The sequence below is a fragment of the Cupriavidus sp. PET2-C1 genome (genome assembly GCF_054515855.1).
In genome coordinates this window covers 569,122-625,123 of record NZ_CM137260.1, presented here as the reverse complement: position 1 = coordinate 625,123, position 56,002 = coordinate 569,122, and the positions used below count along the sequence as shown (strand labels likewise).

Genomic DNA, 56,002 nt, shown 5'->3' with positions numbered 1-56,002 from the left:
CGGCGAGCCACCCACGGGATCCGCCCCTTCCCGCACCATCTGCGCCTGCAGCGACGGCAGCGCATCGTTGACGGCCTGATTGACCTTGTTGATCACCGCCTGCGGCGTGCCCTTGGGCGCGAACACGCCAAACCAGGAACCAGCCTCGAAGCCGGGGAAGCCCTTTTCGGCTACCGTGGGCACGTCCGGCAGCGATGGCGAACGGCGCGCGCTGCTGACCGCCAGCGCGCGCAGCTTGCCGGCCTTGATATGCGCGATGACCGACGGGATCGTGGCAAACATGAACTGCACCCGGCCGGACAACAGATCGTTGAGCGCGTCCGCGCCCTTGTAGGGGATATGCGTGGCCTCGGTGCCGATGCGCTGCGTCAACATGAAGCTGGAGAGCTGCGACGAGGTGCCCACGCCGGTTGAGCTGTAGTTCAGCTTGCCCGGATTGGCCTTGGCGTAGGCGACGAATTCTTCGAGCGTCTTGGCCGGCAGCGAGGGATGCACCACCAGCACGTTGGGCACATCGGCAATCTGCACCACCGGCACCAGATCGGTCAGCGGATCGTAGTTCAGGTGCTTGTACAGCGTCTGGTTGATCGAGATCGGGCCGACCGAGTTGACCAGCAGCGTATAACCATCGGCCGGCGAGCGGACCACAGCCTCGGTGCCGATATTGCCGCCGGCGCCGGGACGGTTGTCCACCACGAAGGATTGCCTGAACTTCTGCGCCAGCACCTGGCTGACGCTGCGCGCCAAGATATCGGTGGTGCCGCCAGCGGTGAAGGCCACCACCACGCGCACCGGCTTGGCCGGGTAGTCATCGCCTGCGGCGGCGATGGCGCCCGTGCCTGCGATAGTGCAGGCAAACGAGATGGCGGCCGTTATGGCGACCGATTTGGCGCGGGCCAGTGCGGGGCTTTTTAGCATGTTGTCTCTCTCCGTTCGTTTTATCGTTATCGCTTTTGCAGCCACTTTGCAGCCGCTATCGCCGCCGGAAGGCCGCCCCGCCTCAGTCGCGGAAGCTCGGATCCAGCCGGTCCAGCTTGCGCAGCAGCGCCGGCCACTCCATGACGCCGTAGGGGCGGCGCGTGCCGGGCTGGTAGTTGTTCCAGGTTTCCTGCAGCACGTCGGCGCCCACCTCGCGCAACGGTGTGTTGCAGGACATCGCACCGATCTGCGCGCGGCAGGCCAGCTCCAGCCGGTGCATCCAGTTGAAGGCTTCCCCAACCGTATTGCCCACGGTGAGCGCGCCGTGGTTGCGCAGGATCAGGGCCTCGCCTTTGCCGAGGTCTTCGAGCAGCGAGGCCTGCTCGGCGGTGTCGAGCACCACGCCCTGGTAGTCGTGATAGCCGATCTTGAGAAAGCGCATGGCGGTCTGTGTCAGCGGCAAGAGCCCGCAATCCAGCGACGATACGGCCATGGAGGCCCAGCTATGGGTGTGGATCACGCAGGCCACTTCCGGGCGCGCTTCGTGCACGGCGCTGTGGATCACGTAGCCGGCCTTGTTGATGCCGTAGTTGAGCGCGCCGAAATCCGGCTTGGCGAGGATGTTGCCGGCGTGGTCCACCTTGATCAGGCTGGAGGCGGTGATCTCCTCGTACATCATGCCGTAGGCGTTGATCAGGAAGGCGCCGTCCTCGCCCGGCACGCGCACCGAGATATGGTTGGCCATCATATCGGCCATGCCGTACAGCTCCACCAGCCGGTAGCAGGCGGCCAGATCCACGCGCGCCTGCCATTCGGCATCGGTGCACTGGTCCCGCATCGAGGAAATGGCGAGGATGCCGGGCTTTGTCATGAGGTTCTCCTTGGTCTTTTTTTTGAATGCTTGATGTTCAGTCCGAGCCAAGCGCCAGGTTGCTGGGCCGGCGTTTTTCGATATTCCACTTGAGCAGCGCCGCGCTGCGGTAGATGCCGTGCGCGAACTTGCCGTAAGGCAGCGTCAGGAACAACGCCATCACCACGCCCAGGTGCACCGCCAGCAGCAGCGCCATGGCCGCGGTGTCGCGCCAGGCCAGCAGCGCCAGCCCCGTCAGGCTGGTGAAAAACAGCAGCGCGATAAAGCCGCGGTCCATCGGCTTCTGGGCCGCATCGCCGGTGCGCGGATCGCGCTTCAGGTTGAGCCAGAGCAGACCCGCCGGGCCGATCAGCAAGCCGATGCCGCCTGCCGTGCCCAGCAGCACCGGCAGGCTGGTGGGCGCATACGGTGCGTGCAGGCCCAGCAGGTAATGGTAAAGCGTGGCGACCGCCGTGGCGGCAAAGCACAGCATGAAGCCATAGAACGTGAAATGGTGGAAGCGCCGGCGCCACAGGGTGAACGCGTCGTCCGCGTTGTTGCAGCCCTTGCCGTGGCCGCCGTCCAGGTAGCGCAGCCGCAATGCATCGTGCGCCGCGCCGCCGATGGCCGGGCCGCGAGCCTCGCCTTGCAGCTCGCCGGGCGATACCTTGCGCCAGAAGCGCGTCACGCCCACGCCCAGCGCCAGCACCGCGCAGCCGAATACCAGGCCGAACATCGCCGCCAGCAGGTTGTGCGGGAAGATGGCGTAGAAGTTGCCGGCCAGCGGTGCGTGCAGCAGGCTGCCGCGCATGGCAAGCACCATCACCAGGAACAACGCCAGCCCGGCTGCCAGCGCCAGCGCGGTGGCCAGGCCGGCGCGGCGGTACAGCCCACCGAGGGCGGCGGGCCAGGCATAGTCGGAGTAGGTCTGGACCCGCACCTTGGCCATGGCCTGCGGCACGTTGACCGCGAACTCGTGCGGCGGCGCGTACTGGCAGGCGTGGTAGCAAGCGCCGCAGTTGTGGCACAGGTTGGACAGGTAGTGGATATCGGCCTTGCCGAACTCCAGCCGGCGCGTCATGGCGGGAAACACCGCGCAAAAGCCTTCGCAATATCGGCAGGCATTGCAGATCTGCATGACGCGGCCTACTTCGGCCTCGTCCCCGGTGAGCGGCAGCGCGCCCTGGGCCAGCGCCGCCGCTTCGCGCGTCAGCGCTTCAAGATGTTGCATGCTGCTCTTCCTGGAGTGCGTTGTGACTGGGCCGCCCGAGCGCGGCGGCTGCGGCCTGGGTGCCGGCGATGCGGCCGAAGGCGGTGCCGATGGCCATGCCGACACCTGCCGTATAGCCCTTGCCGAGCACGTTGCCGGCCATCATCTCGCCGGCCACGAACAGGTTGACGCTGGGCTTGCCGCCGAAGTGCACGGCGGCGTGCTCGTTCACCTTGAGGCCAAGGTAGGTAAAGGTGATGCCCGGGCGCAGGGCGTAGCCGAAGAACGGCGCGGTGTCGAGCGGCCGGGCCCAGTGGGTCTTGGCCGGGGCAATGCCCTCGGTGTGGCAGTCGTCCAGCACGGTGTGGTCGAAGGTGCCGACCCGGCACGCCGCGTTGTAAGCCTCGATGGTGCGCATGAAGGTGGCCTCGTCCAGCCCGAGCTGGCGCGCCAGTTCCGGCAGCGTGTTGGCGCGCACGCCCGGGAATACCGGCGGCATGAAGCGGCCCACGGCCTTGGCGTCGATGATCGAATAACCGATCTGCCCGGGCTGCTGCGCGACCAGGCGTCCCCAGATGGCGTAGCGCTTGGGCCAGAAGTCCTCGCCCTCGTCGTAGAAACGCTCGGCGTTGCGGTTGAGCATCACGCCCAGCGAGACGCAGTCCACCCGGGTGCAGATGCCGCCGTCGTACAGCGGCGCGCGCGCGTCGATGGCCACGCAGTGCGATTGGGAAGGGTCACCGATGGCATCCGCTCCGGCTTCGATCATGAACTTGAGCAGCACGCCCATGTTGAAACGGGTGCCGCGGATCAGGAAGTTGTCGGCCGGCCAGTCACCGTCGGCGTTCTGGCCCCAGGCTTCGCGCAGCCATTCGCGGTTGGATTCGAAGCCGCCGGCTGCCAGCACGCAGCTGCGCGCCTCGATGCGCTCGCTGCCGATGCGGGCCGCTATGAAGCGGTCGCCGTCCAGCTCGATGGCATCCACCGGGGCGTTGTAGCGCACCTGCACGCCAAGGGCTTCGGCGCTGCGGAAGTAGGCGTTGACCAGCGCCTTGCCGCCGCCCATGAAGAAGGCATTGGTGCGCGCCACATGCAGCGCGCCTGACAGCGGCGGCTGGAAGTGCACGCCATGGCTGCGCATCCAGTCGCGGCAGGTGGAGGAGGCGCGGATGGCCAGGCGGGCCAGGCGTTCGTCGGTCAGGCCGCCGGTGACCTTGAGCAGGTCTTGCCAGTATTCCTCTTCGGGATAGGCCTCGATCAGCACGTCTTGTGGCGCGTCGTGCATGCAGCGCAGGTTGCGGGTGTGCTGGGAGTTGCCGCCGCGCCACTCGCGCGGGGCGGCTTCCAGCAGCAGCACGCTGGCGCCGGCTTCACGCGCCATCAGGGCCGCGCACAGGGCGGCATTGCCGCCGCCGATAACCAGGACGTCGATCATGGGCGCGCGCCTCCGGCAAGGCTCGGGAAAGCCGGCAGGGACAGCTCCCGGATTTGAGTAATGGACAGCACGATGAGGGTTCCGGTGGGGATGCCCGCACTGTAGCGGCCCGCCGGCGTCCTGCTAAGCCCCCGGATCGCATGGGGGCATCACGAATCGTGATACCCCCGGGGGCGCCCGTGCATCATCCCTGCGGCCCAAGCAGCCGTGCACCTCGCCAAGCGCCGGAGCGCACCAGTTCGCGGGCGCAATCAGCCAGCACCACGCGCAAGGCCAGCGCGGCGGGCGACAGTTCGTCGTCGGAGAGGCTGCACAGCACGTTCTGGCGCCGCACCTTGGGGTCCGCGATCTCGGCCAGGTGGAAACGCGCCTGCGCATCGGCATAGCGCCCCACCGCGGCCCACGGCTGCAGGGTGGCGCCAAACCCGAGGTCGACGGCGTCCATCAGCATGGCCAGGGAATCCACCTCCTGCACCACCTGGGGCACGATCTTCACGCGGGCGAAGGCGGCATCGAGCGTGCTGCGCAGCCCATGCAGGCCGGTCGGCATGATCAGCGGCACGTCCCGCAACTGCGCCATGCGCAGCCGCTGCGGCGCCTCGGCATCGGCATCGGCATCGGCCGGCAGCGCACGGCGCGAGCGGATCAGGAACAGGGTTTCCTCGAGCAGCGGCGTCACGCTCCAGCGGCGCGCCACAACGGTGTCGAACAGCACGGCCAGGTCGAGCTGGCGGGCATTGAGCATGGCGCTGAGGTGGCCGGACAGGCTCTCCACCATATGCAGGCGCACATCGGGATAGCGCTCGCGCATGGCGCGCATCAGCGGCACGCCGATGACCGAAGCGGTGGTAGGCGCCAGCCCCACGCTGACCGTGCCGGACAGCCGCGCATGGTGGGCGGCGCGCTTGGCCTGCTCGGCGTGGCGCAAGGCCAGCTGGGCCTCGCGAAAGAAGGCCAGCCCGGCCTCGGTGGGCGTCACGCCGCGCGTGGTCCGGCGCAGCAGCCGGGTGGACAGCTCGCTCTCCAGCCGGCTGATCTGCTGGCTCATGGCGGATTGCACCATATCGAGGTCGAGCGCCGCGCGGCTCATGCTGCCGAGTTCCACCACGCGGACGAAATACTGAAGCTGGCGCAGTTCCATCGGGTTCCCCGGCCTGGATTCGTGTCTGGATTCGTGTCTGGATTCGTGTCTGGATTCGTGTCTGGATTCGTGTCTGCGACGCTTATACCAGATAGCGAGCCAGCGGTGGCCGCCGGGTCAGGCCTCGTCGAAGCCGCTGTACCAGTCCACGGTCTGGTCGGCGTACACCAGGCCCTTGGCTGCCAGCGCCTCGCGCATCTGGTACATGTCCAGCCCCAGCACGCCGGCGGCCAGCGTAGCGCGCTTGCCCTCCTCCATGGCCCCACGCTCGACGGCACGGCGCGCGGTCTCGGCAGCGAGCGGGCGCGGCACCACCACCACGCCATCGTCGTCGGCCACGATCACGTCGCCGGGCCGCACGTGGGCGCCGGCGCAGACCACCGGCACATTGACCGCGCCCACGGTTTCCTTGACCGCGCCCTGCGCCGAAACCGCCCGCGACCAGACCGGAAAGCCCATGGCATTGAGCGTGGCCACATCGCGCACGCCGCCGTCGATCACCAGGCCGCGCGCGCCGCGTGCCTTGAGCGAGGTGGCCAGCAGGTCGCCGAACAAGCCATCGGTGCAGTCGCTGACCAGCGCCACCACCAGCACGTCGCCGGGCTGCACCAGCTCCACCGCGACGTGGATCATCCAGTTGTCGCCGGGATGCATCAGCACCGTCACGGCGCTGCCGGCAATGGCGGCACGGGACTGGATCGGCCGCATGCAGGGCTTCATCAGCCCGGTGCGGCGCTGCGCCTCGTGCACCGTGGCGACACCGGCGGCGCCCAGCGCGTCGATGTCCGCGGCGGCCGCGCGCAGGATGTTGCGATAGGCGATGGTCTTCATGACAGGCTCTGCGTGACTTGCGGGAACACGCGCGCATAACCTTCGCCGTACTTCACCTTGCTGTCGGAGTTGCGCGCGGCCTGCGCGCCGCGCTGCAGCGCCACGCGCGTGTAGTACTCCCACAAATGCTCCTGCGCCGCCATGGTGGCGAAGGCACGCTGCTTCTTTTCCCACACGGAGGAGATATCGAGCAGCACGTCGGGCTTCCAGTTGCATTGCTCGGGCTGGTGCGGCTCGAACAGGAACACCGGCGGCGCGCCGATCACCGGCACCTCGGGCTTGTAGCCATGCGCCTGGGCGATGACCCGCGCTTCCTGCGCCACGTGCGTGGCAAGCGGATGGTCAAAGTTGTAGATGTCCTCGCGCGAGTGGCTCAACACCAGTTCGGGCCGCAGCGCGCGATAGAGATCGGCCAGGCGCAGCAGCGCGGCATCGGTCACGCGCATGGGGTAGTCGCCCAGGTCGAAGCACTCCAGCGTAGCGCCCAGGATGTCGGCGGCCTGCTGCGCTTCTTCATGCCGGGCCGCCTTGACGCGCTCGATGGTCATGCGCGGCTGGCGCCACATCTTGGCGGACTCGCCGCGCTCGCCAAAGGACAGGCAGACGATCTTGACGTTGTAGCCGCGCTCGGCGTACAGCGCGATGGCGCCGCCGGCGCGCCAGACAAAATCGGCGGCGTGCGCGCTGACCACCAGGATCGAGGGACGCTGCGCGTCCGGCTGGGCTTGGGCTGGGATGTCGGACATGGGGGATTCTCTTGGATCGTGGTGGGTCGTGGTGGGTCGTGCCGGATCGCCGGATGCGCCGCGGGCCTCAGTCGGCCGTGATGCCCGCCTTGCGGATGACGCCGTTCCAGGTGGTGGTTTCACCGCGCACGAACTGGCCGAAAGCTTCAGGCGTGCCCGGCAAGATGGTCACGCCCAGTTGCGCGAGCTGTTTGCGCACGTCGGGGTCGGCCAGCGCGGCGTTGGCCGCAGCGTTGAGCTCATGGACCACGACCGGCGGCGTCTTGGCCGGCGCCACCAGCCCCCACCAGACCGAGGCGGTGAAGCCGGGCAAGCCTTGCTCGCGCGAGGTTGGCACGTCCGGCAGCAGCGGCGTGCGCTGGTCGCTCGCCACCGCGATGGCGCGCAGCGTGCCGGCGCGGATATGGGTGATGACTTCGAGCGGGTTGATCGGCATGAACGAGATACGCTCGCCCAGCAGGTCGGTGATCGCGGGCGCACCGCCCTTGTAAGGCACATGCAGCACGTCGATGTGCGCCGCCTCCTTGAACAGCTCGCCGGCGAGATGGCCCGAGCTGCCGTTGCCGGCCGAGGCATAGCTGAGCTTGCCCGGCTGGGCCTGCGCCTGGGAGACCAGGCCCTTGAGCGACGTCACGCTGGACTTTGCCGGCACCACCAGCACCAGCGAGGCCTGCCCCACGCGCGCCACCGGCGTGAAATCCCGTACCGGGTCGAATGGCAGCTTGGCAAACAGCGCGGCATTGGTGGCCAGGCTATTGGACGCCATCATGATGGTGTAGCCGTCCGGCGCGGCCTTGGCCACGGCCTCCATGCCGATATTGGTGCTGGCGCCCGGGCGGTTGTCGACGATGATGGGCTGCTTGAGCAGCACGCTCATCTTTTGCCCGACCGAGCGCGCCACGATGTCCACCGCGCCACCGGCGGCATAGGGCACGACTAGCCGGATGGGCTTGGCCGGGTAGGCCTGGGCGCTGGCGGCGCTGGCGGCCAGCGACAGCGCGGCGGCCAGGAAGCCGGCAAGGTAGGGGCGGCGCAGCATGGTTGTCTCCTGATGGTGCAATTTGTCGTGCGGCTCGAGGCCGTTTGCCTGCATTCTGGGCAGCCGCCGTGATACTGTCCAATACGTTTTCGAACCCTTTGTTATTGCACTTCGATATAAGCAATGGATTTCCGCCAACTCCGCTATTTCGTCGCCGTGGCCGAAGCGCTGAGCTTCAGCGAGGCCGCGCGCAAGCTCCATATCAGCCAGCCGCCGCTGAGCACCCAGATCAAGGCGCTGGAGGACGAGCTCGGCAGCCCGCTGCTGGACCGCTCCCGCCATCATGTGGCGCTGACGCCGGCGGGCACGCTGTTCCTGGACAAGGCCAGGGCGGCGCTCGCCAACCTGGAGCAGGCCCGCGAGGTGGTCAGGCAGGTGGCCGCCGGCGAGGCGGGCGAGATCCGCGTGGCCTTTACCGCATCGGTGCCGATGCAGGATGCGTTTCCGCGCGCGGTGCAGCAGTTCCGCGTGGACCACCCGCGCGCCATGCTGGAACTGGTGCATATGCCTACCGGCCAGCAGTTGCAAGGACTGGAGAAAGGCGAGATCGACATTGGCTTCCTGCGGCCGTCGCCCCAGTTCTACCCGCCCGCCAGCATCACCGTGCACGAAGTGCTGGCCGACCGGCTCGTCGCCGTGCTGCCTGCCTCGCACGCACTGGCAAACCCGGTTGACGACGCCGGGATCGATATCGGCGCGCTGTCCGCACAGCCCTTCCTGCTGTTTCCCCGCGGGCTGGGCTGCGGGCTGTTCGACCACGTCACCACGCTTTGCAACCGGGCGGGCTTTGCCCCGCGCATCGGCCAGGAGGCGCGCGAGGCGACCACCATCATCGGATTGGTGGCGAGCGGCGCCGGGGTGTCGGTGCTGCCGCAGATCTACGCGCGCACCGGCATCCCCGGCGTGACGTACCGGGCACTGGCTGGCCCGGATGCCGCCAGCCGGGTGCTGGTGGCGCATCGCACGGGGGCGCTGTCACCCATCATGCGTCGGTTCCTGGCATTTTTTAAGGTTGGCGGCTAAGGCAAGGACAGCGCGGAAAACGCGTCGCGCCGGGCAATAGCGGCGTATTCACCACGCCGCGGAACGCCGCCTTGCACTAGCGCGGGGAAATGTCTGCACATTGCCGTTTCAGCCCTACAGTTCCCCTCCAGCCTTCCGTTAGCCGGGGCATGCTGGCCGACAACAAAATTGTCGGAGGCCTTTCTTAACCACCGCCCCTACCCAACGCGCATGCTTCTCTCGCTCCGTACACGCATTACGGCGACCTGTGTCGCCATCGTTGTCACCGCCTTGTCGGCATCCACCGGCATCACCTACGTAGTCACGAAGCACAGCGACGAACGCACGCTGCGGCAAAACCTCGCCACCATCACCCAAGGCAACGCGCAAGCCATCACCGAGTGGCTGAGCGCGCGGGCCGCCATGGTGCAAGCCGTATCGCCGGAGAGCCTTTCCACCGATCCCATGTCCGCGGTCACGCAGCTGGAAAAATCCGGCGGCTTTGTCGTGGCCTATGCGGGCTACCCGGACAAGCATGCGGTGTTTTCCCGCGACCTCGGCATCCCCGCCGACTACGATCCCACGGGCCGCCCGTGGTACCAGGCCGCCGTCAGCGCCGGCAAGCTGGTCATCACGCAGCCGTATGAAGATGTCGCGACCAAGAAGCTCGTGGTGACGCTGGCCCTGCCTGTGCTGGCCAATGGCCAGTTGAAGGCCGTGGTGGCCGCCGATGTGAACCTGGACGCCGTGACCTCCACCGTGAACGGCATCCACCCCACCCCCGCCAGCTTTGCCTTCCTGGCCGATAAGAGCGGGCGCATCGTGGCGCATCCGGATGCCAAGCTCAACCTCAAGCCGGCCACTGACCTGTCCGCCGACCTGAGCGCGAACGCCCTGGCCAGGCTGTCGGATCCCGAGCAGCCCCTCGCGGTCAAGATCGCCGGTGCCACCAAGCTGCTGCATGCGGAGCCGGTCAAGAACTCCGACTGGGAACTGGTGGTTGCCATGGATGAGGACGAAGCCCTGGCCGGCCTGCGCAATGTGCTGCAGGCCATGTTCATGACCCTGGTGACGGTGGCCTTCCTCGCCGCGGGAGTCGGCTCGGTCATGACGGCCTCTGCGTTCCGGCGGCTGTCCCAGGTGCGCGAGGCCATGGACGACATCGGCTCCGGAAACGGCGACCTGACCAAGCGCCTGCCGGCCGACGGCAACGATGAGGTCACGCAGATCGCCCGCGCGTTCAACCAGTTTGCCGACAAGCTCGCCACCGTGCTGATCGATATCCGGGACAGCAGCGAATCGGTTCGCACGGCAACCGCCGAAATCTCGCAGGGCAATATCGACCTGTCCTCGCGTACCGAGCAAGCCGCGGCCAGCCTCGAGCAGACAGCGGCTGCCATGGACGAGCTCACCGGCACCGTGCAGAACTCGGCCGAGGCCGCCGTGCGCGCCGGCGAACTGGCGGCGGCGGCCTCCCAGGTCGCCAACCGGGGGGGCGATGCCGTCTCTCGCGTGGTGACCACCATGCAGGAAATCTCGACCGCCTCCGCCAAGATCCACGACATCATCGGGGTCATCGACGGCATCGCCTTCCAGACCAACATCCTGGCGCTCAACGCTGCCGTGGAAGCCGCCCGCGCCGGCGAACAGGGACGCGGATTCGCCGTGGTGGCTGGCGAAGTGCGCACGCTGGCCCAGCGCAGCGCCCAGGCCGCCAAGGAGATCAAGGGACTGATCAGCAAATCGGTGGCCAAGGTGGACTCGGGCGCGGCACTGGTGCGGGACGCCGGCGAGACAATGAACAGCATCGTGGCCAGCGTGAAGCAGGTCGAGCAGGTGCTGCGCGAAATCTCGAATGCCGGCAGCGAGCAGAGCGTGGGCATCACGCAGGTCAACCAGGCCGTGAGCCAGCTCGACGGGGCAACGCAGCAGAATGCGGCGCTGGTCGAGCAAGCCTCGGCGGCCGCCGGTTTCCTGCATGAGCAAGCCAACAAGCTGGCCGATGCGGTAGGCCAGTTCCGCCTGGCCAGGGCGCATGGCGGCGCAATGGGGTCCGAGGCTTGAACCGCTGACAAAGCCGGATCTGCGTTGCCGCGCTCCCCTCTCCCACGTGTGGGAGAGGGCGGGCGCTCGTTATGCCGTCGTGCTGGAAAAAACCACGGGCTTCGCTTCAAGCGGTACCTAGCTGATATGACTCCCCGTGTCAATCGAGATTGGTTTGATTCGGTTTCACAATTGCATGGTGTTCCCCAATTTCCTGGAGGGCGACGTAGCAGTAAGTCTCGACGGTGGATCACGCTGATATCCGCGGGTTGGTTACCGCATTACAGAGGTCCGCCCAATGAGCCTGCCGCTATCTAAGGCCGCAAGTCGGATGAAATCCGTTGCCTAGCTAGGTCGCGGGTTGCTCGTGTGCCGGGCTACGTCGCCCTTCAGGAAACTGGCTCCACAGTAGGTGGCAGATAGGTTGATACCTTGGCGCTGGGTTACGTTGTCTGCGCCGCGTTCGGTATGGCAAGCGACATGGCGAGCCGGCTGATGTCCCAGATGAACCCGCTCAGTTCGCGGGCCACCGCAACCACCGCAATGTTCGGGTTCTTGCCGCGCGCGGCAAGTCTCCGATAGCGCCGGCACAGTCGAACCTGGGCGTCCCAGGACCGGTCAACGATGGCCTTCGGGATGCCTTCGTGCCGGCGCTGAATCTCGGGGCTCACACGTGCCGGGTGCCGGTAACTCCAGGCGGCTTCGATTAGCAGCTTTCTTGCATAGCTATTGCCGTTCTTGGTGATGCTGCCTTGGCGCCGTTTCCCCCCCGATGAGTGTTCTGCGGGCGTCACGCCGAGCCAGGCCATCAGTTGGCGCGGATGGACAAAGCGCGAGAGATCGCCCAATTCGGCGAGCATGCCCACCGCCGTGGTGAACTGCACGCCACGCATGGCCTGCAAGCCCAGTACGGCCGGATAGAAGCGCCAGTTGACCACTGCCTCGCGCAAGGCCGCTTCGAGACGGCTGCATTGCGCGAGCCGATCCTCGATGGCACGTCGATATTCGTCAAAGGCAAGTTGCTGCCACACGGTGTCGAACGCAAAGGTACTGATCCAGCGCTGGTGCGCCGGTCCCCAGTCGGCTCTGCCGCTGTAGCGCACCCCATGTGAAAGCAGAAAGGCCTTCAGCCGTTGGCGGGCGCGCTTCAGATCGTCCTTGGCGCTGACCCACGCGCGTGACAGATCCCGGAATGCTTCGTCCTCCACGCTGGGCACGTACACGGCGGAGAGGTCACCGGCGCGCAGCGATCGCACGAGCTTGACCGCATCGCGCCGATCGGTCTTGACGCGCTCGCCGGGTTTCTTCGGGATCAGCGACGGCGCGCACACCATGCACTCGAATCCCTTCCCTGCAAGCTGCCGGTAAAGGCCATAGCCGCAAGGGCCTGCCTCGTAGACGATGTGGATCCGGCTCGCTTTAGACTGCAGGCGCTTGCACAGGCGATCGATATCGGCCTTCGAGGTACCGATCTTGCCAAGCAGTTCGACCTCGCCCACGCCGAGTGCGTAGGCGACCGTGATCGAGTCCTTATGGACGTCAAGACCCACGTACAAAGTGCTATCGTGTTCCATGCTGGCCTCCGCGCTGGAAATCGCCGGGTGTGGCACTGTCCACACCATGCGGCTCTGGCAGTCATGCTAACCCGCGTTTGATTCCTCGCGGCGGGCCAGCCCTCTTTGCCCCAGGGGAGTCATATTGACTAAGCCACCCCTCTCCCCGGCCCTCTCCCCCTGAAGGGAGAGGGAGAGACAGCAGTCGTCATGGCGCGCGGCTTTGGCCTGCTCAGCGGCTTCAGCGGCTTCGGCGCGTGTTTGAGGAAATATCCTGAATACTGGTATCGTTGATGTGGCATAAAATCCACACGACATCACGATCAGCGCCCCGCAAGGCAAGGAGAACTCCCCGCATGACTGTATTCCAAGGGACTGGCGCCCTTTTCACCCTCATCGCCATTTTCGGCGTCATCAACCACCGCTTCATCAAGCTGCCCGACACCCTGGGCATCACCGCCGTCGGGCTGGTGACCTGCCTGAGCGTGTCCATCCTCGGCTTCAACCATCCTGAAATGGTCGCGCAGGCCCGCAAGCTCGTGGCCCAGATCGATTTCTCCGACGTGGTCTTCCACGGCCTGCTCAGCCTGCTGCTGTTCGCCGGCGCCCTGCACGTCGACCTCTCGCGCATGCGCCGGCAGCGCCGGGCCGTGGTCATGCTGGCCACGGTTGGCGTGGTGATCTCGACCGCCGCGGTCGGGTTCGGCTTCTTCTATGTCGCACAGTGGCTGGGCCACCCGGTCAGCCTGCTGTGGTGCCTGGTGTTCGGCGCGCTGATTTCCCCTACCGACCCGATCGCCGTGCTCAGCGTGCTCAAGAACGCGGGCGCATCGGAGAGCCTGGAAACCAAGATTGCCGGCGAATCGCTGTTCAACGACGGCACCGCGGTGGTGGCATTCCTGACCCTGGTGGGGCTGGCGACCGGCGCCACCGAATTCTCTGCTTCGCACGTGGCGCTCGCGCTGGTGCGCGAAGTGCTGGGCGCCGTGGTGCTGGGCGTGGTGGTGGGCTATGTGGCGTCGGTGCTGCTGCGCGGGATCGACAGTTATCCGGTCGAGATCCTGATCACGCTGGCGCTCGCCACCGGCGGCTACAGCCTGGCCGAGACGGTGCACGTGTCCGCGCCACTGTCGGTGGTCATCATGGGCCTGGTGATCGGCAACCATAGCACCAGCAAGTCAATGTCGGAGAAGACCCGCGAGCACTTGTTCAATTTCTGGGGCCTGCTGGACGAGTTGCTCAACCTGGTGCTGTTTGGCCTGATCGGGCTGGAGATCATCGCGCTGTCGCTGCAGCTGCATATCGTCTGGCTGGGGCTGGCGGCGATTCCCGTGGTGCTGATTGCCCGCGGCATCAGCGTGGCCATCCCGCTGCTGGCGCTGCAGAATTTCCGCCGGCTCAATCCGCACTCGGCCACCATCATGACCTGGGGCGGGCTGCGCGGCGGCATCTCGATCGCGCTGGCGCTATCGCTGCCGGAGTTCGCCGGGCGCGAGATGCTGATCGGCGTGACTTACCTGGTGGTGGTGTTCAGCCTGCTGATCCAGGCCACCACGCTGGGCAAGCTGGTCAAGCACCTGAATGGCCTGAGCCCGAAGCCATAGCGGAGACGGCATCGGCAAGCGGGCGGCGGGACTCACCCGCCGCCCGCGCCTGGCTTACAGCCGGCTCTGGTAAATCTTGTCGAACTCGCCGCCATCGGCAAAATGCCGGCTCTGCGCCTGCGCCCAGCTGCCAAACACATCGCTGACGGAGAACAGCTGGATCGGCCGGAACAGCGCCGCGTGGGCCTTGAGCACCGCCGCAGAGCGCGGCCGGTAGAACTGGCGGGCGATCACGTCCTGGCCCGCATCGGACCACAGGTATTGCAGGTAGGCCGTGGCCACCTTGCGCGTGCCGCGCTTGTCCACCACCTTATCGACCACAGCCACCGGCGCTTCGGCGATGATCGACTGGCTCGGGTACACCACCTCGAAGCTGTCTCCCAGCTCCTTGCGAATCTGGTGCACCTCGCTCTCGAAGGTGGCCAGCACATCGCCAAGCTGGCGCTGCGTGAAGCTGGTGGTCGCGCCCCGGCCGCCGGTATCGAGCACCGGCACATTGCGGAACAGCCGGCCCACGGCATCGCGCGCCTGGGCCTCGCTGCCGCCCTTGCGGATGGCCGCGCCCCATGCCGCCAGGTACGTGTAGCGCCCGTTGCCCGAGGTCTTGGGATTCGGCACGATCACCTGCACGCCAGCGCGGCCCAGGTCCTCCCAGTCCAGGATGCGCTTGGGATTGCCCTTGCGCACGAGGAACACGATGGTGGAGTAGTACGGCGCCGCGTTGTCCGGCAGGCGCTTCTTCCAGTCCTGCGCCACCACGCCACGCTGCACCAGGATGTCGATATCGGTCTCCTGGTTCATGGTCACCACGTCGGCCTCCAGGCCATCCGCTACCGAACGCGCCTGCTTGCTCGATCCGCCGTGCGACTGATTGATGACCAGCGTCTCGCCACTCGCGTGCTTCCAGTTAGCGATAAAACCGGGGTTGATCTCACGGTACAGCTCGCGGGTGACGTCGTAGCCGGCGTTGAGGATGGCGGTGTCGGCCAGCGCGGGAAACGTGGCGCCGAGCAGCAGGCCGGTGGCAAGCATGCGGAGTAGGGATCGGGATCGGGGTCGGGGTCGGGGTCGGGACATGAATGGACGCTGGTAGGATCGATCGGATTAATGTCTTGCCGAAGTCTTGCCGAAAAGACAGGCATGACGCTCGTGATCCTCATTGTCCACAGCAGGGGCGTCGCAGCGGAACGAAAGATTCCGCATGTCGATAGACGCGAACCAGACAACAGGCGGGGCACGATCTCCCCGCCTTCCGCCCACTCTCACCCCTCACCTCTCACGCTACCTTGGGGAAGTCGATCACCGTATCGTTGACGCGGTTGATCATGTTGGTGAACAGGATCGCGCTGATGGCCTGGATGCTCTCGACGATCTGGCGATCGGTGTAGCCGGCTTCGCGCACATTGGCGACGACGTTGGCTGGCACCGTGCCGGACGTCGTGGCCACGGCCAGTGCGAAGCGGACCAGCGCGTCGATCTTGCTGTCTTGCGGGTACGCGCCGGCGCGCAGCGCACGCGTTTGTTCGGCGGTATAGCCGGCCATCTTGCCGGTCATGGTGTGCGCGGCCACGCAATAGTCACAACCCGACGCTTCGCTGACGGCAAGGTTGATCGCTTCGAGCTCACGGGCGCTGAGCGTCGCATTCTTGAGCAGCGCGCCGGTTTGCAGCGCGTGGGCCAGCACCTCGGGGGCATTGCTGCCGATCACCGCGTACGCGTTGGGCACCTTGCCCACGGCGCCCTTGATGGCGGCGAACAGTTGGGCGGCCTGGCCGGTGGCTTCGGCGGGGTTGATGGTGTGAAGACGGGACATGACGGCACTCCTTTCCGGTTGGTTGATGGACCCGCGCTGTGTTTGTTGCGCTGCTTCCATGGACTGAAGTCTAGGCGCGCCAGTCGCGACTTACCGCATATAATCGTCGCATTATCTTGCTCTATCATCTCAATATCGCGTATCCGTCTTGATCCCACCGTTCCTGCCATGGATAGCCTGACCGAACTTGTGCGCATGCTTTCGCCCGCCGGCACCGTCGACCTGCACTGCCACTTCGCCGGCAACTGGCGGGTGGACAACGCGGCGGCGCCCGCCGGCCACCTGCCGTATCACATCATCCTGAAGGGGCAGGCGCGCGCGCTGGTGGCGCAAGAGGCCATCTCGCTCGATACGGGCGACGTGCTGCTGTTCCCGCACGGCAGCGCGCACACGCTGCGCAGCTTGCCGGATGGGGCCGCCGGCGCGCACGCCGCCGCGCCGGCCCAGACGACGCGCTTCAATGGCTTGCTGACCGAGGTGACGATGCCCGGCGACACGCATCCGCTGGACATGCTGTGCGGCACGTTCGTGCTGGGCTTGCCGGGCACGATGCTGTTACGCAACCTGCCGCCGGTGCTGCGCGTGGCCACCGCGCAGCGCGCCGATTGCGCCTGGCTGCATGCGCTGATCGACATGATGCGCAGCGAGGCGCAGGCGCCCGAGCCAGGTGGCGCGGCGGTCATCGGACAGCTCTCCACCGCGCTGCTGACCCTGCTCTTGCGCGCGCTGATCGCGCAGGGCGGCGTCACGCATAGCCTGCTGGCGCTGATGGCCGACGCGCGGCTGTCCAAGGCGATCGATGCGGTGCTGCGCGCGCCGGCCGAGCCGTGGTCGGTGGCGTCGCTGGCGGCGGTATGCAATGTGTCGCGCGCCACGTTCGCACGGCGCTTCACCTTGCTCAGCGGCGAGACGCCGCTGCAGTTCGTGACCACCTTGCGCATGGAAATGGCCGCCCGCCTGCTGACGCTGGACCGCGGCTCCGCAGCCAGCATCGGCGAGCATTGCGGCTATGCCTCGGAGGCCGCGTTCGGGCGTGCCTTCAAGGCGTACTTTGGCGTCGGGCCGGGTATGTTCCGGCGTGCGGCGCGGGAGCGCCGCGCGGCCGCCGCCGCCGCGCAGGCGGCCTCGGCGCGCTAGGCTGCGGCGCGCTGCGCTTCGTAGACCTGCAGGTGGCTATAGGCAATACGCACCAGCGGCACCGCATGCCCCAGCCGCGCGGCACGCTGCGCCATGTCGCCGACGATGTCGTACGCCTCCAGGCGGGGCGCGCCCTGCGCGATATCGCGCATCATGGAGGCGGCCCAGGCCGAGTTCTCGTCCAGCAGGCGCGCGGCCATGGCCTGAGCCACCGGCTCGGGCAAGGCGTGCCCGGACAAACGCGCCACCGCCGCGCATTCGTCCATGGCCTGCTGCATCAGCGCGCGGCCGTCCACAGTCCTGACGATCTCGCCGACGGCGCCACGCATCAGGCAGGTCATCAGCGCGCCGGCCGAGATCATCACCCACTTGTTCCACAGCGCCTGGTCGATGTCCGGTGACAACTCGCGCGTGCCGGGCGTGCTGGCGGCAAGCGCATGGAAGGCGCTGGCCAGGCCCTGTGCCGACTCGGCACGCGCGCCCACGATGAGCCTGTCGGCCGCGCCTTGATGCACCACCGCTCCAGAGGCGTCCAGCGTGGTGGCGATGTACGAGACACCGCCAAGCACCCTGTCGCGGCCGTAGCGCGCGTCCAGCGTCTCATACGCGCGCAGCCCGTTGACCAGCGGCAGGATCGCCGCGCGCTTGCCCCCGCTGGCAGACAGCGCCGGGCCCAGCGCGGCCATCGCGCTGTCCAGGTCATAGGTCTTGCATGCCAGCAGGACCAGGTCGTAATCCGCCTTGGCGTGCTCGGCCAGCACCGTCTTCACGGCGGCGCGGAAATCGCCAAGCTCGCTGCGCACGGTCATGCCGTCTCTCGCCAGCGCTTCGGCACGCCGTGGCCGCACCAGGAACGTGACATCCGCCCCCGCCTGCATCAGGCGAGCGCCGTAGTAGCCACCCATGGCGCCAGCGCCCAGGACCAGAATCTTCATGACGTTCCCCGCATCGATGTCTGACTTGCTTAACAGTGGTTAACAGTGGTTAAAACAGTGCAATGACAGGGCAAACACAGTGCAAAGCGCCTACGGCAGGTCGCTGGCGAGCACCGCGTCGCCCGCCTCCCCGGCTTGCTCCACGCCCCCCAGGAAACCGGCGGCGGATGCCAGGCGCCGGCGCATGCCGTCCGCGGCGGCCGGGCCCGCCACCAGGGCATGCCGCTTGAAGCTCAGCCGCTCGCCCGTGCCGGCATCCACCAGCACGGGATCGACCACCTTGCCGGTTTCCTTGTCGCGCAATTCCACGCTGGGACCTTCCGGCGCGAAGTGCTTGTTGCCCCAGGCAAGCATGGCCAGCAGCACGGGCAGGAAATCCCGCCCGCATTGCGTCAGCACATACTCATAGCGCGGCGGCTTCTCCGAGTACTGCTGGCGCTCCAGCAACCCCTCCTCCACCAGCGCGGTGAGGCGGCGCGTGAGCATATTGGGCGCGATGTCCAGGTTCTTCTGGAAGTCGTCGAAGCGCCGCGCGCCATAGAACGCTTCGCGCATCAGCAGCATGCTCCACCACTCGCCAACCCGCTCCAGCCCGCGGGCGATGGGGCATTGCATGTTCCTGAAGGTTTTTCTTTGCATGGTCGAGGGCTCCACTCCGGCATCTTGATACTTTCAACATGATAGCTGGATTGAAATGCCGCAACGCCGCCCCCGCCCCGCCGATGCCGCCTATGCCAGGGCTTCGAGCGCCAGCGCAATGCCCTGCCCGCCCCCTATGCACAGCGTCACGATGCCCCGGCGCAGCCCATGCGCGCGCATCGCGTACAGCAGGCGCGTAGTGAGCACCGCCCCGGTTGCACCGATGGGATGGCCATGCGCGATCGCGCCGCCCTCCACGTTGATGATGTCGAGCGGCAAGCCGAGTTCGCCCGCCACAGCCAAAGGCACGGCCGCGAAGGCTTCATTGATCTCGATCCACTCGACATCGCCCAGCGCCCATTGCGCGCGCTGCAGCGCCTGGCGCACGGCCGGAACGGGCCCAAGGCCGAACAAGCCCGGCTCGACGGCGCCTACGCCATAGGCCACCAGCCGGGCCATCGGTGCCAGCCCAAGACCCTCGGCCAGCGATCGTTCGGCGACCAGCATGGCGGCCGCGCCGCTATTGAGCCCCGGTGCATTGCCTGCGGTGATGGTGCCGTCCTTGCGAAACGCCGGACGCAGCTTGCTGAGAATCTCGAAGGTGGTGTCCGGCCGCATCGCTTCATCCACGCTGAACGTGGACGTGCCGCCCTTTACCTTCACGGGCACGCCGATAATCTGCTCCACGAAGCGGCCTTGCTCCTGCGCGCGGGCAAAGCGGCTTTGCGAGCGTTCGGCCCAGCGGTCCTGTTCGTCGCGGCTGATCTTGTTGCGCGCCACCAGGTCCTCGGTATGCCAGCCGGAGTGCTCACCCGAGAATGCGTCCACCAGGCCATCGCGCAGCATGCTGTCCTGCAGTGCCGCGTCGCCCATGCGGCTGCCCCAGCGGGCGGCCGGCATCAGGTAGGGGGCCTGGTCCATGTTCTCCATGCCACCGGCAATCGCCACATCGGCATGGCCGAGCCAGATTTCATCGGCGGCGCTGGCAATGGCCTGCGCGCCGGACCCGCACACGCGGTTGACCGTCATCGCCGGCAGCGACACCGGCAGGCCGGCGCCGATGGCCGCCTGCCGGGCGGGATTCATTCTGTTGCCGGCCTGGATCACATTGCCGAACACCACGCTGCCGATCCGCTCCGGATCGACGCCGGAGCGGCGCACCGTCTCGCGGATGACCACCGCGCCCAGCTCGGTCGCCGGCGTCGCCTTGAGCGAACCGTTATAAGCGCCAATGGCGGTGCGAACGGGGTGGCATAACACGACTTCCCTGGTTTTCATCACAGGCTCCTTGGGGTGGTGGATGAAGCTGGCCGCGCGGCGGCCGGCCATTGCGCTTGCGTATCGCCGGCGCCCGCGCCCTGCGGCGCCTTGCAGTAGCGGTTGTCGGCGCGGGCGCATCCCACGCCGGAGTCGCGCGGGCGCTCCGTGCTGGCGTGGATGGTTTGGGCCGCCATGGCGGCAAACAGCGTGGCACAGGCCAGCGCGCTAGCTAAACGGGTGTTCATGATCGATCTCCCTGCGGTGGAAGGCCTCAATGCGCATCGGCCGATGGCGCTGCCGGCGGCCCCGCCTTGCGCAGTAGCGGCACCATGGCGGTGGCGATGACAAAGCACACCATGATGACCAAAAAGGCATCGCCAAACGTCTGCGTCTGCGCCTCGCGCCAGGTCAGTGCCCACAGTTGCCTGAGCGCGGCGGACTGCGCATCGGCGACGTCGTGGCCCAGCGCGGCCATATTGCTGCCCACCGCCTGCAGCAGCGCGCCCATGGCCTCGTTGCTGTAGTTCAGGTGCTCCGCCAGGCGCTGGAAATGCAGGTTGGTGCGGTCGTTCAGGATGGTCGCGCAGCTGGCGATGCCGATCGCGCCGCCCAGGTTGCGCATCAGGTTGAACAGCCCGGACGCCAGCTTGAGCCGCTCCGGCGCTAGCGACCCCAGCGTGAGCGTGACCGCCGGCGCCACCGAGAACTGCTGCGCCATGCCGCGAAACGCCTGCGGCAGCAACAGTTCCTGCGCACCCCAGTCATGCGTGATGGGCGAGAACTGCCACATCGAGAAGGCAAAGCAGCCCAGCCCGAACATCATCAGCCAGCGCAGGTCCACACGATTGGCGAAGAACGCGTAGACGGGGATCGACATGACCTGGAACACACCGGTGGAGAACACCGCCAGCCCGATCTGCAGCGCGCTGAAGCCACGCACGTGGCCCAGGAACAGCGGCGTGAGATAGATGGTGGCGAAGATGCCCACGCCGGTGACGAACGAGAAGAAGCAGCCGAGTGCGAAGTTGCGGTCCTTGAGCGCGCGCAAGTCCACCACCGGATGGGCGTAGGTCAGGCTGCGCCAGACAAAGCCGACGCCCGCCATGCCCGAGATCCAGGCGGTGGTGCGAATCACATCGTCGCCAAACCAGTCCCAGCGCGGGCCTTCTTCCAGCGTGTACTGCAGGCAGCCGAGGAACAGCGCCATCAGTGTCATGCCGAGATAGTCGGCGCCGCGCACCAGCGACCAGTTGGGCTGGTCCACGCGCACCAGCAGCGGCACCGCCACGGTGATGAAGATGCCCGGCACCAGGTTGATGAAGAACAGCCAGTGCCAAGAGTAGTTGTCGGTAATCCAGCCGCCCACGGTGGGCCCGAGCGTGGGCGCCAGCGAGGCCAGGGCGCCGATGGTGGCCGCGGCAATCACGCGCTGCTTGCCGCCGAAGAAGGCGAAGGCGGTGGTGAACACCAGCGGGATCATCGAGCCGCCCAGGAAGCCCTGCATGGCGCGAAAGGCGATCATGCTCTGGATGTTCCAGGCGAGGCCGCACAGCAGGCTGGTTAGCGTAAAGCCCGCGGCCGAAACGGCAAACAGCCAGCGCGTGGACATCACGCGCGAAAGCCAGCCCGACAGCGGAATCACGATGATCTCGGCGATCAGGTAGCTGGTCTGCACCCACACGGTTTCATCGGTGCCCGCCGACAGCCCGCCGCCGATGTCGCGCAGCGAGGCCGAGACGATCTGGATATCCAGCAAGGCGATGAACATGCCCACGCACATGGTGGCGAAGGCCAGCACCTTGGCGGCCGTGCTCATGGAGGCCGTGGAAGACGCCGGCGCAGGCGGCTGAGCGGGCTCGGCGGGCTCGGCTGGCTGCGTGGCCTGCGCGGGCCCGGCCAGGACGCTGCTGCTCATGGCTGCACCTGCGCGTCGGCGCGGGAATCGACTTGCGCCAGCACCGACAAGCCAGGCCGCAGCATGGCCAGCGCGGCTTCGTTGTCATCCAGCATGATGCGCACCGGCACGCGCTGGACGATCTTGGTGAAGTTGCCGGTGGCGTTCTCCGGCGGCAGCACGCTGAACTGTGCCCCCGTGGCCGGCGCCAGGCTGAGTACGCGGCCGTGGAACACGCGGCCGGGCAACACATCGGCCTCCACCGTGGCACGCATGCCTGGCCGCAGATGCGCAAGCTGCCCTTCCTTGAAATTCGCATCGACCCACAGGCCGCGCGCCGGCACCACCGACAGCAGCTGCGCGCCGCCCGCGGCGTAGGCGCCCACGCGGGCGCGGCGGTTGCCGATGGTGCCGTCGATGGGCGCGCGCAGCTCCGTGTAGCCCAGGTTCAATTTGGCGATGTCGCGCTCGGCAATGGCTTGCGCGAGCGCCGCCTGCGCTTGCAGCTTCTGCGTGCTGATCACGTCGACCTGGCGCTGCGCGGCTAGCAGGCTGGCCTGCGCCTTCTGCGTGTTGGCGAGAGCTTGCTTGTAGTCCGAGTCGGCCTTTTGCGAGCTCTGGACCGATACGGCCGATTTGGCCGCCAGGCTCTGGTAACGCGCCTGGTCGTCGCGCGAGCGCTCGGTGTCGGCATTCACCGCGGTGACCGCCGCCCGCGCCTGGCCGATCACGGCTTCCTGCAAGGAGCGGGTGGCATCCAGATTGGCCAGCAGCGCCTGCTGGGCGGCCACCGCCCCTTCCGCCTTGGCCAGCGCGGCGCGGTAGTCGCGGTCATCGATGCGGGCCAGCAAGTCGCCGGCATGCACCTGCTGGTTGTCGGTCACCAGCACTTGCGCCAGGTAGCCCGGCACCTTCGGCGCAATCACCGTGACTTCGCCGCCGACATAAGCATCGTCGGTGCTTTGCAGGAAGCGGCCATGCGTCCACCAATGCTGACCGTAGGCGGCGGCGCCAAGGCCGGCGGCGATGAGCGCGCCGGTCACGATCAGCCGCTTGCGGCTGATGGGGGGCTTGCTGGTAACGGGGATGGGCGCCGGGCCTGCACGCTCGGCGGTGATATCGCTTGTCATGACGCTTCCTCTGGTTTTCGCTCTAACTTTTGCTTCAACGCGCTAGCGCTGCTGTGCTTTCACGTATTTCACATATGGGCTGTTGCCTGCGGGACATCGGGGATGGGGGCCGCGCGCACGCGCGCCGACTTTTCGAGCTTGGCGCGGACGCCCGCACTGGCGGCCGGGCCGGCCACGACCACGTGATCGGCATCGGTGATCGGATGCCCGGTCTGCGCATCCACCAGGATCGGGATGACGGTGGCGCCGGTCTGGCGGTCCACCAGCTGCACGCTCTCGCCCTCGGGCGAGAAGTGGCGGTTGCCCCAGGCCAGCAGCGCCAGCATCACCGGGCGGAATTCGCGGCCCCGGTCAGTCAGCAGGTATTCGAAACGCGGCGGCCGCTCGCAGTACTGGCGCCGCACAAGCAGGCCCTCGCGCACCAGGGTTTCGAGGCGGCGCGCCAGCATGTTGGGCGCAATGCCCAGCTGCTTCTGGAATTCGTCAAAGCGGCTGTTGCCATAGAACGCCTCCCGCAGGATCAGGATGCTCCACGGCTCACCCACCCGCGCCAGGCTGCGGGCAATGGGGCAAGGCGCATTGTCGAGCGGCTTTTTCTGCATGTTCGCCACCTCCGGGAAATCAGGTTGCTATCAAGATGAAAGTTAGTATAGAGTTGTAAATATCATCATGCAAGTAACTTGTTGAACAAAGACACCGGGGCGGCGATCAAGCCGCTTCCTGGTTTCCCTGAATCCCAGAATCTCTGAAGGAGATGGACATGAGCCGTACCCCGCCCCGCCCCGGGCTCGCGCCTCAACAGCCGCAGCCGCAGCCGTACCAGCACCTGCGCCAGCACGCGGCGCGGGCCACCGCGCTTGCCGCGGCAGCGCTGACGGCGCTTGGCCTGGCGGCTTGCGCCGCGGTAGGCCCGGACTACAAGGCGCCCGCGGCCGACACCGCAGCCAGCTACCCGCATGCCGATGCGCTGGCCGCACGCGCCACGCGCCAGCCGGCGCCACCGCTGGACACCTGGTGGACGGGATTCGACGATCCCGCGCTCACGCGCATCGTCCAGCGCGCGCTGGACCAGAACCTGGACCTGGCCGCCGCGTTTGCCCGCGTGCAGCAGGCGCGGGCCGTTGCCGCCGAGGCCGGCGCGCAGTTGCTGCCCCAGGGCAGTTTGTCGGCGCAGGCGGCCAAGGTGCATCAGTCGCTGGAAAGCCCGCTAGGCAGGATCGCGAGCAAGTTCCCCGGCTACGACCGCAACACCGCGCTCTACGATGTAGGCGCGGGCGCGAGCTGGGAGATCGACCTGTTCGGCGGCCTGCGGCGTGGCGCGGAGGCGGCCGACGCCGAGGCGCAGGCCGCGCAGGCCGACCACCTCGGCGCGCGCATCTCGGTGGCGGCCGAGGCCGCCGATGCCTACTTCCGCGTGCGCGGCGCGCAGCAGCGCATTGCCATTGCGCAGGAGCAGGTGACGAACAACGGCAAGCTGCTGGACCTGGTGCAATTGCGCTTGCACGACGGGCTTGCGTCCAGCCGCGAGGTAGCCCAGGCGCAAGCGCTGGTGGCGCAGGCACGCGTCACCATCCCCCCCTTGCGGATCGAGCTGCAAACCCAGCTGAACCGGCTCGATGTGCTGATGGGCGCGCAGCCGGGCACCTACGCAGCCGAGCTTGGCCCCCTGCCGAATGGCGTGGCCGTGCCGGCCATCTCCGTGGCCCAGGGGCCCGCCGACCTGCTGCGCCGCCGCCCCGACGTGATCGCGGCGGAGCGCAGGCTGGCCGCCAGCAGCGCGCGCATCGGCGCGGCGACAGCCGAGTACTACCCCAAGCTGTCCTTATCCGCCCTGCTCGGCTTTGAGAGCCTGAGCGGCGGCAAGCTGTTTTCCGCTGCCGCGTTCCAGCCGGTGGCGGCAGCGGGCTTGCGCTGGCGCCTGTTCGACTTCGGCCGCGTGGATGCCGAAGTGGCGCAAGCCAAAGGCGCCAACGCCGAGGCGCTGGTCAACTACCGCAAGGCCATGCTGCGCGCCACTGAAGACGTGGAAAACGCGATCGTCACGCTGACCGAGCTGGAAGCGCAGGGCAAGGAACTGAGCACCGAGATCGACGCCCACGAACGCGCGCGCGGCGCTTCCGAAGATGCGTACAAGGGCGGGGCCGTCAGCCTGTTCGAGGTGTTGGATGAGGAGCGCCAGTTGCTGGCCGCGCGCGACCAGCAGGCCCGCGTGCACGCCGACAACGCGCGCGCCGCGGTGGCGACGTTCCGCGCGCTCGGCGGCGGGTGGTAATCGGGTCAGCCGGGCCTGGCGCGGGACCGGGCTCCCTCGGCAAGGGCCTCGGTCTCCACGCGCGCCTTGCACACGCAGCCTGAGCACGTTGCCGGCAGCGCTCGCCGCACCACGGCCGTGCACCTGCACTCGCCAGCGGCATAAGCCGCGCCCAACTGGTGCGCGCCCAGTCCGGGCCAAGGCCGTTTTGCGTACAAAACCTGCACATCACGCTTGTATATCAGTCTGGCATACCTCTTGCATCTGAGGCTGGCATGACTTTCGCCGCTCCTTCCATGCCAGCCTTCAGCGATGCCGCCGGCCACGTCCGCGGCAGCACTTCCGCCGAGATTGCCGAGCGCATCACGCAATCGATCCTGGCCCAGCGCCTGGCGCCCGGCACGCGGCTGGGCGAGCAGGCGCTGGCCGGGTTGTTCAGCGTCAGCCGCACGCTGGTGCGCGAAGCCCTGACCCGGCTGGCGGCGCGCGGCATTGTCACGGTGTCGGCCCGGCGCGGCTGGTTTGTGATCGAGCCTTCGCGCCAGGAGGCGCGGCAGGCGTTTGCCGCCCGGCGCGCGATCGAGCTTGGCTTGCTGCGCTATGCGCCGCCGGTCTCCGCCGCGGCCATCGGCCGCTTGCAGGAGCACGTAGCGCAGGAGCAGCGCGCGCTGAGCGCCGACGACACCGCCCTGCGCAGCTACCTGCTGGGCGACTTCCATGTGTGCCTGGGCGAATGCGTGGGCAATGTGCTGCTGGCCGACACGCTGCGCGACCTGACGGCGCGCACCACGCTGATTGCCATGCGCTACCAGTCCAGCCACCAGGCCAACGAGTCCTGCGCCGAACATGTGCTGATCGTGGCGGCGCTGGCCGCGGGCGATACTGAGCGCGCCATTGCGCTGATGGACGCCCACCTGTGCCACGTCGAGGCCGGCCTGAGCGCCGCCACGCCGGCGGCCCCGCCGGATCCGCTGCGCCAGGCGCTAAGCCCGCTGGGGCATGCGGCCTGAGCGCGCGGGCAACCGGTAGATAGCCGGTAGATAACCGGTAGGTAGCAACGACCCGCTTCTTCGATTTCGATTCTTTGAATTTCCACCCCAACGGCAAGCTAGCAAGGACCCTTATGAAGCTCTCCAAACTCCTCCTCGGCCTCGGTGCCGCTGCCCTCGCCTTCTCGATGCAAACCGCCGGCGCCGAGGCGCTGGACGATGTGGTCAAGGCCGGCGTGCTCAAGGTCGCGGTGCCGCAGGACTTTCCGCCGTTTGGCTCGGTCAACGCCGAGATGAAGCCCCAGGGCCTGGACATCGACGTGGCGGCGCTGATCGCCAGGAAGATGGGCGTGAAGCTGGAACTGGTGCCCGTGACCAGCACCAACCGCGTGCCCTACCTGCAGACCAGGAAGGTGGACCTGGTGATCTCCAGCATGGGCAAGAACGCCGAGCGCGAAAAGGCCATCGATTTCAGCGAGGCTTACGCTCCGTTCTATAACGGCGTGTTTGGCCCGGCCGACCAGAAAGTGACTGGTGCCGCCGAACTTGCCGGCAAGACCATCGGCGTGACGCGCGGCGCGGTCGAGGACCTGGAGCTGACCAAGATCGCCCCGGCGACGGCCACCATCAAGCGCTACGAAGACAACAACGGCACCATCAGTGCGTTCCTGTCTGGCCAGGTGCAACTGGTGGCGACGGGCAACGTGGTGGCAGCCGCCATCCTCGCCAAGAACCCGCCCAAGAAGCCGGAGCCGAAGTTCCTGATCAAGAACTCGCCCTGCTTCATCGGCCTGAACAAGGGCGAGCCCAAGCTGCAAGCCAAGGTCAACGCCATCCTGGCGGAAGTGAAAAAGGACGGCGAGCTCAATGCGATCACGGTGAAGTGGCTGGGCATGCCGCTGCCGGCCACGCTTTGATGCGTCGATGCATTGATGCATTGATGCGTTGATGCACTGACGACCCAAGCCACGGGAAGCCGTGCCCGGCGGGCAGCCGCTGCGGCATGGCGTACTGCGCCAGCTCCGCGCTCATGAGCGCCCCAACCGGGCGCCTCCACCGATCGCTACCGCATGTCCTACCAATTCGATTTCCTCTCGGCTTTCGACTATGCCGGCGTGTTCGCTCACGGCATCAAAGTCACGGCCGAACTCACCGCCATGGGCGGCGTGCTGGGGGTGACCCTCGGCATCGCCTGCGCCTGGGCGCGCACCCAGGGCCCGGCCTGGCTGGCGGCCATCGCGGGCGGCTATGTGGAGCTGATCCGCAATACGCCGTTCCTGATCCAGCTGTTCTTTATCTTCTTCGGCCTGCCCAGCGCGGGCGTGCAACTGGGAGAAATGCAGGCCGCCATCCTGGCCATGGTGATCAACCTTGGCGCTTACAGCGCGGAGATTGTCCGCGCGGGCATCGCGGCCGTGCCGCGCGGCCAGCTTGAAGCGGGCGCCAGCCTGGCGATGTCGCCCTTCCAGGTATTTCGCCACGTGGTGCTGCGCCCCGCCCTGAAGAAGATCTGGCCGGCGCTGTCCAGCCAGGTGGTGATCGTCATGCTGGGCTCGGCGGTGTGCTCGCAGATCGCGGTCGAGGACCTGACCTTTGCCGCCAACTTCGTCCAGGGCCGGAATTTCCGCGCGTTCGAGGTCTACCTGCTGACCACCGCCATCTACCTGCTGCTTGCCATCGGGCTGCGCCAGGTGCTGCGCGGCATTGGCGGCATGCTGTTCCGGAGGGCGTCATGACCGATTTTTCAACCTGGGACATCCTGCGCAACCTGCTGATGGCGGTGCGCTGGACCGTGGTGCTGTCGCTGGTGGCCTTTGCCGGCGGTGCCGTCATCGGGCTGCTGGTGCTGCTGATGCGCATCAGCCGGCGCGCGCCGCTGCGCCGTTCGGCGTGGGCCTTTATCGAAGTGTTCCAGGGCACGCCGCTGCTGATGCAGCTGTTCCTGGCCTTCTTCGGCCTGGCGCTGTTCGGCGTGGAAATCCCGGCCTGGCTGGCCGCTGGCCTGGCGTTGTCGCTGTGGTCCGGCGCCTACCTGGCGGAGATCTGGCGCGGCTGCGTCGAGGCCATCCCCAAAGGCCAGTGGGAAGCCGCCGGCTGCCTCTCGCTGGGCCACTTGCAGCAGATGCGCTACGTGATCCTGCCGCAGGCGCTGCGCATTGCCATTGCGCCCACGGTGGGGTTCGTGGTGCAGATCATCAAGGGCACGGCGCTGGCGTCCATCATCGGCTTTGTCGAGCTGTCCAAGGCGGGCACGGTGATCACCAACGCCACCTTCAGCCCCTTTACCGTCTACGCGCTGGTCGCGCTGATCTACTTTGCGCTGTGCTGGCCGCTATCCCGCTACAGCCGTCACCTGGAAAGGAAGCTCAATGTCGCTCATCGCCATTGAAAACGTAAAGAAGCGCTTCGGCGCCAACGAAGTGCTCAAGGGCATCGACCTGAAGGTGGAGGCCGGCGAAGTGATCGCCATCATCGGCAAGAGCGGCTCGGGCAAGAGCACCTTGCTGCGCTGTATCAACGGCCTGGAGAGCATCGACGAAGGCAACATCACCGTGGCAGGCGCCAAGCTCGGCAGCAGTGAGCTGGAGCTGCGCGCGCTGCGGCGCAAGGTGGGCATGATCTTCCAGCAGTTCAACCTGTTCCCGCACCTGAGCGCGGGGCGCAACGTGATGCTGGCGCCCACGGTGGCGGCCGGCGTCAAAGAGCCGGAAGCCTTGACCCGCGCGCGCGAGTGCCTGGCCAAGGTAGCGCTGGGGGAGAAGTTCGACAGCTATCCCGACCAGCTCTCCGGCGGGCAGCAGCAGCGGGTGGCGATTGCGCGCGCGCTGGCCATGCAGCCACGGGCGCTGCTCTGCGACGAGATTACCTCGGCGCTGGACCCGGAGCTGGTGGTGGAGGTGCTGAACGTGGTGCGCCAGCTGGCCAGCGAGGGCATGACGCTGCTGATGGTGACGCACGAAATGCGCTTTGCGCGCGAAGTGTGCAACCGGGTGGTGTTCATGCATCAGGGGCGCGTGCATGAGATCGGGCCACCGGAGCAGCTGTTCAGCAATCCGGCTACGCCGGAGCTGCAGCAGTTCCTGGGAATGGCGGCCTGAGGTTTGCGCCAGCCTGAGAGCATTCGCCGAAGCCGCCGAACAGGCCAAAGCCGCGCGCCATGACGACGGCTGTCTCTCCCTCTCCCCTCAGGGGGAGAGGGCCGGGGAGAGGGGTGGCTTAGTCAATATGACTCCCCTGGGGGCAAGAGGGCTGGCCCGCCGCGAGGAATCAAACGCGGGTTAGCATGACTGCCAGAGCCGCATGGTGTGGACAGTGCCACACCCGGCGATTTCCAGCGCGGAGGCCAGCATGGAACACGATAGCACTTTGTACGTGGGTCTTGACGTCCATAAGGACTCGATCACGGTCGCCTACGCACTCGGCGTGGGCGAGGTCGAACTGCTTGGCAAGATCGGTACCTCGAAGGCCGATATCGATCGCCTGTGCAAGCGCCTGCAGTCTAAAGCGAGCCGGATCCACATCGTCTACGAGGCAGGCCCTTGCGGCTATGGCCTTTACCGGCAGCTTGCAGGGAAGGGATTCGAGTGCATGGTGTGCGCGCCGTCGCTGATCCCGAAGAAACCTGGCGAGCGCGTCAAGACCGATCGGCGCGATGCGGTCAAGCTCGTGCGATCGCTGCGCGCCGGTGACCTCTCCGCCGTGTACGTGCCCAGCGTGGAGGACGAAGCATTCCGGGATCTGTCACGCGCGTGGGTCAGCGCCAAGGACGATCTGAAGCGCGCCCGGCAACGGCTGAAGGCCTTTCTGCTTTCACATGGGGTGCGCTACAGCGGCAGAGCCGACTGGGGACCGGCGCACCAGCGCTGGATCAGTACCTTTGCGTTCGACACCGTGTGGCAGCAACTTGCCTTTGACGAATATCGACGTGCCATCGAGGATCGGCTCGCGCAATGCAGCCGTCTCGAAGCGGCCTTGCGCGAGGCAGTGGTCAACTGGCGCTTCTATCCGGCCGTACTGGGCTTGCAGGCCATGCGTGGCGTGCAGTTCACCACGGCGGTGGGCATGCTCGCCGAATTGGGCGATCTCTCGCGCTTTGTCCATCCGCGCCAACTGATGGCCTGGCTCGGCGTGACGCCCGCAGAACACTCATCGGGGGGGAAACGGCGCCAAGGCAGCATCACCAAGAACGGCAATAGCTATGCAAGAAAGCTGCTAATCGAAGCCGCCTGGAGTTACCGGCACCCGGCACGTGTGAGCCCCGAGATTCAGCGCCGGCACGAAGGCATCCCGAAGGCCATCGTTGACCGGTCCTGGGACGCCCAGGTTCGACTGTGCCGGCGCTATCGGAGACTTGCCGCGCGCGGCAAGAACCCGAACATTGCGGTGGTTGCGGTGGCCCGCGAACTGAGCGGGTTCATCTGGGACATCAGCCGGCTCGCCATGTCGCTTGCCATACCGAACGCGGCGCAGACAACGTAACCCAGCGCCAAGGTATCAACCTATCTGCCACCTACTGTGGAGCCAGTTTCCTGAAGGGCGACGTAGCCCGGCACACGAGCAACCCGCGACCTAGCTAGGCAACGGATTTCATCCGACTTGCGGCCTTAGATGGCGGCAGGCTCATTGGGCGGACCTCTGTAATGCGGTAACCAACCCGCGGATATCAGCGTGATCCACCGTCGAGACTTACTGCTACGTCGCCCTCCAGGAAATTGGGGAACACCATGCAACTGTGAAACTGAATCAAACCAATCTCAATTGACACGGGGAGTCATATCAGCTAGGAGCCACTTGAAGCAAAGCCCTTGGTGTTGTCCAGCACGCAGGCGTAACGAGCGCCCGCCCTATCCCCCGGCCCCTCCCCCACAAGTGGGAGAGATGCAGAGCAAACCAAGAGACAAAGAATCAACGTGCCAGCACGCCCCGGATCGTATCCGCCAGGTCCTTCGCCAGGAACTTCGACACGTAAGCATCGGCCCCCACCTTGCGCACGTGGTCTTCGCTGGCCGTCCCGGACAACGAAGAGTGGATCACCACCGGGATCGACTTGAAGCGCGCGTCCGCCTTGATCTTGCGGGTTAGCGTGAAGCCGTCCATCTCGGGCATTTCCAGGTCGGTCAGCACCAGCGCGATCTCGTCCTGCACGGTGCGGCCGTTGGCGGCGGCGTGATCGGCGATCTCGCCCAGTTGCTGCCAGGCTTCCTGGCCGGTCTTGGTCATCAGCACCGGCACGCCCATGGCCTTGAGGCCTTGCTCGATCAGGCTGCGGGCAAAAGCGGAATCGTCGGCGGCCAGGATCTTGGTGCCGGGGCGCAGCGTCAGTTGCGGCCCGACCGTCTTGGGATCCACTTCCGGCTGGCGGGTCGGCAGCACGTCGCGCAGGATCTGCTCCACGTCCAGCACCTGGACCAGGCGCGGGTTCGCGGGATCGGCCTCGTTATGGAGCTTGGCGATGCTGGTCACCATATCGCCCCGGACGCTGGTCTCGGCCGAGACCACCTGGTTCCACTCCAGGCGCACGATTTCTTCCACGGCTTCCACGGCAAAGCCTTGCGTGGAGCGCGCGTATTCGGTCACCAGCAGGATGTTCAGGCCGGTGCGCGGCGTGCATCCCACCATCTTGGGCAGGTCGATCACAGGAATCACCTGGCCGCGGATATCGGCCATGCCGAGCATGGCCGGGCCGCCGCCGACCACGGTGGTGACCTGGGGCATTACCAGAATTTCGCGGACCTTGAAGACGTTGATGCCGAACAGTTCGCTCTGCGCGGACTGGTCCGACTCGCCCAGGCGGAACAACAGCAACTCGAACTGGTTGTTGTTGGTCAGGTTGGTCCGTTCGTCGATGTCTCTCATCGAGCTGCTCATACGCTTCCTTTGTCCCCGCAATGCGCGGGCTCGCTGCGCGGTGTTGATCGTTTCCCCGGGCCCGGCATCGCCGCGTGGCTCCAGCGGTGCTTGGCGCTGGAGCGGCGCGCTGCAATGACGGGCCACTGCACCGGCTAACGGCCAATCCTTGGGGAAATTTAGCGGCTATGCGGCAAAGGGCTGACGAATTCGCGCCTCACCCCGCTAAAGTGCGGAATCAGGCAGGCCGGCGGGGCGGCTGGCGTGCGCCACACTGGCCTGCCCGCCGCCGTGCTCTTCCACATGCCCGCCAAACCCAAAGCGCATGGCAGAGAGCAGCCGCTCGCCATAGGTGTGATCCTGCCGCGAGCGGAACCGCGCGAACAACGCGCTGGCCAGCACCGGCACCGGCACCGCCTGCTCGACAGCCGCGTCGATCGTCCAGCGCCCCTCCCCGCTGTCGGCGACTTCCCCGGAGAATCGCGAGAGCTGGACATCGCCGGCAAGCGCCTGCGCGGTGAGGTCGAGCAGCCACGAGGACACCACGCTGCCGCGCCGCCACACTTCGGCGATATCCGCCAGGTCGAGCTGGAAGCGCTCGGCCTCGGGCAGGCTTTCGGAGGCCTTGGTCTTGAGGATGTCGAAGCCCTCGGCATAGGCCTGCATCAGGCCGTACTCGATGCCGTTGTGGACCATCTTCACAAAGTGGCCCGCGCCCGCCGGCCCGGCGTGGATGTAGCCGCGCTCCGCGCGGTCATTCGCCGGGTTGCGCCCCGGCGTACGCGGTATGCCGCCATAGCCCGGCGCCAGCGTATCGAACAGCGGATCGAGCCGGCCGACGATCTCATGCTTGCCGCCGATCATCAGGCAGTAGCCGCGCTCCAGGCCCCAGACCCCGCCCGAGGTGCCCACGTCCACATAGTGCAACTGGCGCGCCGCCAGTTCGCCCGCGCGCCGGATATCGTCCTTGTAGAAGGTGTTGCCGCCGTCGATGATGACGTCGCCGGGCTCGAGCAGGTCCGCCAGCGCGGCGATCATCTGCTCGGTGGTGTCGCCTGCCGGCAACATGACCCAGATCGCGCGCGGGGCAGCCAGCTTGCCAACCAGCGCCTCGATGCTGGTGACGCCAACGGCACCGTCCGCCGCGAGGGCCTGCACCTTGTCGGCGCTGCGGTTGTACACCACCACCTCGTGCTGCGCGCGCAGCAGCCGCCTTGCGATGTTTGCGCCCATGCGCCCGAGCCCTATGATTCCGAGTTGCATATCCGGTCCTCTCACTGAGTCATTGGTGATGAAACTGGTGACGAAACTGGCGATAAAACTGGTGGAGAATCCTGCTGCTGCCACGAGGCATTGTCTACCTCTCCGAGCGCACTTGCACAGGCGTCGCCGCCCTTGTGAACGTGCCATTTAGCGCACTTCTGGCGCACTTCGGCCTGACCTGGCGCACGTTCGGCCGCACTCGATGATGCTAAATTCCGCAACCCGGATTTACACCAACTAAACAGCCGCTTAAAATTGCCCAGCCAGCAGCGGCGGACTTGCATACGACCGGGCGGCTCCGATTTCACCGGCCAGCTTCTGGGGACACAGGCCGGCTAACCGCCCCCTAGCCATGTCCCTGCTCATGCTGCCAGCCCTCCGTCCACGCCCCGCCGTATCGACCCGCCGCCTCGAGTAGCGCCCGCATCACACCTTCGCTACCCCGTTCGCATTCGCCCCAAGACCGCACTATCCCGCGCGCCCCAAGCATGGCGCGCCACGGTTCGTTGTCCGGGCTCTGCCCTTTCAGCGCCAAGACACTCGCCTTCGTATCGCCATGTCCGCAAACAGCACGACCCTCGCCGCCCCGGAATCCGGGGAGCACCAGCAAGGCAGCATCAACCGGCGCATCGTCGCCATCGTCTTCTTCAACTTCATCGCCTACCTGACGGTCGGCCTGCCGCTGGCGGTGGTGCCCGGCTTTGTCCACGGCGATCTCGGCTATGGCACGGTCGTGGCCGGTCTGGCGGTCAGCATCCAGTACCTGGCCACGCTGCTGAGCCGCGCCTACGCCGGCAACCTGTGCGACCTGCAAGGCCCCAAGAAATCCGTCACGCTCGGGCTCACGCTGGTTGCCGCCAGCGGGTTGCTGGCCGTGGTCTCCAGCCTGTTCGTGTCGATCGGCTGGCTTAGCCTGGCGTGGCTGTTCGCCGGCCGCCTGATGCTGGGCGCGGGCGAGAGCCTGGTGACCACCGGCACCATTGCCTGGGGCATCGGCGACGTGGGCGCCCGCCATACCGGCAAGGTGATCTCGTGGAATGGCATGACCACCTACGGTGCGCTGGCGCTGGGCGCGCCGGTTGGCGTGCTGCTGGATGCGCGCTGGGGCTTTGCCTCGCTGGGCATCGTCACCACCGTCATGGCCCTGGCCGCGTTCATGCTGGCCCGGCGCAAGGCAGCGGTGCCCACGGTAAAGGGCGCGCGCATGCCGTTTCGCACCGTGTTCCGCCATATGACGCCATTTGGCCTGTGCCTGGCGCTGGGCTCGGTGGGCTTTGGCGCCATCACGGCCTTTGTCACGCTGTACTACGCCAGCCACGGCTGGGACCATGCCGCGCTGGCGCTGACCAGCCTGGGCGTGAGCTTTGTGGTGGCGCGCCTGCTGCTGGCCGATAGCATCGGCCGCTTTGGCGGCTATCGGGTGGCGCTGTGCTCGTTTACCGTGGAAGCCGCCGGCCTGGCCCTGATCTGGCTTGCGCCAACGCCCGCGCAGGCGCTGATCGGCGCCGCCGTCACCGGCTTTGGCTTTGCCTTGGTGTTCCCGTCGCTGGGCATGGAGGCGGTCAAGCTGGTGCCCCAGAGCAACCGCGGCTCGGCGCTTGGCGCCTATGCGCTGTTCCTGGACCTGGCGCTGGGGCTGACCGGCCCGGTGGCCGGCGTGATCGCCGGTCATGCGGGCTATGGCTCGGTGTTCCTGTTCTCGGCCGTGGCGGCGCTGGGCGGGCTGGGCCTGAGCCAGGTGCTGGCGGCGCGGTCGCGGCGCGCTGCCGTACCGGCGCCGACGCACTGACTATCGCGACGCGCCAATCTCGCGGCACGCCAAATAAGGCCGCGAGACATTCCAATGCGATGCATTGATTCGGGAATTTTCTGATCTATTTTCATACTTGTCCGATTGATTTTCAGGCAATTCACACGCATTCCACCTTCAATATCGATGAATCGCAGGCATCGGCCGTTTTGTGCTTGACCCATTCAACTTGCGCCGCTACAGTACGCGGGTTCTTAATTCCAGGGCTACCCAGTGAGCACTTGTTCCGACGACAGTAGTCGATCCAGGATCGGCACCTCCGCCTGACGGGCCACGGTATCCCTAGCGACCGTGCCCCGCTTGCGGCACGGTGCTTCGAGGCCGGACGTCCTGTCCCGCCTCTCTTCTTGAATACGGCTTCATTCTTCTGATCGCGCCTGCGTTGCAGCACGCCGCTGCCTGCGCTTGTCCGCGATTTGCACAAGACTCACCGGTGCTTCCTGCTCAATTCGGGAGTTCTCATGGTGTGGCACGAATTTGCCCTGCGTTTGCTCGAAGCGCTGGCGCTGGGCGCTTGCATCGGTACCGAACGGCAACTGCGCCAGCGCATGGCGGGGCTGCGCACAAACGCGCTGGTCGCCGCCGGCGCGGCCTTGTTTGTTTCGGTTTCCGCCTTTACGTTTGACCCGCAGGGGCATGCGCGCATTGCCGCGCAGGTCGTCTCGGGCATTGGCTTTCTCGGCGCCGGCGTGATCATGCGCGACGGCCTGAACGTGCGCGGCCTGAATACCGCTGCCACGCTGTGGTGCTCCGCCGCCGTCGGCGTGCTCGCCGGCCTTGGCCATGCGCTGGAAGCCGCCATCGGCACCGCCTGCATCCTGTGCGCCAACTTTGGCCTGCGCATGCTGGGCCAGCGCATCAATCGCAACGGCGCGGCCACCGCGCCGGAAGTGGAGATGGTCTATCGCATCACCACGGTATGCACGGCCCAGGAAGAAATCCGCGTGCGCGGCTTGCTGCTGCATGCACTGACCGAAATGCCCGCCCTGCTGCTGCAGTCGCTGCACAGCGAGGACACCGCCGCCGGCGGGCACATAGAAGTCCGCGCCGATGTGCTGGCCGCGCCCGGCAATGAAGGCAAGCTGGAGCAGATCGTCAGCCGCATCAGCATGGAGAAGAGCGTTTCCCTCGTGCGCTGGGCCATTCCGGCCAGCGCGCTCGAATAACCCCAAGGAGAAGGAAAGGAGCTGGATATGCGTTTGTTCAACTGGATGCTCCCCCAGGCCCCCAACCGCCGCGCCGCCCAGGCGAGCCGCGGCACAGCCGCCCAGCTGTTCCAGGTGGTGCTGCTCTGCAAGGACGACTATGGCGCCCGGCTGGAGCAGCAGATCCGCCAGGAGCTGGCCGCGCGCGAACTCTCGCTGCAGCGCCTGCGCACCCGGCAGTGCGAGCGCCGCGAGCTGGTCGAGATGCGTGTGCTGGTGCATTGCCAGCCGGGCGGCAGGCCCGGCATGGTCAAGCTGGTGCAGCGCCTTGGCCTGGAGCCGCTGGTTCGCGCCGTGCGCTGGGAAACCGTGCCGCAGCCCGAGCGCGCGTTAGCCGCGGCCTGAGCGCAAGGCCCGCCCGCCAAGATCCACCCTGATTGCCTGAGGAAAGACATGGACCCAGACCCTTCTAGTAGGCAGCGCCGAAGGCACGGCGCGTTCCAGCTGGCCTGACTCCGCTTCCGGCATCCTGCCGGAGCCGCGGCACCGGCTACCTGGACCCGCCAGGCTCCCATTGCGTTTCGCGCCGTCCCGGCCGCGTGCGCGCCGGACCCGCCCCGCCTTCCGCGCCGCCTCCCCCCCGTTAGCAAAGCGGGCGCTTTCGCCCATCACCGGTTACCTGCGTGGATTTGCCACCCCGCAGCGCCGGGGATGCGTCACGCCCGTCGAATCCTGTCGTCCGTGGATCCCGACCCTGTGATTTCGCTTTGCGATTCCACCGACGACGCACCGGCAACAAGCGGTGCCCCTGTCCTGGCTGCCGCCACGGCAAGTGCACCGACCGAGGAGAAAAATCCATGCAAACGCCCATCACCCGCCAATGCTTGCCGCTGCGCCGGCAGCCAGGCCTTGCGCTCGCCGCCGTCTGCGCGGCATGTCTCGCGCTGGCCGGCTGCGATGGCGCCAGCCTGTCTGGCGCCATCGCCAACACGCCCAAGCACAGTACCGAACCGGTGCGCGAGGGCAACTTCATCACGGTGCCCGAGGCATCGCCATTGCGCACCCAGTTGCAGGTGCAGACCCTCGTCGAGCAAGCGCTGGAGCGCCCCATCGAGGTACCGGGCTCGATCGAGCCCGATGCCGCCAAGCTGGTCAAGATCGTGCCGCCGATGCCCGGGCGCATCGTTCGCCTGCACGCTGCCCTGGGCGACGTCGTGCGCAAGGGCGACCCGCTCTTCACGCTGGATTCCGCCGAGCTGAGCGCGGCACAGGGTGAGGCCAGCAAAGCGCGCGCGGCGCTCCTCGAAGCCAAGCTGAACCTGGACCGCCAACGCACCTTGTTCGAAGCGGAAATCGCGGCACGCAAGGATTATGAACAAGCCCAGCTGGCCTACGCGCAAGCCAATAGCGACGCCGTGACCACCGCCGCCCAGCTCGCGCAGCTTGGCGCCGGCACCGCGCCGCAATCGCACCGCCAGTACACCATGTACGCGCCGCTGGCCGGCCGGGTGATCGAGCTCGAAGGCGCGCAGGGCGGCTTCTGGAACGACAACGGCGCGCCGGTCATGACGGTGGCCGACCTGTCCACGGTCTACCTCGCGGCCAGCGTGTCGGAGAAAGACATCGCCTCGATCTTCGTCGGCCAGCCCGCCGAGATCCTGCTCAACGCCTACCCCGGCAAGCCCGTGACCGGCAAGGTCCGCTACATCGGCGAGATCCTCGACCCCGACACCCGCACCGTCAAGGTTCGCGTGGCCATCGACAACGCGGACGGACGCTATCGCCCCGGCCTCTTCGCCAAGGTGACCTTCGCGGGAGAAAAGCACGCGGCACTGCTGGTGCCGCCCACCGCGCTGCTGCAAAGCGGGCTCTACACGCGCGTGCTGGTGGAGAAGGCCCCGCTGCGCTTCGAGCCGCGCGTGGTCACCACGGGCGCGCATGCCGACGGGCAAGTCGAGATCCTCGCCGGGCTCAAGGCCGGCGAACGCATCGTCGTGAAGAACGGAGTGCTGCTACATGATTGACCGCCTCGTCACCCTATGCTTCAACCGGCGCGCCATCGTCTGGCTGGTCTTTGCGCTGGTGGCGCTGTATGGCGCCTACAGCTGGAAGCAACTGCCCGTGGAAGCCTATCCGGACATTGCCGACGTTACGTCGCAGATCGTGACCCAGGTGCCAGGCCTCGGCGCGGAGGAAATCGAGCAGCAGATCACCATTCCGCTGGAGCGCGCGCTGCTGGCCACGCCCGGCATGCATGTGCTGCGCACCCGCAGCCTGTTCGCGCTGTCGCTGATCACCGTGGTCTTCGAGGATGGCACCGACGGCTACTGGGCGCGCCAGCGCCTGCAGGAACGCCTGAACGAGGTCGACCTGCCCTACGGCGCCAAGCCGGGGCTGGACCCGTACACCTCGCCTACCGGGGAGTTCTACCGCTACACGCTGGAGTCCACGACGCGCGACCTGCGCGAGCTATCCGAGCTGCAGACCTGGACCGTGATCCCGCGCCTGAAGAAGGTGCGCGGCGTGGTCGACGTCACCAATTTCGGCGGGCTCACCACGCAGTTCATGCTGGAACTCGACCCGGCGCGGCTGACGCAGTACAACTTGACGCTGACGCAGGTCACCGAGGCGCTCAACGCCAACAACGTCAATGCAGGCGGCAGCGTCATCGACCGCGGCGAACAATCGTACGTGGTGCGTGGCGTGGGCCTGCTGCGCTCGCTCGACGACATGGGCAACGTGGTGGTCACGAGCAAGGACGGCACCCCCGTGCTGGTCAAGGACCTCGGCACGCTGCGCTACGGCAACGTGGAGCGGCGCGGCATCCTGGGCAAGGACGACAACCCGGACACGATCTCCGGCATCACGCTGCTGCTCAAGGATTTCAACGCATCGGAAGCGCTTGAGGGCGTGCACGAGGCGGTGCGGGACCTGAACGACAACCTGCTGCCCAAGGACGTGAAGGTGGTCGCCTACCTCGACCGCACCTCGCTGATCGACGCCACCATGCGCACGGTAGGTTTCACGCTGACCGAAGGCATGCTGCTGGTGGGCATCGTGCTGCTGCTGTTCCTGGGCAGCCCGCGCGCGGCGCTGATCGTGGCGCTGACGATTCCGCTCTCGCTGCTGATCGCCTTTGTCTTCATGTATCACCTGCGCATCCCGGCCAACCTGCTGAGCCTGGGCGCGATCGACTTCGGCATCCTGGTGGATGGCGCGGTGGTGCTGGTGGAGAACATCCTGCGCCGGCGCGAGCAGGACAAGGACCGCGCGCTCACCCCGCGCGACGCCATCGAGGCCACCTTGCAGGTGGCGCGTCCGATGTTCTTCGGCATGCTGGTGATCGTTGCGGCCTACCTGCCCTTGTTCTCCTTCGAGCGCATCGAGTACAAGCTGTTCTCGCCGATGGCGTTCGCCGTTGGCGCGGCATTGATCGGCGCCTTGATCGTTGCGCTGGCGCTGGTGCCGGGGCTAGCCTGGATTGCCATGCGCAAGCCGCGCCGCGTGTTTCACAATCCTGTGCTGGACTGGCTGGGCGTGCGCTACCGCGCGGCGCTGGAGCGCGGCATTGGCCGCATCCGCTGGGTGGCCGCCAGCTGCGCGCTGGCGCTCGCCTGCGTGCTGGCGCTTGGCGCCACCATCGGGCGCGACTTCCTGCCGTACCTGGATGAAGGCTCGCTGTGGCTGCAGGTGCAGATGCCGCCCGGCATCACCCTGGAGCGCGCCTCCGACATGGCCAGCGAGCTGCGCCGGGTAACCCGCGAGTTCCCGGAAGTCTCCTACGTGGTGACGCAGACCGGCCGCAACGACGACGGCACCGACTACTGGACGCCCTCGCATATCGAGGCCAGCGTCGGCCTGCATCCGTACAAGTCGTGGGCCTCGGGCATGACCAAGCAGCAGCTGATCGACAAGCTGGCGGCGCGCTACGCGCAGATGCCGGGCTACTCGGTCGGCTTCATGCAGCCGATGATCGACGGGGTGCAGGACAAGCTCTCCGGCGCGCATAGCGACCTGGTGGTCAAGGTGTTCGGCGACGACCTGCGCGACGTGCGCCGCATTGCCGGTGAAGTCGCCACCACGCTGCGCGGCGTGCCCGGCGCGGCGGATGTGGCAATCGACGTGGAGCCTCCGCTGCCCAACCTGAAGATCGACCTGGACCGCGCCGCCGCCGCGCGCTACGGCATCAACGCGGCCGACGTGGCCGAGCTGATCTCCACCGGCATCGGTGGATCGCCGGTGGGCCAGCTCTATGTGGGTGAAAAGAGCTACGACATGACGGTGCGCTTCCCGCCGGCCATGCGTGCCAGCACGTCTGCCGTGGGCGACCTGATGCTGACCGCCGCCGATGGCGCCAAGGTGCCGCTGGCGCAAGTCGCTCGCATCACCACCGTGTCCGGCGAAAGCGTGATCGTGCGCGAGATGGCGCGCCGCCACATCATCGTGCGCCTGAACGTGCGCGACCGCGATCTGTCCGGCTTCCTCAAGGAGGCCCAGCCCGCCATCGAGCGCGCCGTGTCCTACGACCACAAGCGCATCCAGATCGAATGGGGCGGTCAGTTCGAGAACCTGGAACGTGCGCAGGCGCGCCTCGCCATCATCCTGCCGATGACGCTGGCGCTGATGTTCGTGCTGCTCTTTGCCGAATTCCGCAACCTGCGCCAGCCGGCGCTGGTGCTGCTGGCGGTGCCCTTGGCCACCATCGGCGGCCTGGCAGCGCTGCATCTGCGCGGCATGACGCTGAACGTATCCAGCGCGGTGGGCTTTATCGCCCTGTTTGGCGTAGCCGTGCTCAACGGCGTGCTGATGATCTCGCAGATCAACCGGCTGCGCGCGCAGAACGGCTTGAGCCTGCGCGAAGCGGTGATCGAAGGCGCGGCAAGCCGCATGCGTCCGGTGCTGATGACCGCCACCGTGGCCGCCATCGGGCTTACGCCCGCGATGCTGGCGCGAGGCCTCGGCAGCGATGTGCAGCGGCCCTTGGCCACGGTGGTGGTAGGCGGCCTCTTTACCGCCACCTTGCTGACCCTGCTGTTGCTGCCCGCCCTTTACTACCTGGTCGAAGCCCGCGCCGAGCGCGCGGCGCAAGCTGCCGGGGAATCGGAAATCGATGCCGAAGGCAACGCACCGGCGACCAGCGCCGCCGGCCAGGCCTGAGGAGAATCCCATGCAAATCAAAGACAAGAACTTGCCAGCGGCACCCGCCCTGCGCCACCTCTTCCTGGCAACGGCGATGCTGGCGGCATCCGCATCCTGGGCGCAGGACGCGCCCGCCGCCGCCGCCACGGCCACGGCCACGGCCACGGCCCGCGCCCCGGTCCGCTTCGCCTCCTATCTCGACACGGTGGAGCGGCAGAACATCGGCCTGTCCGCGCAGCAGGAAACCATCCGCGGCGCCCAAGCCGAGATCTCGATCGCCGGCGTGCGCCCGGACCCGGTGCTCAAGTACGGCCGTGGCAACATCGAGACCAGCCGCGCGGTGTCGCCCAAGCCGCCGCGCACGCATGAGTTCGAAATCGAGATCCCCATCGAGCTGGGCGGCAAGCGCAGCGCGCGCATCCGCGCCGCCGAGAGCAACCTGCGACTGACCGAGGCGAACCTGCAGGGCTTCAAGCACACGCTGTACCAGGAATCCGCCACCGCCTTTGTCGAGGCCTGCCGCAGCCGCGAGGCCCTGGTCCGGCAGGAATCGACGCTGTCCGCTCTGTCCAATGTGGTGCGTGCCAACGAGATCCGCCGCAAGGCCGGCGACATCGGCGGCCTGGAGCTGTCGCAGTCACGGGTCGAGCGCGACCGCTTCACCGCGGAGGTGAAATCGGCGCGCGCCGCCGCGCAGGCCGCCATGCAAAAGCTGTCCATCCAGCTTGGCGTGCGCGTGGCCGAGGCCTTCGGCAACGCGCCGCTGGCTTGCGAGTTCCAGCCCTACGATCCCGGCACCGACAGCGGCGCGCTGATCGCCCAGGCGATGGAAGCGCGCGACGAGGTCCGGATCGCCCGCGCCACGCTGGAGAATGCCCGCGACAAATCGGGACTGGCGCGCGCCAACCGCTGGGTGGATCCCAGCGTGAGCTTCGCGATGACCATGACCCCCGGCGTGCGCGGCACCACGGACGACGAGGGCCAGCCCAGCGGCGACGCCACGGCGCGCTCGCGCATGCTGGGCGTGTCGGTGTCGATTCCCCTGCCCTTGTCGCGGCTGCAGCGCGGCGAGCTGATCCAGGCGGAGTCGGAAGTCACGCAGGCCATGCTGGCCCTGCGCGAGGCCGAGCTGAAAACCGAGGTCGACGTGCGCAATGCGCTCACCGCGTTCCAGGCCGCGCAGGACAACCTGCAGCGCTACCGCGACTCGGTGATCGCCGATGCCGACCGGGTGCTGGACGGCATGCGCCAGTCGTACCGTCACGGCTCGGCCTCCTTGCTGGAACTGCTCGATGCGCAACGCACCGCGGACGAGACCTACCTCGACTACCTCCAGGCCCAGGCGGACCTGGCGGGCGCCACGGTGGAACTGCAGCTTTCCACCGGCTTGCGGCCCGCGCTTTGAAGGCCCGGTGCGCCCGGCCACGGCCGGGCGCACCAGACGCTTCGATTGCTTCGATTGCTTCGATTGCCTCGCATCAAAAGTCAAAGGAGAGCTGCCATGAAAGCCGTCAACCTTGCGCCGCCCGTCCAGCGGTGGCGCCTGTATCGCCTGAGCGTGATCGCGCGGCTGGACGATGTGCCCGACGTGCGCGTGGCCATGCGCTGCGCCACCAGCGACTGCGGCCAGTACCCGGCCAACGAGCGGCAGATGCCGCTCGGCCTGCCTCCAATCAAGTGCATGCTGAGCTTTGAGATCCGTATGCCGCAAATGCGGGCCGGGCAGTTGCTGGTCGCGCTTGAACGTGCCCTGGTCTCCGTGCCCATCATCCTGCTGCGCCTGGAGGTCATGGGCAACCATGCCGAGGCGGCGCACGCCGGACGCCTGAAACGGGTGCCTTCACCCGCTGGCGGCGCCAGCTCCAGGCCCGCCGCGAGCGCGCCGGCCGCGGTGGGGTGAAGCCCGGCCCATCCCGCGCGAAGGCGCGGCGATGGGCCGCGCAACCGGCACGATTGACCGGACTCCGGCGCAAAGCTACGATGGGCGCGGCGGGACCATCATCCCGCACCCTTGCGCCAAGCCCCAGACCAGCTCATGGTGATACCCCACGCGGCGGCAAGCGCCCCCGCCACGCCGGCTACCGCCCCCTTGCGGATGGCGCGCATCCTGTTGCCCCAACCCCTGCTCACCGCAAAGCCGCTGCTAGCGCTTGTGCTCTGGTTGCTGCTCGCCTTGCCCGGCACATCGCCGCTTGCCGCCGGGCAGCTGCAAATCCTTGGCGAGGCCGCCATGATCACCGGCGACGGCACACCGGCCACCGTCAGGCTGCCTTACTACTGGGACCGGTCCCGTCCCGGCCAGACCGGCGGCGCGCGATTTCTCCTGCGCTTCCCGGATTTGCCAGGCCGCCAGGGCATGGCCGCGCTGTATATCGAGCGGGCCGCCAATAGCTATGAAGTGCGCCTCAACGGCAGCAGCCTCGCCCACGCGGGCAGCCTGTCGGCCCCGGCGTCCTATGCCGGCCAGCAGCCATTGCTGATCCCGGTGCCGGCTGACCTGCTGCGCCCGGAGAACGAACTGATTGTCACGATCGCTGCCAGCGCCAGCTCGCGCGGCGGCCTGTCACGCGTGGAGTTCGGTGCCCCGGCACTGGTGGAGGCCCACTACCAGCGGGCGCTCTGGTTCAAGGTCATCGGCCCGATAGTCATCGCGGCGGCCAGTGTGCTGCTGGCTTGCCTGGCGGCGCTGGTGTGGTGGCGCCAGCGGGATCCCCTGTTCGGGTTATATGCCATCGCCGAGCTTGGCTGGTCTTTCGGGCTGGCCGAGTACTTCGTTTCCGACGACGCCGGCGCGCCCGATGCGTGGCTCGCGGTGGTGCTGGCCGGGCGGGCGGTCTTCATGTACGCGACCGCCAGGTTCGCCATCCTTGTGACCGGCCTGGAGGCGCGCTGGCTGCGCCGCGTGCTGCTGCTCTACCTGAGCGTCAAGCTTCCGCTGATCGCGCTGATGGTGGCGGCCCACAGCACCCGCGCCATGGTGGTGGCCAATGTGGTCGTCAATGTTGCGATGGCACTGTCGATCGTGGCCGTGCTGGTCCGCGCCGCCGTGACGCGCCCGGAGCGTGAGCGCACGGCGATTGCCGCCGCCCTTGGCCTCACCCTGCTCATCTCGATGCTGGATTTGATCCATGTCTGGTGGATCGGGGATGACTACTGGGACTCCTCCGTCACCCGCTACGTGTCGCTGATTTTCAGCCTGACCATGGGCTGGCTGCTGGTCGACCGCTACACGCGCGCCACACGCATGCTGGCTGCCCTGAACCAGAAGCTGGACAGCGCGGTCTCGCGCAAGGAGCAGGAACTGCATGCGCTGTACCGCCACTCCCGCGAGATGGAGCGCGAGCAGGCCACCCTGCAGGAGCGCGGCAGGATCATGCGCGATATCCATGACGGGCTTGGCAGCCAGCTGGTGGGCATGCTCTCCATGCTGCGCTCCGGCAGCCCATCCACGCACACGTTGCAGCAACAGCTGCAGCATGCGCTGGATGCCCTGAAACTATCCGTCGATGCGTTGCAGGACACCGGCGGCGACCTGGCCACCGTACTTGGCAACCTGCGCTACCGGCTTGGCCCGCGGCTGGAGGCGGCGGGATTGCGGGTGGACTGGCAGGTGGCGCGACTGCCGGCGCTGCACGACCTGACGCCGCAGCGGGTGCGTGAGCTGCACTACCTGTTGCTGGAAGTATTTTCCAATGCCATGCAGCATGCCGGCGGCAGCGCGATCCGGGTCTCGGCGCGCCATGATGCCGGCCAGCAAGCCCTGGTCGTCGAGATCCACGACAATGGCCGCGGCTTTACGCCCGAGGCTGCCGCGCACGGACGGGGATTGGGCAATATGCGCCAGCGCGCCGAAGCCATCGGGGCGGCGCTGGACCTGTGCTCTTCGGCGCAAGGGACGACCGTGCGGCTGGCGTTCGCGCTGGCGCCGCAGCCACCCGGCTCCGCCGATTAGCCCCCCGCACCCGTTCGATGTCAACCCGGGCGCGGGCAGCTCCGTTACCGGATTACCGGAATCAGACCTTGACGTCGATGGTCTGGCCAAGGTGAGGCGGATTGCTGGCCGGAACGCTGACTTGCGGCATCGAGCCCAGCAGGGTTGCCACGCTCTGAGCCTGCAGGTCCAGCGACTTGCGCAGCATCATGGTGGGCACCGGATCGCCGCCCGAGTTGCTAGCGGCGCTGACGAGGGAAATATCCATTGAATGGTCTTCCAGGTTGAAATTGAGGTTGAGATTGAAGCTACCGTTGAAGCTGCGGCTGAAGCTACGATTGGCATTGAAGCCAGCGGGAAGGCGCACCTCCCAGCATCCATGTTGTCGGCCATCAACCGGGAATCTTTAGCGCGGCGGTCGCAATAGCGGGCCACCCGCTTGGCATCCGGAACGTTTATCATAAGCAGCCCGGCCGAACTGGCCGGGGAAAGACCAGACAGCCCGCACCGTCAGGATAGCGGCTGAATCCGGCAAAACCAGTCACCAGAATGAACATCATGGGTCGGGCGCAAAACATTGCGGGAAGCGTCGCTATTTCGTGTTTGGCTTTTGGCATCTCGACGAATTGCCTGGCGCTGGATTCGGCCGAACTCTATGAGCGGGAATCGCCCAGCATCTGGGTGGTATCCGTCTTTGACGCGCAAGGCACGCGGTTCGGCCTGGGCAGCTCGGTGGTGATCGGGCCGGAGGAACTGGTCACCAACTGCCACGTGCTCAAGAGCGGCAAATCCGTCAGCATCCGGCGCGAGAAGGTCACGTATGGCGCCAGCCTGGTGCACGCCGATGTCGAGCGCGACCTCTGCATCCTGCGCGCCAAGGGCCTCACCGCCCCGGCGGTAAAGATCGCGCCGCTGGCCGCGCTCAAGGTGGGGCAGAAGGTCTACGCCATCGGCGCGCCGCGCGGCTACGAGCTGACGCTGAGCGATGGCCTGCTCTCCTCGCTGAACAAGGACGAGCGCGACCGCATCGTCCGCCTCCAGACCACCGCCCCGATCTCCCCGGGCTCCAGCGGTGGCGGCCTGTTCAACACGGACGGGCAGCTCGTCGGCATTACCTACCTGATGCGGACCGACGCGCAGAACATCAATTTTGCCATTCCCGCGCAATGGATCAGCGAGGTGCCAGCACGGTCCGCGCTGGCGCTGCAGAAATTCCGTAGCGAGACGGCGTCCGCCGCCCCGCCTGCCATGGCGCTCCCGCCTGGCCAGCCTGGGCAGCCTGGCCAGGGCGCCACGGCCTACGCCCCGGCCCGGCCTGCAGCCGGCCCGCAGGGCAGGCAACTGACCGGGGCCGAGCTGGCCAGCCATTTCACGCATCTTGGCAGGATCAATGCCACCGCGCCGTCCGGCGTTACGCTCTGGATGCAGGTCCGGGAAAGCGGCAGCCTGGATGTGACCAATTCCGTCAGCCGCGGCTATTCGTCCGGGCGCTACCGCATCGAGCCGGAAGCCAACCAGGTCTGCCTGGAGATGGCCAACCCGAGTTTCAACGCGATGCAAACATGCTATCGGCTGACCGAGGCCGACGGCCGCTATGTGATGCGATCCGCCACCAGCCCCTATTACTTTTCATACACGAAGTAGCAAGCGGGCGCCGGCCGCAACCGGTCGCCTCGCCATTTCTCTCAGGGCACAAGACATGGGAAACCGATATCGATATAGCGCCCCCGCCGCGCTGGCCGTGGCGTCGATGCTGCTGGGCGGCTGCGCGCCGACCACCGTCGGCGTGACCAGCCGCGCCAGCGACTACACCGGCAAGCCCACCCGCATGTATGTGCTGGGCACTACCGGCATGGGGTGGAACAGCGACTTCTCCGCGGCGTTCGCGGCCAAGTTCCGCGAGGTGACCCGGCAGTGCGGCGTGGAATCGGCGTACGACGAGATCTCGGGGCTGGAGCTGGACTCGACCGCGCTGACCGGCAGGATGCGTACGTTCGCCGCCGATACGGTGCTGACCATCGCCAACGGCGGGGGCGTGGTCAATGCGTCCGGCGGCCGCTTGTCGATCAACTATGGCACGACGCTGACGGATGTCAGGCAGAACCGCGCGGTGTGGAAAGGCAAATACACCTTCAGCCGCGGCGGCACCCTCATCCCGATCGAGGAGCGCGCCGCAGTCCTGGCGATCGACATCACCAACAGCCTGAAGAAAGACGGCTTCCTCACCGGCTGCGCGCAAATCGCGCTGGGCCAGAATGGCCGGCTCGACCCGGCTGCCGTGCCGCATGCCGCCGCCGGCGGCGGCACTGGCAACGGCCCGGCCGGCAGGACGAATACGATCAGCCCGGCCCGCCCGGCGCCACCCGTCTCCGCGCCTGCGGGCCCCGCTACCGCGGCAACCCTGCGGGACCTGCAAGACCTGCTGCCACCGAAGTGACAGGCGCGGGCCGCAACGGAATCAAGCGCCCAGCCCGGCCTCGTCCAGATCCGCGAACAGGATCGTGCCCGTCTCCGATTCGGTGACAAACACCTTGCGCGGCCGCCCCGGCTCAGCGGCGGGCTGGAACGCCAGGTTGGTGGTGGTTGCGCCTGCCGGGCTGGCGAGGATCGCCTCGGGCTCGCCGCGTTTGCTCAGCACCCACACGCAGCCCAGGCTGGCATGCGCCACAAACAGGCGGTCACGGCTGTCGATGGCCATGCCGTCGGGGCCGCTGGTGCCGTAGAAGGTAAAGAACTGCCCCACCTTCGACACGCTGCCGTCGGCCTGCAGCGGCACGCGCCACACGCAATTGCCGCGCGTGGCCGCCACGAACAGCACTTTTTCGTCGCAGGACAGCGCCAGGCCGTTGGGGCTGGGCACATTGCCCAGCAGCAGGTCCAGCTGCCCGCCGGCACGCAGGCGGTAGACGCGGCCCGTGGGATCGTGCAGGCCGGTCTGGCCCTGATCGGTAAAGTACAGGTCACCGTTGCGAGCGATGGCGAGGTCGTTCACGCCCTTGAACTGTTCCGCGTTGCGCCGTCCCAGCAAGGTGGTCACTTCGCCCGTGTCTACTTTGACGCGCAACAGGCCGCGGCGATAGTCGGCCACCACCAGTTCGCGCGCGTTCAGGAACTTCATGCCGTTGGGTTCGCCCTGGTACTCGGCGACCAGCGACCATTCCCCGGCCGGCGAGATGCGCAAGATGCGCCCGAACGGGATGTCCGTCACATACAGGTTGCCCGCGGGATCAAAGACCGGCCCCTCCAGGAAGCTGTCGATGCAGGCCCCGCCCTTGTTGGCATCGGCCCACTCGGAGCGCACGCCGGTCTTGCGCAAATGCGCGGGCATGGTCGAGAAGACCTGGAGGGATATCTCCCGGGGCACCGTTCTGAAGTACATGTTGGTTCCTGGTTGTCCTGGCGCCGCGCAATGGCGGCGCTTGCCCATTTACTCGGCCTTCACATCGGCGGATTTTGCCACCTGGCTCCACAGCGCGGTGTCGTCCTTGATGCGCCTGGCGAATTCCGCCGGCGCAATGCCGCCCGGCTGGGCCCCCATGCTGGCCAGGCGCTCCTTCACCTCCGGGGTGTTCACGCTCTTGTGCACCTCCGCCTGCAGTTTGGCGACCAGCGCAGGGGGCGTGCCTTTGGGCGCCGCAAGGCCAAACCAGTTGATGACCTTGTAGTCCTTGAGGCCGGCTTCGGCAAAGGTCGGCACGTCCGGCAGCGCGGGCACGCGCACGGCGCCCGTGACCGCCAGCGCGCGGGCCTTGCCGCCCTTGATCTGCGGCACCGCGGTCGGCGTGGCGGTGATCAGGATATCCACGTTGTTGCCGATCAGCCCCATCAGCGCATCGCCCGCGCCCTTGTACGGGATATGCGTGATCGATATCCCGGCGTCCTTCTTGAAGACCTCGGCCGACAAGTGCGTGGAGCTGCCGGCGCCGCCCGAGCCGAAGTTCAGCTTGCCCGGGTTTTGCCTGGCGAAGTCGATCAGTTCCTGCAGCGTCTTGAACTTCGAGCTCGCGGGCACGATCAGGATCACCGGCGTCTGCGCAATCGTGGTCACCGGCACCAGGTCGTTGTTGTAGTCCCAGGGCAGCGCCTTGAACAGCGACGGCAACATGGTGTACGTGGTGTCGTTGGCCAGCAGCGTGTAGCCGTCGGGCGCGGAACGTGCCACCTGCAGCGTGCCGATGGTGCCGCTGGCGCCGGGCTTGTTCTCCACGAAGAACGACTTGCCGGTGCTTTCGGTCAGCTTCTGCGCCACCTGACGGGCTACGAAATCGGTGGTACCGCCGGCGGTGTATGGCACCACGATGCGCACCGGCTTGTCGGGCCAGGTGGCGCCGTGGGCATAGGTAGCGGCCACGCTAAGGGTTGCCAGGGCAAGGCTGGCGCAAAGGCGGTGGTACATGGCTGTCTCCATTGATGTCTGACTGATGTCCGGTGTCCGGTGTCCGGTGTTCGCTATGCGTGGCTCACGCCTGCTCTTGGCGGCGGGTCGTTCTTCTGAAGTTGTCGCGCCCGTTTGTTCTATTAGACGGAATAACATTCTGATTAATTGTAGGAGCCGTTGATTCGCCGGTCAATCCGGGGGCTTTCCCTAGCGGGCCTCGTACCGGGCGGGACGGATTTGCCATTGGCGGCAATGTGGGTGTTCGGCTGGGCAGCGCTGCCTGCGTTACCATGGCAGCGTACGTTTCACCTTGCGCATGCCCTCGCGCTGCCGCACCCACCTCGCGCCTTCGCCGCCATCACCCAATCGCCATGACCTCAGCACTGCTGCTTGAAAACATCCATGACACCGCCGTCGAGCGCTTCAAGGAAGCGCATGTCACCGTCGAGCGCCGCACTGGCGCGCTCGCTGGCGACGAACTGCATCGCGCTCCCGCGGCCCACCAGATTCTCGGCATTCGCTCCGCCACGCACCTTGGCGCCGCTGAAATCGAAGCCGCCAAACACCTCGTGGCCATTGGCTGCTTTTGCATCGGCACCTCGCAGGTAGACCTCGACGCCGCGGCCCGCGCCGGCATGCCGGTGTTCAACGCGCCGTTCTCCAATACGCGTTCCGTGGCCGAGCTGGTGATCGCGGAGGCGATCCTGCTGCTGCGCCGCGTTCCCGAGAAAAACGCGCTGGCGCATGCCGGCAAATGGGCCAAGGGTGCAAGCGGGTCGTTCGAGGCGCGCGGCAAGACCATCGCCATCATCGGCTACGGCAATATCGGCTCGCAGGTTGGCGTGCTGGCGGAAGCCATGGGCATGCGCGTGGTGTACTACGATGTGCAGGCCAAGCTGTCGCTGGGCTCGGCGCGCGCGGCGCGCTCGCTGGCGGATGCGGTGTCGCAGGCCGACATCGTGACGCTGCACGTGCCGGCCACCGCGCAGACCAAGAAGATGATCGATGCCGACGTGCTCCGCCAGTTCCGGCGCGGCGCAATTCTGATCAATGCGTCGCGCGGCACCGTGGTGGATATCGAAGCGCTGCGCGCGGCGTGCGATGACAACCATATCGCCGGCCTGGCGATCGACGTCTTCCCCGAAGAGCCCAAGACCAACGCTGACCGCTTCACCAGCCCGCTGCAGGGCGTGCCCAACGCGATCCTGACGCCGCATATCGGCGGCAGCACGGAAGAGGCGCAGGAAAATATCGGCACGGAAGTCGCCACCAAGCTGATTGCCTTCCTCAGGACGGGCGACACGATTGGCGCGGTGAATTTCCCCGAGGTGAGCCCCGGCCCGCTAACGTCGCCGGCGCGGCTGCTCAACGTGCACGGCAACGCGCCGGGCGCGCTCGCCGCGCTCAACACGCTGCTGGCGCGCGACGGGGTCAACATCGTGGCCCAGCACCTGCAAACGCATGGCCAGATGGGCTACGTGGTGACCGACCTCGACAAGGTGCCCTCGCCGACGCTGGCCGCCGCGCTGGATGCGGAAACGACGTTTATCCGCTGCCGCACCATCATTAACCCGCTGGCCTGAACGGCAGCGCAGCGCCATCGCTGCCTCGCCGGCAGCGGCCAGGACAGCGACCAGGACAGCGGCCATCGGCCGCTGCCTTCAATTCACCCGGAAATGCTCCACCGACTGGCCCGCGTTGACTGCACGCAGCAGCCATGCGGGCATGGGGCCCACGCCATCCCAGACCTGTCCCTCCGCATTGCGGTAGCGGCGTGCGGGGGCGCTCGCCTGCGGCAGTGCTGGCGCAGGCGCTGCCGGCGCGGCGGCGGCCTCGGCTGCCTGTGCCGGCGCCGCGGCTGGCGCCGCTGCTGGTGCCGCTGGTTTCACGGCTCCCGCTTTCTGCGCGGGCACGGACATGGTCACCCGTGCAGGCGCAGGAGCGGCGGCCGGGGTTGCCGCCGGCTCGGCAACCACTACGGCGGCCGGCTTTTCCGCGGGCACAGCGTCGGCAACTGCCGCCGCAACTACGACAGGCGCGGCTTCCAGAGTTGCGACCGGCACAGCAGGCGGCGCTGATTGCCTGACAGGGGCAGGAACGCGTTTGCGCGCTGCGGCCTTGCGCAATGGCGCAGGAGCTACTACCGGCGGTGCGGTGATTGGCCCGGCAGGCAACAGCGCGGGCGGTGCCGTGATCGGTCCTGCGGGCAACAGCGCCTGGGCTACATCTACATCCATTTCACTTTCCTCGACGATGGGTTCCTCGGCCGGTGCCCTGGCGGGCGCCGCCTCCCAGTCAAAACAACCTGCCGCCTCCAATTCATCCATGGAGATGCCGAGCCGCTCCATCTGGACGCGGATCCAGACAATGGCGGCGACTTTCTTGACGTCGGCGGGATCAGAAGAAGGCATGGCAAAAGACACAATAAATGCAGGTAGAAGGGGCGGGGAAACGGTCGCGGATGCGGCGCTGGCCGCACACTGGAGATCCTGAAGATCGCACATGATAGCCGAGCGCGGGACCGGCCCCCGCCGAGCCTTGCATCCGGACGCAAAAGCCGGGCCAAAGACCCCTCTCCCGCACCCCCTCGATGACCGCAAATCCGCCTCCGGGGGGCGTCGGCCGGCCTGCGTTCATGGCCTGCCCCCACGCTCCGCCATCACGCAAAATCCACACAAGATAAATGAGAACGATTATCATATGCGACTCCGCGGCCACGATTTGCCGGCCGTCCCAGCCAACGGCCTGTGCGCGACACGGCACTACCAGGCCCCCGTCTTGAAAGGATGCATCACCCATGAATCGCCTCATCACCTCGGCCCTGCTTTGCGGCGCCGCACTGAGCGGCACCGCTCAGGCCCACCAGGTCTGGCTAGAGCAAACGCCAGCGGCCGCCCAACTGTATTTTGGCGAATTCAACGAGAACCTGCGCGAAGTTTCGCCGGGACTGCTGGACCGGTTCGTGCAGCCCACCGCCGTGCTGGTAACGGCCAAGGGTGAGCAACCCCTCAAGGCCGACAAGACCACCAACGGCTTCGTGCTCTCGGGTCGCGCAGGCGCGGGCGAGACCATCGTTGCGCAGGACACGGCCTATCCGGTGCTGGAGCGCAAGGACGGCGACAAGGTGATCCGCACCGCCTGGACGCCAGCGGCTCGCTTGCTGGGCACTGGCGCCACCAACGCAGTAGCGCCCAGGCTCACGCTGGACATCGTGCCGACCGGCCGCGCCGGCGAGTACCAGGTGGTCTATGCCGGCCGCCCGCTGCCCAAGGCCAAAGTGGGCGTGGCCGTGCAGTCCGGCTGGGGCCGCGAGCTGCGCACCGACGAGCAAGGCATCGTGCGCCTGGCGCAGCCGTGGCAAGGCACCTACGTGCTGGAAGTGCACCACGTCGACAAGACCGCCGGCGAGCGCAATGGCAAGCCGTACGACATCGCCAGCTACGTCACCACCCTGTCGCTGACGCAGGGCGATGGCCTGGCCGCGGTACCCGCGGTGCCGGCAGCCGCGCCCAACAAGTAAGGGAGCGCTTGTCATGGGGTTGAGCCAGACCGGCCGCTATCGCCTTGGCGTTGCCTCGCGCGTGGTGGCCGCCATCGGGGGCGGCTATGTACTCGCGGCCGTGGCCACCGGGCTGCTGGCCGTGGTGATGCCCATGCCGCCGGACGAGGCAGTGATGACCGCCACGCTGCTGTCGTTCTCGCTTTACGCGTGCGCGGTGCTGTGGGTGTTCGCCGCCGGCAGCGCGTGGCGCGCCTGGGCCGGCGTGGCGGTGCCTGCCGCGGTGCTCGGCGTCATGCTGGCTGCCTTGCGGGGCGCGTCATGAGGGCCGGGCTGCGTCAATCGATGGCCTGGCTGCATAGCTGGTCCGGGCTGCTGGTGTGCTGGGTGCTGCTGCTGGTGTTCTGCGCCGGCACTGCCAGCTACTTCAAGGACGAGATCACGCTGTGGATGAAGCCCGAGCTGCACCGCTCGGCCGCCACGCCAGTGTCCAGCGCCGAAGCCGCCAGCCGTGCGGTAGCCTACCTGCAGCGCAACGCCGCGGACTCGCCCCGCTGGTTCATCAACCTGCCGGATGCACGCAACCCCGCGGTAAACGTGCTGTGGATGCGCCTGCCCGGCGCGCCGGCCTCAGGCATCGGAGGCGGCCGCGGCCGCTTCGAGAGCCGCACGCTGGATCCCGCCACCGGCGCCTTCCTGCAAACCGTGCGCGACACGCGCGGTGGCGAGTTCCTCTACCGCCTGCACTTCGACCTGTACTTCATGCAGGCGATCTGGGCGCGCTGGATCATCGGCTTTTGCGCGATGTTCATGCTGGTGGCCATTCTCAGCGGCATCATCACGCACCGGCGCATCTTCCAGGACTTCTTCACCTTCCGGCCGCGCAAGGGCCAGCGCTCCTGGCTCGATGCGCACAATGCCACCGCCGTGCTGGCGCTGCCCTTCCACCTGATGATCACCTACACCGGGCTGGTCACGCTGATGTTCATGTACATGCCGTGGGGCATCCAGACCGCGTACCAGGGCAACCAGCAGGCTTTCAACAACGAGGCCTTCGGCCGCGCGCCGCAAGGCAAGCCAAGTGGGCGGGCGGCCCCGCTGACGCCGGTCGCCCCGCTGGTGGAACAAGCCATGCGCCATTGGGATGGCGCGCAGCCCGGCCGCGTCGCCATCATGCTGCCCGGCGATGCCAACGCCACCATCACGGTGTCGCGCGGCACCGAAGGCTCGCTGTCCGCCAATGCGCCGTCGATGCGCTTTAACGGCGTCACCGGCGCGCTGGTCGCGGCCACTGGAGACGCGCCCGCCGCGGCCAACCAGACGCGCGGCGTGATGGTGGGCCTGCACGAGGCGCATTTCGCCGGGCCCTTGCTGCGCGCGTTGTTCTTCGTGAGCGGGCTGGCAGGTTGCGTCATGGTGGCCACCGGCGCGCTGCTGTGGGGCGTAAAGACGCGCCAGGGCCAGGCCAAGGCACTGGCGGCCGGCGCGCGCCCGAGCTTCGGCCTGCGGCTGGTGGACGCGCTCAACCTCGGCGCTATTGCCGGCCTGCCGATCGCGTTTGCTGCGTACTTCTGGGCCAACCGCTTGCTGCCCGTGGGCATGCCGCACCGCCCCGACGCGGAGATCCATGCCTTCTTCATCGCCTGGGGCACGGCAGCCGTGCTGGCGCAGGTGCGGCCGACGCGCGGCATGTGGCGCGCGCAGCTGTGGGCCGGCGCGCTGATGCTCGCTGCCATTCCCGTGCTCAACGCCTTCACCACGCAGACCCACCTGGGCGCGACGCTGCTGCAAGGCGAGGGGCCTGCTGCCGTGGCGGGGTTCGACCTGACGGTGCTGGCGCTGGGCATTGCGCTGGGCGCGGCAGCGCATATCCTGGGGCGGCGCGCCAAGGCGCGCGTGCCGGCGCGGCGCCCGGTGCCGGCCAAAGACACCGGTATGCCGTCCAGCGATGCGAAGGGAGCCGCATGAGCGCAAGCTTGGGTTTCTTCACCGCGCTGGCCTTCACCTATAGCGGTTTCACCGCGCTCAGCCAGACGCTGGACCGCCACTATGCCGATCGCCACGGCCGCGGCGCCGTGCCTTCGCCCGCCGCGCGCTTGCGCCTGCAGGGACTGGGCTGGGCCGAGCTGGCCCTTGCCCTGGCGGCTTGCGTGCAGCAGCAAGGCTGGCCGATGGGCAGCGTCTCGTGGATCGGTACGCTGACGCTCGGCGCGCTCGTGCTGGTGCTGCTGCTCAGCTACGCGCCGGCCATCGCGGTACGCGCCGCCCGCTGGGCAGGGATGCTGGGCGGATGCGGGCTGCTGATGATGGGCGCGATGCCCGCCTAGCCATCTCTGGGGCCCGCGACCAGGATCAGGCGCGCAGCAAGCACTTCTCACCCGTCCCGTCGGAGAGCGCGACGACGAAACCGTCCGGATAGCCGCGGGCCGCCAGCGGCTATCATGACGGCCATTCCAACTCACTGGCACAGTCCCTCGCTCGCCATGCCTGACAACGCCCCCGCAAGCCAGCCTTACGCGCTGGAGAATCCCTTTCTCGAATCGCTGAATCTCACCATCGTGGAGTGGCAG

General features: G+C 67.2%; 51 protein-coding genes (2 of these 51 running past the window's edge). 27 read left to right on the top strand and 24 right to left on the bottom strand.

All coding sequences use genetic code 11. The features are described 5' to 3' along the window. The 8 genes from ACX12D_RS22790 to ACX12D_RS22755 form a co-directional block, all read right to left on the bottom strand. A protein-coding gene (locus tag ACX12D_RS22790; RefSeq protein WP_459375747.1) for a Bug family tripartite tricarboxylate transporter substrate binding protein crosses the window boundary here: on the bottom strand, positions 1 to 918 show its 5' portion. It extends 81 nt beyond the left edge of the window; the window shows 918 of its 999 coding nt (coding positions 1-918); it begins with the start codon at positions 916 to 918; the stop codon falls past the left edge of the window. Between the two features lie 82 nt (positions 919 to 1,000). Beyond that, positions 1,001 to 1,789 (bottom strand): class II aldolase/adducin family protein, encoded by a 789-nt coding sequence (locus ACX12D_RS22785; RefSeq protein ID WP_253927673.1) that lies wholly within the window; start codon positions 1,787 to 1,789, stop codon positions 1,001 to 1,003. Between the two features lie 37 nt (positions 1,790 to 1,826). After that, on the bottom strand, positions 1,827 to 2,999 hold the full coding sequence (gene tcuB / locus ACX12D_RS22780; RefSeq protein ID WP_459375746.1) for a tricarballylate utilization 4Fe-4S protein TcuB: 1,173 nt from the start codon (positions 2,997 to 2,999) through the stop codon (positions 1,827 to 1,829). Further along, entirely contained in the window at positions 2,986 to 4,413 is a 1,428-nt protein-coding gene (gene tcuA, locus ACX12D_RS22775) for an FAD-dependent tricarballylate dehydrogenase TcuA (RefSeq protein WP_459375745.1), read from the bottom strand. The genes tcuB and tcuA overlap by 14 nt, the downstream gene beginning before the upstream one ends. A gap of 184 nt (positions 4,414 to 4,597) precedes the next feature. Beyond that, on the bottom strand, positions 4,598 to 5,554 hold the full coding sequence (locus tag ACX12D_RS22770) for a LysR family transcriptional regulator (protein WP_459375744.1): 957 nt from the start codon (positions 5,552 to 5,554) through the stop codon (positions 4,598 to 4,600). A 117-nt stretch (positions 5,555 to 5,671) separates the two neighbouring features. Further along, positions 5,672 to 6,385 carry a 4-carboxy-4-hydroxy-2-oxoadipate aldolase/oxaloacetate decarboxylase gene (locus ACX12D_RS22765; protein WP_459375743.1) on the bottom strand — a complete coding sequence of 238 codons (714 nt, stop codon included), beginning with the start codon at positions 6,383 to 6,385 and terminating at the stop codon, positions 5,672 to 5,674. Next, positions 6,382 to 7,131 carry a PIG-L deacetylase family protein gene (locus ACX12D_RS22760; RefSeq protein WP_459375742.1) on the bottom strand — a complete coding sequence of 250 codons (750 nt, stop codon included), beginning with the start codon at positions 7,129 to 7,131 and terminating at the stop codon, positions 6,382 to 6,384. Before ACX12D_RS22760 ends, ACX12D_RS22765 begins: the two co-directional genes overlap by 4 nt. A 67-nt stretch (positions 7,132 to 7,198) precedes the next feature. Next, positions 7,199 to 8,170, bottom strand: coding sequence for a tripartite tricarboxylate transporter substrate binding protein (locus tag ACX12D_RS22755; protein ID WP_459375741.1), 972 nt, complete (start codon positions 8,168 to 8,170; stop codon positions 7,199 to 7,201). 123 nt (positions 8,171 to 8,293) lie between these two features. Here ACX12D_RS22755 and ACX12D_RS22750 point away from each other — a divergent pair, with 123 nt between their 5' ends. Then, positions 8,294 to 9,193 carry a LysR family transcriptional regulator gene (locus ACX12D_RS22750; RefSeq protein ID WP_459375740.1) on the top strand — a complete coding sequence of 300 codons (900 nt, stop codon included), beginning with the start codon at positions 8,294 to 8,296 and terminating at the stop codon, positions 9,191 to 9,193. A 210-nt stretch (positions 9,194 to 9,403) separates the two neighbouring features. Beyond that, positions 9,404 to 11,236 (top strand): methyl-accepting chemotaxis protein, encoded by a 1,833-nt coding sequence (locus ACX12D_RS22745; RefSeq protein ID WP_459375739.1) that lies wholly within the window; start codon positions 9,404 to 9,406, stop codon positions 11,234 to 11,236. Between the two features lie 422 nt (positions 11,237 to 11,658). Here ACX12D_RS22745 and ACX12D_RS22740 read toward each other — a convergent pair whose 3' ends face one another. After that, the gene (locus tag ACX12D_RS22740) at positions 11,659 to 12,789 is read right to left on the bottom strand and encodes an IS110 family RNA-guided transposase (protein ID WP_459371562.1); all 1,131 of its coding nucleotides are present in this window, start codon (positions 12,787 to 12,789) and stop codon (positions 11,659 to 11,661) included. Positions 12,790 to 13,124: 335 nt separating this feature from the next. Here ACX12D_RS22740 and ACX12D_RS22735 point away from each other — a divergent pair, with 335 nt between their 5' ends. Continuing rightward, complete coding sequence (locus ACX12D_RS22735) at positions 13,125 to 14,372, top strand: cation:proton antiporter (RefSeq protein WP_459375738.1); 1,248 nt, start codon at positions 13,125 to 13,127, stop codon at positions 14,370 to 14,372. 54 nt (positions 14,373 to 14,426) lie between these two features. Here the strand turns inward: ACX12D_RS22735 and ACX12D_RS22730 are convergent, their stop codons facing one another. Then, the gene (locus ACX12D_RS22730; protein WP_459375737.1) at positions 14,427 to 15,404 is read right to left on the bottom strand and encodes a sulfate ABC transporter substrate-binding protein; all 978 of its coding nucleotides are present in this window, start codon (positions 15,402 to 15,404) and stop codon (positions 14,427 to 14,429) included. Positions 15,405 to 15,648: 244 nt separating this feature from the next. Next, on the bottom strand, positions 15,649 to 16,185 hold the full coding sequence (locus ACX12D_RS22725) for a carboxymuconolactone decarboxylase family protein (RefSeq protein WP_459375736.1): 537 nt from the start codon (positions 16,183 to 16,185) through the stop codon (positions 15,649 to 15,651). Positions 16,186 to 16,353: 168 nt separating this feature from the next. On the opposite strand from ACX12D_RS22725, the gene ACX12D_RS22720 reads away from it, so the two are divergent. Next, a complete protein-coding gene (locus tag ACX12D_RS22720; RefSeq protein WP_459375735.1) occupies positions 16,354 to 17,322 on the top strand; it encodes a cupin domain-containing protein in 969 nt (322 codons plus the stop codon). Here ACX12D_RS22720 and ACX12D_RS22715 read toward each other — a convergent pair. The 7 genes from ACX12D_RS22715 to ACX12D_RS22685 form a co-directional block, all read right to left on the bottom strand. Then, positions 17,319 to 18,257 carry a 2-dehydropantoate 2-reductase gene (locus tag ACX12D_RS22715; RefSeq protein ID WP_459375734.1) on the bottom strand — a complete coding sequence of 313 codons (939 nt, stop codon included), beginning with the start codon at positions 18,255 to 18,257 and terminating at the stop codon, positions 17,319 to 17,321. The genes ACX12D_RS22720 and ACX12D_RS22715 overlap by 4 nt on opposite strands. Positions 18,258 to 18,347: 90 nt before the next feature. Next, entirely contained in the window at positions 18,348 to 18,896 is a 549-nt protein-coding gene (locus tag ACX12D_RS22710; RefSeq protein WP_441638428.1) for a winged helix-turn-helix transcriptional regulator, read from the bottom strand. 90 nt (positions 18,897 to 18,986) lie between these two features. Beyond that, positions 18,987 to 20,174 carry a thiolase family protein gene (locus tag ACX12D_RS22705; protein ID WP_459375733.1) on the bottom strand — a complete coding sequence of 396 codons (1,188 nt, stop codon included), beginning with the start codon at positions 20,172 to 20,174 and terminating at the stop codon, positions 18,987 to 18,989. Next, positions 20,174 to 20,401 carry a hypothetical protein gene (locus ACX12D_RS22700; protein WP_459375731.1) on the bottom strand — a complete coding sequence of 76 codons (228 nt, stop codon included), beginning with the start codon at positions 20,399 to 20,401 and terminating at the stop codon, positions 20,174 to 20,176. Before ACX12D_RS22700 ends, ACX12D_RS22705 begins: the two co-directional genes overlap by 1 nt. 26 nt (positions 20,402 to 20,427) lie before the next feature. After that, positions 20,428 to 21,972 (bottom strand): DHA2 family efflux MFS transporter permease subunit, encoded by a 1,545-nt coding sequence (locus tag ACX12D_RS22695; protein ID WP_459376495.1) that lies wholly within the window; start codon positions 21,970 to 21,972, stop codon positions 20,428 to 20,430. Positions 21,973 to 22,067: 95 nt separating this feature from the next. Then, complete coding sequence (locus ACX12D_RS22690; RefSeq protein WP_459375730.1) at positions 22,068 to 23,180, bottom strand: HlyD family secretion protein; 1,113 nt, start codon at positions 23,178 to 23,180, stop codon at positions 22,068 to 22,070. Positions 23,181 to 23,248: 68 nt separating this feature from the next. Continuing rightward, positions 23,249 to 23,782, bottom strand: a complete 534-nt coding sequence (locus tag ACX12D_RS22685; RefSeq protein ID WP_459375729.1) for a winged helix-turn-helix transcriptional regulator — start codon at positions 23,780 to 23,782, stop codon at positions 23,249 to 23,251. A 158-nt stretch (positions 23,783 to 23,940) separates the two neighbouring features. Between ACX12D_RS22685 and ACX12D_RS22680 the strand changes: the two genes are divergently transcribed. The 7 genes from ACX12D_RS22680 (at position 23,941) to ACX12D_RS22650 (ending at position 30,899) form a co-directional block, all read left to right on the top strand. Next, entirely contained in the window at positions 23,941 to 25,452 is a 1,512-nt protein-coding gene (locus ACX12D_RS22680) for an efflux transporter outer membrane subunit (protein ID WP_459375728.1), read from the top strand. A gap of 254 nt (positions 25,453 to 25,706) precedes the next feature. Further along, complete coding sequence (locus tag ACX12D_RS22675) at positions 25,707 to 26,441, top strand: GntR family transcriptional regulator (protein WP_459375727.1); 735 nt, start codon at positions 25,707 to 25,709, stop codon at positions 26,439 to 26,441. Between the two features lie 113 nt (positions 26,442 to 26,554). Continuing rightward, entirely contained in the window at positions 26,555 to 27,337 is a 783-nt protein-coding gene (locus ACX12D_RS22670; protein ID WP_459375726.1) for a transporter substrate-binding domain-containing protein, read from the top strand. A gap of 153 nt (positions 27,338 to 27,490) precedes the next feature. Then, positions 27,491 to 28,156, top strand: a complete 666-nt coding sequence (locus ACX12D_RS22665) for an amino acid ABC transporter permease (protein ID WP_150988283.1) — start codon at positions 27,491 to 27,493, stop codon at positions 28,154 to 28,156. Beyond that, positions 28,153 to 28,809, top strand: coding sequence for an amino acid ABC transporter permease (locus ACX12D_RS22660; RefSeq protein WP_459375725.1), 657 nt, complete (start codon positions 28,153 to 28,155; stop codon positions 28,807 to 28,809). The genes ACX12D_RS22665 and ACX12D_RS22660 overlap by 4 nt, the downstream gene beginning before the upstream one ends. Then, on the top strand, positions 28,790 to 29,518 hold the full coding sequence (locus ACX12D_RS22655) for an amino acid ABC transporter ATP-binding protein (protein WP_459375724.1): 729 nt from the start codon (positions 28,790 to 28,792) through the stop codon (positions 29,516 to 29,518). Before ACX12D_RS22660 ends, ACX12D_RS22655 begins: the two co-directional genes overlap by 20 nt. Positions 29,519 to 29,768: 250 nt before the next feature. Continuing rightward, the gene (locus ACX12D_RS22650) at positions 29,769 to 30,899 is read left to right on the top strand and encodes an IS110 family RNA-guided transposase (RefSeq protein WP_459371562.1); all 1,131 of its coding nucleotides are present in this window, start codon (positions 29,769 to 29,771) and stop codon (positions 30,897 to 30,899) included. A 426-nt stretch (positions 30,900 to 31,325) separates the two neighbouring features. Here the strand turns inward: ACX12D_RS22650 and ACX12D_RS22645 are convergent, their stop codons facing one another. Then, positions 31,326 to 32,288 (bottom strand): chemotaxis protein, encoded by a 963-nt coding sequence (locus tag ACX12D_RS22645; protein WP_459375723.1) that lies wholly within the window; start codon positions 32,286 to 32,288, stop codon positions 31,326 to 31,328. 204 nt (positions 32,289 to 32,492) lie between these two features. After that, entirely contained in the window at positions 32,493 to 33,530 is a 1,038-nt protein-coding gene (gene gnd, locus ACX12D_RS22640; protein WP_459375722.1) for a phosphogluconate dehydrogenase (NAD(+)-dependent, decarboxylating), read from the bottom strand. A gap of 556 nt (positions 33,531 to 34,086) precedes the next feature. Here gnd and ACX12D_RS22635 point away from each other — a divergent pair. The 8 genes from ACX12D_RS22635 to ACX12D_RS22600 all read left to right on the top strand — a co-directional run bounded on the left by ACX12D_RS22635 (position 34,087) and on the right by ACX12D_RS22600 (position 45,576). Further along, the gene (locus ACX12D_RS22635; RefSeq protein WP_459375721.1) at positions 34,087 to 35,319 is read left to right on the top strand and encodes an MFS transporter; all 1,233 of its coding nucleotides are present in this window, start codon (positions 34,087 to 34,089) and stop codon (positions 35,317 to 35,319) included. A gap of 485 nt (positions 35,320 to 35,804) precedes the next feature. Next, positions 35,805 to 36,506 carry an MgtC/SapB family protein gene (locus ACX12D_RS22630; protein WP_459376494.1) on the top strand — a complete coding sequence of 234 codons (702 nt, stop codon included), beginning with the start codon at positions 35,805 to 35,807 and terminating at the stop codon, positions 36,504 to 36,506. Positions 36,507 to 36,533: 27 nt separating this feature from the next. After that, positions 36,534 to 36,890, top strand: a complete 357-nt coding sequence (locus tag ACX12D_RS22625) for a hypothetical protein (RefSeq protein ID WP_174424707.1) — start codon at positions 36,534 to 36,536, stop codon at positions 36,888 to 36,890. A 452-nt stretch (positions 36,891 to 37,342) separates the two neighbouring features. Then, complete coding sequence (locus ACX12D_RS22620) at positions 37,343 to 38,509, top strand: efflux RND transporter periplasmic adaptor subunit (RefSeq protein ID WP_459375720.1); 1,167 nt, start codon at positions 37,343 to 37,345, stop codon at positions 38,507 to 38,509. Then, positions 38,502 to 41,642 carry an efflux RND transporter permease subunit gene (locus tag ACX12D_RS22615; RefSeq protein ID WP_459375719.1) on the top strand — a complete coding sequence of 1,047 codons (3,141 nt, stop codon included), beginning with the start codon at positions 38,502 to 38,504 and terminating at the stop codon, positions 41,640 to 41,642. Before ACX12D_RS22620 ends, ACX12D_RS22615 begins: the two co-directional genes overlap by 8 nt. A 10-nt stretch (positions 41,643 to 41,652) precedes the next feature. Then, the gene (locus ACX12D_RS22610) at positions 41,653 to 43,029 is read left to right on the top strand and encodes a TolC family protein (RefSeq protein WP_459375718.1); all 1,377 of its coding nucleotides are present in this window, start codon (positions 41,653 to 41,655) and stop codon (positions 43,027 to 43,029) included. A gap of 96 nt (positions 43,030 to 43,125) precedes the next feature. Continuing rightward, positions 43,126 to 43,524, top strand: a complete 399-nt coding sequence (locus tag ACX12D_RS22605) for a hypothetical protein (RefSeq protein ID WP_459375717.1) — start codon at positions 43,126 to 43,128, stop codon at positions 43,522 to 43,524. 135 nt (positions 43,525 to 43,659) lie between these two features. Further along, positions 43,660 to 45,576, top strand: a complete 1,917-nt coding sequence (locus ACX12D_RS22600; protein ID WP_459375716.1) for a sensor histidine kinase — start codon at positions 43,660 to 43,662, stop codon at positions 45,574 to 45,576. A 61-nt stretch (positions 45,577 to 45,637) separates the two neighbouring features. On the opposite strand, the gene ACX12D_RS22595 is transcribed toward ACX12D_RS22600, so the two are convergent. Beyond that, the gene (locus tag ACX12D_RS22595; protein WP_459375715.1) at positions 45,638 to 45,922 is read right to left on the bottom strand and encodes a YjfB family protein; all 285 of its coding nucleotides are present in this window, start codon (positions 45,920 to 45,922) and stop codon (positions 45,638 to 45,640) included. 236 nt (positions 45,923 to 46,158) lie between these two features. Here ACX12D_RS22595 and ACX12D_RS22590 point away from each other — a divergent pair, with 236 nt between their 5' ends. Both ACX12D_RS22590 and ACX12D_RS22585 read left to right on the top strand, forming a co-directional pair. Further along, positions 46,159 to 47,199 (top strand): S1C family serine protease, encoded by a 1,041-nt coding sequence (locus tag ACX12D_RS22590; RefSeq protein ID WP_459375714.1) that lies wholly within the window; start codon positions 46,159 to 46,161, stop codon positions 47,197 to 47,199. A gap of 55 nt (positions 47,200 to 47,254) precedes the next feature. After that, on the top strand, positions 47,255 to 47,992 hold the full coding sequence (locus ACX12D_RS22585; protein ID WP_459375713.1) for a hypothetical protein: 738 nt from the start codon (positions 47,255 to 47,257) through the stop codon (positions 47,990 to 47,992). 21 nt (positions 47,993 to 48,013) lie between these two features. On the opposite strand, the gene ACX12D_RS22580 is transcribed toward ACX12D_RS22585, so the two are convergent. Further along, positions 48,014 to 48,934, bottom strand: coding sequence for an SMP-30/gluconolactonase/LRE family protein (locus ACX12D_RS22580; RefSeq protein WP_459375712.1), 921 nt, complete (start codon positions 48,932 to 48,934; stop codon positions 48,014 to 48,016). A gap of 48 nt (positions 48,935 to 48,982) precedes the next feature. Continuing rightward, on the bottom strand, positions 48,983 to 49,951 hold the full coding sequence (locus ACX12D_RS22575) for a Bug family tripartite tricarboxylate transporter substrate binding protein (RefSeq protein ID WP_459375711.1): 969 nt from the start codon (positions 49,949 to 49,951) through the stop codon (positions 48,983 to 48,985). Positions 49,952 to 50,304: 353 nt separating this feature from the next. Here ACX12D_RS22575 and serA point away from each other — a divergent pair, with 353 nt between their 5' ends. After that, positions 50,305 to 51,516 carry a phosphoglycerate dehydrogenase gene (gene serA / locus ACX12D_RS22570; RefSeq protein ID WP_174424696.1) on the top strand — a complete coding sequence of 404 codons (1,212 nt, stop codon included), beginning with the start codon at positions 50,305 to 50,307 and terminating at the stop codon, positions 51,514 to 51,516. A gap of 78 nt (positions 51,517 to 51,594) precedes the next feature. Here serA and ACX12D_RS22565 read toward each other — a convergent pair whose 3' ends face one another. Beyond that, the gene (locus ACX12D_RS22565) at positions 51,595 to 52,344 is read right to left on the bottom strand and encodes an H-NS family nucleoid-associated regulatory protein (protein ID WP_459375710.1); all 750 of its coding nucleotides are present in this window, start codon (positions 52,342 to 52,344) and stop codon (positions 51,595 to 51,597) included. 386 nt (positions 52,345 to 52,730) lie between these two features. On the opposite strand from ACX12D_RS22565, the gene ACX12D_RS22560 reads away from it, so the two are divergent. The 5 genes from ACX12D_RS22560 to ACX12D_RS22540 form a co-directional block, all read left to right on the top strand. Beyond that, positions 52,731 to 53,453, top strand: coding sequence for a cobalt ABC transporter substrate-binding protein (locus ACX12D_RS22560; protein ID WP_459375709.1), 723 nt, complete (start codon positions 52,731 to 52,733; stop codon positions 53,451 to 53,453). A gap of 13 nt (positions 53,454 to 53,466) precedes the next feature. Continuing rightward, entirely contained in the window at positions 53,467 to 53,757 is a 291-nt protein-coding gene (locus ACX12D_RS22555; RefSeq protein ID WP_459375708.1) for a DUF3649 domain-containing protein, read from the top strand. Then, a complete protein-coding gene (locus tag ACX12D_RS22550; protein ID WP_459375707.1) occupies positions 53,754 to 55,400 on the top strand; it encodes a PepSY-associated TM helix domain-containing protein in 1,647 nt (548 codons plus the stop codon). Before ACX12D_RS22555 ends, ACX12D_RS22550 begins: the two co-directional genes overlap by 4 nt. Further along, positions 55,397 to 55,759, top strand: a complete 363-nt coding sequence (locus ACX12D_RS22545; RefSeq protein ID WP_459375706.1) for a DUF3325 domain-containing protein — start codon at positions 55,397 to 55,399, stop codon at positions 55,757 to 55,759. The genes ACX12D_RS22550 and ACX12D_RS22545 overlap by 4 nt, the downstream gene beginning before the upstream one ends. Before the next feature lie 156 nt (positions 55,760 to 55,915). Then, positions 55,916 to 56,002 carry the start of a PaaI family thioesterase gene (locus ACX12D_RS22540; RefSeq protein ID WP_459375705.1) on the top strand. 327 nt of this gene lie beyond the right edge of the window, so only the first 87 of its 414 coding nucleotides appear in the window; it begins with the start codon at positions 55,916 to 55,918; the stop codon falls past the right edge of the window.

Excerpts from the sequence above, each read along its gene's own strand:
- ACX12D_RS22785 (WP_253927673.1), bottom strand. The coding sequence starts at position 1,789 with ATGACAAAGCCCGGCATCCTCGCCATTTCCTCGATGCGGGACCAGTGC.
- tcuB (WP_459375746.1), bottom strand. The coding sequence starts at position 2,999 with ATGCAACATCTTGAAGCGCTGACGCGCGAAGCGGCGGCGCTGGCCCAG.
- tcuA (WP_459375745.1), bottom strand. The coding sequence starts at position 4,413 with ATGATCGACGTCCTGGTTATCGGCGGCGGCAATGCCGCCCTGTGCGCG.
- ACX12D_RS22770 (WP_459375744.1), bottom strand. The coding sequence starts at position 5,554 with ATGGAACTGCGCCAGCTTCAGTATTTCGTCCGCGTGGTGGAACTCGGC.
- ACX12D_RS22765 (WP_459375743.1), bottom strand. The coding sequence starts at position 6,385 with ATGAAGACCATCGCCTATCGCAACATCCTGCGCGCGGCCGCCGCGGAC.
- ACX12D_RS22760 (WP_459375742.1), bottom strand. The coding sequence starts at position 7,131 with ATGTCCGACATCCCAGCCCAAGCCCAGCCGGACGCGCAGCGTCCCTCG.
- ACX12D_RS22755 (WP_459375741.1), bottom strand. The coding sequence starts at position 8,170 with ATGCTGCGCCGCCCCTACCTTGCCGGCTTCCTGGCCGCCGCGCTGTCG.
- ACX12D_RS22750 (WP_459375740.1), top strand. The coding sequence starts at position 8,294 with ATGGATTTCCGCCAACTCCGCTATTTCGTCGCCGTGGCCGAAGCGCTG.
- ACX12D_RS22745 (WP_459375739.1), top strand. The coding sequence starts at position 9,404 with ATGCTTCTCTCGCTCCGTACACGCATTACGGCGACCTGTGTCGCCATC.
- ACX12D_RS22740 (WP_459371562.1), bottom strand. The coding sequence starts at position 12,789 with ATGGAACACGATAGCACTTTGTACGTGGGTCTTGACGTCCATAAGGAC.
- ACX12D_RS22735 (WP_459375738.1), top strand. The coding sequence starts at position 13,125 with ATGACTGTATTCCAAGGGACTGGCGCCCTTTTCACCCTCATCGCCATT.
- ACX12D_RS22730 (WP_459375737.1), bottom strand. The coding sequence starts at position 15,404 with ATGCTTGCCACCGGCCTGCTGCTCGGCGCCACGTTTCCCGCGCTGGCC.
- ACX12D_RS22725 (WP_459375736.1), bottom strand. The coding sequence starts at position 16,185 with ATGTCCCGTCTTCACACCATCAACCCCGCCGAAGCCACCGGCCAGGCC.
- ACX12D_RS22720 (WP_459375735.1), top strand. The coding sequence starts at position 16,354 with ATGGATAGCCTGACCGAACTTGTGCGCATGCTTTCGCCCGCCGGCACC.
- ACX12D_RS22715 (WP_459375734.1), bottom strand. The coding sequence starts at position 18,257 with ATGAAGATTCTGGTCCTGGGCGCTGGCGCCATGGGTGGCTACTACGGC.
- ACX12D_RS22710 (WP_441638428.1), bottom strand. The coding sequence starts at position 18,896 with ATGCAAAGAAAAACCTTCAGGAACATGCAATGCCCCATCGCCCGCGGG.
- ACX12D_RS22705 (WP_459375733.1), bottom strand. The coding sequence starts at position 20,174 with ATGAAAACCAGGGAAGTCGTGTTATGCCACCCCGTTCGCACCGCCATT.
- ACX12D_RS22700 (WP_459375731.1), bottom strand. The coding sequence starts at position 20,401 with ATGAACACCCGTTTAGCTAGCGCGCTGGCCTGTGCCACGCTGTTTGCC.
- ACX12D_RS22695 (WP_459376495.1), bottom strand. The coding sequence starts at position 21,972 with ATGAGCACGGCCGCCAAGGTGCTGGCCTTCGCCACCATGTGCGTGGGC.
- ACX12D_RS22690 (WP_459375730.1), bottom strand. The coding sequence starts at position 23,180 with ATGACAAGCGATATCACCGCCGAGCGTGCAGGCCCGGCGCCCATCCCC.
- ACX12D_RS22685 (WP_459375729.1), bottom strand. The coding sequence starts at position 23,782 with ATGCAGAAAAAGCCGCTCGACAATGCGCCTTGCCCCATTGCCCGCAGC.
- ACX12D_RS22680 (WP_459375728.1), top strand. The coding sequence starts at position 23,941 with ATGAGCCGTACCCCGCCCCGCCCCGGGCTCGCGCCTCAACAGCCGCAG.
- ACX12D_RS22675 (WP_459375727.1), top strand. The coding sequence starts at position 25,707 with ATGACTTTCGCCGCTCCTTCCATGCCAGCCTTCAGCGATGCCGCCGGC.
- ACX12D_RS22670 (WP_459375726.1), top strand. The coding sequence starts at position 26,555 with ATGAAGCTCTCCAAACTCCTCCTCGGCCTCGGTGCCGCTGCCCTCGCC.
- ACX12D_RS22665 (WP_150988283.1), top strand. The coding sequence starts at position 27,491 with ATGTCCTACCAATTCGATTTCCTCTCGGCTTTCGACTATGCCGGCGTG.
- ACX12D_RS22660 (WP_459375725.1), top strand. The coding sequence starts at position 28,153 with ATGACCGATTTTTCAACCTGGGACATCCTGCGCAACCTGCTGATGGCG.
- ACX12D_RS22655 (WP_459375724.1), top strand. The coding sequence starts at position 28,790 with ATGTCGCTCATCGCCATTGAAAACGTAAAGAAGCGCTTCGGCGCCAAC.
- ACX12D_RS22650 (WP_459371562.1), top strand. The coding sequence starts at position 29,769 with ATGGAACACGATAGCACTTTGTACGTGGGTCTTGACGTCCATAAGGAC.
- ACX12D_RS22645 (WP_459375723.1), bottom strand. The coding sequence starts at position 32,288 with ATGAGCAGCTCGATGAGAGACATCGACGAACGGACCAACCTGACCAAC.
- gnd (WP_459375722.1), bottom strand. The coding sequence starts at position 33,530 with ATGCAACTCGGAATCATAGGGCTCGGGCGCATGGGCGCAAACATCGCA.
- ACX12D_RS22635 (WP_459375721.1), top strand. The coding sequence starts at position 34,087 with ATGTCCGCAAACAGCACGACCCTCGCCGCCCCGGAATCCGGGGAGCAC.
- ACX12D_RS22625 (WP_174424707.1), top strand. The coding sequence starts at position 36,534 with ATGCGTTTGTTCAACTGGATGCTCCCCCAGGCCCCCAACCGCCGCGCC.
- ACX12D_RS22620 (WP_459375720.1), top strand. The coding sequence starts at position 37,343 with ATGCAAACGCCCATCACCCGCCAATGCTTGCCGCTGCGCCGGCAGCCA.
- ACX12D_RS22615 (WP_459375719.1), top strand. The coding sequence starts at position 38,502 with ATGATTGACCGCCTCGTCACCCTATGCTTCAACCGGCGCGCCATCGTC.
- ACX12D_RS22610 (WP_459375718.1), top strand. The coding sequence starts at position 41,653 with ATGCAAATCAAAGACAAGAACTTGCCAGCGGCACCCGCCCTGCGCCAC.
- ACX12D_RS22605 (WP_459375717.1), top strand. The coding sequence starts at position 43,126 with ATGAAAGCCGTCAACCTTGCGCCGCCCGTCCAGCGGTGGCGCCTGTAT.
- ACX12D_RS22600 (WP_459375716.1), top strand. The coding sequence starts at position 43,660 with ATGGTGATACCCCACGCGGCGGCAAGCGCCCCCGCCACGCCGGCTACC.
- ACX12D_RS22585 (WP_459375713.1), top strand. The coding sequence starts at position 47,255 with ATGGGAAACCGATATCGATATAGCGCCCCCGCCGCGCTGGCCGTGGCG.
- ACX12D_RS22580 (WP_459375712.1), bottom strand. The coding sequence starts at position 48,934 with ATGTACTTCAGAACGGTGCCCCGGGAGATATCCCTCCAGGTCTTCTCG.
- ACX12D_RS22575 (WP_459375711.1), bottom strand. The coding sequence starts at position 49,951 with ATGTACCACCGCCTTTGCGCCAGCCTTGCCCTGGCAACCCTTAGCGTG.
- serA (WP_174424696.1), top strand. The coding sequence starts at position 50,305 with ATGACCTCAGCACTGCTGCTTGAAAACATCCATGACACCGCCGTCGAG.
- ACX12D_RS22565 (WP_459375710.1), bottom strand. The coding sequence starts at position 52,344 with ATGCCTTCTTCTGATCCCGCCGACGTCAAGAAAGTCGCCGCCATTGTC.
- ACX12D_RS22560 (WP_459375709.1), top strand. The coding sequence starts at position 52,731 with ATGAATCGCCTCATCACCTCGGCCCTGCTTTGCGGCGCCGCACTGAGC.
- ACX12D_RS22555 (WP_459375708.1), top strand. The coding sequence starts at position 53,467 with ATGGGGTTGAGCCAGACCGGCCGCTATCGCCTTGGCGTTGCCTCGCGC.
- ACX12D_RS22550 (WP_459375707.1), top strand. The coding sequence starts at position 53,754 with ATGAGGGCCGGGCTGCGTCAATCGATGGCCTGGCTGCATAGCTGGTCC.
- ACX12D_RS22545 (WP_459375706.1), top strand. The coding sequence starts at position 55,397 with ATGAGCGCAAGCTTGGGTTTCTTCACCGCGCTGGCCTTCACCTATAGC.